Source organism: uncultured Formosa sp., from assembly GCF_947500765.1.
In the GTDB taxonomy this organism is placed as follows: Bacteria; Bacteroidota; Bacteroidia; order Flavobacteriales; family Flavobacteriaceae; genus Formosa.
Genome location: NZ_CANMTH010000011.1, coordinates 1 through 57,671, shown reverse-complemented (window position 1 = coordinate 57,671; position 57,671 = coordinate 1). Strand labels below are relative to the sequence as shown.

At 33.7% G+C, this 57,671-nt stretch carries 47 protein-coding genes and 3 tRNA genes (1 of these 50 running past the window's edge); 37 read left to right on the top strand and 13 right to left on the bottom strand.

The annotated features are described in order from the left end of the window. The 3 genes from Q1B05_RS16005 to Q1B05_RS15995 all read left to right on the top strand — a co-directional run. A protein-coding gene (locus tag Q1B05_RS16005) for an MG2 domain-containing protein (protein ID WP_299781976.1) crosses the window boundary here: on the top strand, positions 1-2,030 show its final stretch. Its footprint begins 3,472 nt before the window's first position; only the last 2,030 of its 5,502 coding nucleotides appear in the window; its start codon lies beyond the left edge, outside the window; it ends in the stop codon at positions 2,028-2,030. A gap of 83 nt (positions 2,031-2,113) precedes the next feature. Then, on the top strand, positions 2,114-4,384 hold the full coding sequence (gene pbpC / locus Q1B05_RS16000) for a penicillin-binding protein 1C (RefSeq protein WP_299781974.1): 2,271 nt from the start codon (positions 2,114-2,116) through the stop codon (positions 4,382-4,384). Between the two features lie 179 nt (positions 4,385-4,563). Next, positions 4,564-6,843 (top strand): aconitate hydratase, encoded by a 2,280-nt coding sequence (locus Q1B05_RS15995; RefSeq protein ID WP_299781972.1) that lies wholly within the window; start codon positions 4,564-4,566, stop codon positions 6,841-6,843. A gap of 461 nt (positions 6,844-7,304) precedes the next feature. Here the strand turns inward: Q1B05_RS15995 and Q1B05_RS15990 are convergent, their stop codons facing one another. Next, positions 7,305-8,357, bottom strand: coding sequence for a LamG-like jellyroll fold domain-containing protein (locus tag Q1B05_RS15990; protein ID WP_299781971.1), 1,053 nt, complete (start codon positions 8,355-8,357; stop codon positions 7,305-7,307). 551 nt (positions 8,358-8,908) lie between these two features. On the opposite strand from Q1B05_RS15990, the gene Q1B05_RS15985 reads away from it, so the two are divergent. The 3 genes from Q1B05_RS15985 (at position 8,909) to Q1B05_RS15975 (ending at position 11,715) form a co-directional block, all read left to right on the top strand. Then, positions 8,909-9,580: a Crp/Fnr family transcriptional regulator gene (locus Q1B05_RS15985; RefSeq protein ID WP_299781969.1), complete on the top strand. Its 672-nt coding sequence runs from the start codon at positions 8,909-8,911 to the stop codon at positions 9,578-9,580. A gap of 96 nt (positions 9,581-9,676) precedes the next feature. Continuing rightward, the gene (locus Q1B05_RS15980; protein ID WP_299781967.1) at positions 9,677-11,038 is read left to right on the top strand and encodes a spondin domain-containing protein; all 1,362 of its coding nucleotides are present in this window, start codon (positions 9,677-9,679) and stop codon (positions 11,036-11,038) included. Positions 11,039-11,148: 110 nt separating this feature from the next. Further along, positions 11,149-11,715 carry a redoxin family protein gene (locus Q1B05_RS15975; protein ID WP_299781966.1) on the top strand — a complete coding sequence of 189 codons (567 nt, stop codon included), beginning with the start codon at positions 11,149-11,151 and terminating at the stop codon, positions 11,713-11,715. A gap of 220 nt (positions 11,716-11,935) precedes the next feature. Here Q1B05_RS15975 and Q1B05_RS15970 read toward each other — a convergent pair. From Q1B05_RS15970 to Q1B05_RS15960, 3 genes are all read right to left on the bottom strand, one after another. After that, positions 11,936-12,008, bottom strand: a tRNA-Lys gene (locus Q1B05_RS15970). 188 nt (positions 12,009-12,196) lie between these two features. After that, a tRNA-Leu gene (locus Q1B05_RS15965) sits at positions 12,197-12,281 on the bottom strand. Between the two features lie 62 nt (positions 12,282-12,343). Then, positions 12,344-12,416: transfer RNA gene (locus tag Q1B05_RS15960), tRNA-Lys, on the bottom strand. A 134-nt stretch (positions 12,417-12,550) separates the two neighbouring features. Here Q1B05_RS15960 and Q1B05_RS15955 point away from each other — a divergent pair. Then, positions 12,551-13,072: a shikimate kinase gene (locus tag Q1B05_RS15955; RefSeq protein WP_299781964.1), complete on the top strand. Its 522-nt coding sequence runs from the start codon at positions 12,551-12,553 to the stop codon at positions 13,070-13,072. On the opposite strand, the gene Q1B05_RS15950 is transcribed toward Q1B05_RS15955, so the two are convergent. The 6 genes from Q1B05_RS15950 to Q1B05_RS15925 form a co-directional block, all read right to left on the bottom strand. Then, positions 13,064-13,567: a phosphoribosyltransferase family protein gene (locus Q1B05_RS15950; RefSeq protein WP_299781962.1), complete on the bottom strand. Its 504-nt coding sequence runs from the start codon at positions 13,565-13,567 to the stop codon at positions 13,064-13,066. The two genes, Q1B05_RS15955 and Q1B05_RS15950, sit on opposite strands and share 9 nt — an antisense overlap. Positions 13,568-13,654: 87 nt before the next feature. Continuing rightward, positions 13,655-14,050 carry an RNA-binding S4 domain-containing protein gene (locus Q1B05_RS15945; RefSeq protein ID WP_299781961.1) on the bottom strand — a complete coding sequence of 132 codons (396 nt, stop codon included), beginning with the start codon at positions 14,048-14,050 and terminating at the stop codon, positions 13,655-13,657. 225 nt (positions 14,051-14,275) lie between these two features. Continuing rightward, positions 14,276-14,860 carry an outer membrane beta-barrel protein gene (locus Q1B05_RS15940; protein WP_299781959.1) on the bottom strand — a complete coding sequence of 195 codons (585 nt, stop codon included), beginning with the start codon at positions 14,858-14,860 and terminating at the stop codon, positions 14,276-14,278. A 169-nt stretch (positions 14,861-15,029) separates the two neighbouring features. Next, complete coding sequence (locus Q1B05_RS15935; RefSeq protein WP_299781957.1) at positions 15,030-15,614, bottom strand: porin family protein; 585 nt, start codon at positions 15,612-15,614, stop codon at positions 15,030-15,032. 48 nt (positions 15,615-15,662) lie between these two features. Beyond that, positions 15,663-16,616 carry a transketolase family protein gene (locus Q1B05_RS15930; protein WP_299781955.1) on the bottom strand — a complete coding sequence of 318 codons (954 nt, stop codon included), beginning with the start codon at positions 16,614-16,616 and terminating at the stop codon, positions 15,663-15,665. 21 nt (positions 16,617-16,637) lie between these two features. Further along, positions 16,638-17,483 carry a transketolase gene (locus Q1B05_RS15925; RefSeq protein WP_299781953.1) on the bottom strand — a complete coding sequence of 282 codons (846 nt, stop codon included), beginning with the start codon at positions 17,481-17,483 and terminating at the stop codon, positions 16,638-16,640. A 262-nt stretch (positions 17,484-17,745) separates the two neighbouring features. Between Q1B05_RS15925 and tgt the strand changes: the two genes are divergently transcribed. The 7 genes from tgt to Q1B05_RS15890 all read left to right on the top strand — a co-directional run bounded on the left by tgt (position 17,746) and on the right by Q1B05_RS15890 (position 27,790). Further along, positions 17,746-18,876 (top strand): tRNA guanosine(34) transglycosylase Tgt, encoded by a 1,131-nt coding sequence (gene tgt / locus Q1B05_RS15920; protein ID WP_299781951.1) that lies wholly within the window; start codon positions 17,746-17,748, stop codon positions 18,874-18,876. 56 nt (positions 18,877-18,932) lie between these two features. Then, positions 18,933-19,955: an LptF/LptG family permease gene (locus Q1B05_RS15915; RefSeq protein ID WP_299782053.1), complete on the top strand. Its 1,023-nt coding sequence runs from the start codon at positions 18,933-18,935 to the stop codon at positions 19,953-19,955. Then, entirely contained in the window at positions 19,942-20,838 is an 897-nt protein-coding gene (locus tag Q1B05_RS15910) for a DMT family transporter (protein ID WP_299781949.1), read from the top strand. Before Q1B05_RS15915 ends, Q1B05_RS15910 begins: the two co-directional genes overlap by 14 nt. 64 nt (positions 20,839-20,902) lie before the next feature. Then, positions 20,903-21,856 (top strand): acetyl-CoA carboxylase carboxyltransferase subunit alpha, encoded by a 954-nt coding sequence (locus Q1B05_RS15905; RefSeq protein ID WP_299781947.1) that lies wholly within the window; start codon positions 20,903-20,905, stop codon positions 21,854-21,856. 167 nt (positions 21,857-22,023) lie between these two features. Then, positions 22,024-23,568, top strand: a complete 1,545-nt coding sequence (gene dnaB / locus Q1B05_RS15900; RefSeq protein WP_299781945.1) for a replicative DNA helicase — start codon at positions 22,024-22,026, stop codon at positions 23,566-23,568. A 274-nt stretch (positions 23,569-23,842) separates the two neighbouring features. After that, positions 23,843-25,027 (top strand): asparagine synthetase B, encoded by a 1,185-nt coding sequence (locus Q1B05_RS15895; RefSeq protein ID WP_366944403.1) that lies wholly within the window; start codon positions 23,843-23,845, stop codon positions 25,025-25,027. 2,343 nt (positions 25,028-27,370) lie between these two features. After that, positions 27,371-27,790 (top strand): secondary thiamine-phosphate synthase enzyme YjbQ, encoded by a 420-nt coding sequence (locus Q1B05_RS15890; RefSeq protein ID WP_299781943.1) that lies wholly within the window; start codon positions 27,371-27,373, stop codon positions 27,788-27,790. Between the two features lie 59 nt (positions 27,791-27,849). On the opposite strand, the gene Q1B05_RS15885 is transcribed toward Q1B05_RS15890, so the two are convergent. Then, positions 27,850-28,662 (bottom strand): HAD family hydrolase, encoded by an 813-nt coding sequence (locus Q1B05_RS15885; protein ID WP_299781942.1) that lies wholly within the window; start codon positions 28,660-28,662, stop codon positions 27,850-27,852. 686 nt (positions 28,663-29,348) lie between these two features. Between Q1B05_RS15885 and Q1B05_RS15880 the strand changes: the two genes are divergently transcribed. Next, positions 29,349-30,230, top strand: a complete 882-nt coding sequence (locus tag Q1B05_RS15880; protein ID WP_299781941.1) for an ABC transporter permease — start codon at positions 29,349-29,351, stop codon at positions 30,228-30,230. Between the two features lie 521 nt (positions 30,231-30,751). Here the strand turns inward: Q1B05_RS15880 and Q1B05_RS15875 are convergent. Both Q1B05_RS15875 and Q1B05_RS15870 read right to left on the bottom strand, forming a co-directional pair. Beyond that, complete coding sequence (locus Q1B05_RS15875) at positions 30,752-31,057, bottom strand: GIY-YIG nuclease family protein (protein ID WP_299781940.1); 306 nt, start codon at positions 31,055-31,057, stop codon at positions 30,752-30,754. 1,172 nt (positions 31,058-32,229) lie between these two features. After that, positions 32,230-32,979 carry a hypothetical protein gene (locus Q1B05_RS15870; RefSeq protein ID WP_299781939.1) on the bottom strand — a complete coding sequence of 250 codons (750 nt, stop codon included), beginning with the start codon at positions 32,977-32,979 and terminating at the stop codon, positions 32,230-32,232. 744 nt (positions 32,980-33,723) lie between these two features. Here Q1B05_RS15870 and Q1B05_RS15865 point away from each other — a divergent pair. From Q1B05_RS15865 to Q1B05_RS15760, 22 genes are all read left to right on the top strand, one after another. Beyond that, a complete protein-coding gene (locus tag Q1B05_RS15865) occupies positions 33,724-34,041 on the top strand; it encodes a hypothetical protein (protein ID WP_159023044.1) in 318 nt (105 codons plus the stop codon). Between the two features lie 595 nt (positions 34,042-34,636). Further along, positions 34,637-35,896, top strand: a complete 1,260-nt coding sequence (locus tag Q1B05_RS15860; protein WP_299781938.1) for a polysaccharide ABC transporter ATP-binding protein — start codon at positions 34,637-34,639, stop codon at positions 35,894-35,896. 12 nt (positions 35,897-35,908) lie between these two features. Next, a complete protein-coding gene (locus Q1B05_RS15855; RefSeq protein WP_299781937.1) occupies positions 35,909-36,970 on the top strand; it encodes a DegT/DnrJ/EryC1/StrS aminotransferase family protein in 1,062 nt (353 codons plus the stop codon). Further along, a complete protein-coding gene (locus Q1B05_RS15850; protein WP_299781936.1) occupies positions 36,967-37,512 on the top strand; it encodes an acyltransferase in 546 nt (181 codons plus the stop codon). The genes Q1B05_RS15855 and Q1B05_RS15850 overlap by 4 nt, the downstream gene beginning before the upstream one ends. Continuing rightward, entirely contained in the window at positions 37,502-38,365 is an 864-nt protein-coding gene (locus Q1B05_RS15845) for a glycosyltransferase (protein ID WP_299781935.1), read from the top strand. Before Q1B05_RS15850 ends, Q1B05_RS15845 begins: the two co-directional genes overlap by 11 nt. 21 nt (positions 38,366-38,386) lie before the next feature. Further along, entirely contained in the window at positions 38,387-39,484 is a 1,098-nt protein-coding gene (locus Q1B05_RS15840) for a glycosyltransferase family 4 protein (protein WP_299781934.1), read from the top strand. Between the two features lie 55 nt (positions 39,485-39,539). After that, positions 39,540-40,514 carry a glycosyltransferase family 2 protein gene (locus Q1B05_RS15835; protein WP_299781933.1) on the top strand — a complete coding sequence of 325 codons (975 nt, stop codon included), beginning with the start codon at positions 39,540-39,542 and terminating at the stop codon, positions 40,512-40,514. A gap of 38 nt (positions 40,515-40,552) precedes the next feature. Then, on the top strand, positions 40,553-41,674 hold the full coding sequence (locus Q1B05_RS15830) for a glycosyltransferase family 4 protein (protein WP_299781932.1): 1,122 nt from the start codon (positions 40,553-40,555) through the stop codon (positions 41,672-41,674). Positions 41,675-41,683: 9 nt separating this feature from the next. Then, complete coding sequence (locus Q1B05_RS15825) at positions 41,684-42,622, top strand: sulfotransferase (RefSeq protein ID WP_299781931.1); 939 nt, start codon at positions 41,684-41,686, stop codon at positions 42,620-42,622. 1 nt (position 42,623) lies between these two features. Beyond that, positions 42,624-43,541, top strand: a complete 918-nt coding sequence (locus Q1B05_RS15820; RefSeq protein WP_299781930.1) for a PIG-L family deacetylase — start codon at positions 42,624-42,626, stop codon at positions 43,539-43,541. A gap of 71 nt (positions 43,542-43,612) precedes the next feature. Continuing rightward, positions 43,613-44,290, top strand: a complete 678-nt coding sequence (locus tag Q1B05_RS15815; RefSeq protein ID WP_299781929.1) for an acylneuraminate cytidylyltransferase family protein — start codon at positions 43,613-43,615, stop codon at positions 44,288-44,290. 133 nt (positions 44,291-44,423) lie between these two features. Continuing rightward, on the top strand, positions 44,424-45,464 hold the full coding sequence (locus Q1B05_RS15810; RefSeq protein WP_299781928.1) for an N-acetylneuraminate synthase family protein: 1,041 nt from the start codon (positions 44,424-44,426) through the stop codon (positions 45,462-45,464). Positions 45,465-45,843: 379 nt separating this feature from the next. Then, a complete protein-coding gene (locus tag Q1B05_RS15805) occupies positions 45,844-46,224 on the top strand; it encodes an endonuclease domain-containing protein (RefSeq protein ID WP_299781927.1) in 381 nt (126 codons plus the stop codon). A 667-nt stretch (positions 46,225-46,891) separates the two neighbouring features. Continuing rightward, complete coding sequence (gene neuC, locus Q1B05_RS15800) at positions 46,892-48,076, top strand: UDP-N-acetylglucosamine 2-epimerase (RefSeq protein WP_299781926.1); 1,185 nt, start codon at positions 46,892-46,894, stop codon at positions 48,074-48,076. Continuing rightward, complete coding sequence (locus Q1B05_RS15795; protein ID WP_299781925.1) at positions 48,037-49,464, top strand: hypothetical protein; 1,428 nt, start codon at positions 48,037-48,039, stop codon at positions 49,462-49,464. Before neuC ends, Q1B05_RS15795 begins: the two co-directional genes overlap by 40 nt. Further along, positions 49,464-50,609, top strand: coding sequence for a glycosyltransferase family 4 protein (locus tag Q1B05_RS15790; RefSeq protein WP_299781924.1), 1,146 nt, complete (start codon positions 49,464-49,466; stop codon positions 50,607-50,609). The genes Q1B05_RS15795 and Q1B05_RS15790 overlap by 1 nt, the downstream gene beginning before the upstream one ends. Positions 50,610-50,616: 7 nt before the next feature. Continuing rightward, the gene (locus Q1B05_RS15785) at positions 50,617-51,168 is read left to right on the top strand and encodes a serine acetyltransferase (protein ID WP_299781923.1); all 552 of its coding nucleotides are present in this window, start codon (positions 50,617-50,619) and stop codon (positions 51,166-51,168) included. Further along, entirely contained in the window at positions 51,165-52,310 is a 1,146-nt protein-coding gene (locus Q1B05_RS15780; RefSeq protein ID WP_299781922.1) for a glycosyltransferase, read from the top strand. Before Q1B05_RS15785 ends, Q1B05_RS15780 begins: the two co-directional genes overlap by 4 nt. 195 nt (positions 52,311-52,505) lie before the next feature. Then, positions 52,506-53,426, top strand: coding sequence for an NAD-dependent epimerase/dehydratase family protein (locus Q1B05_RS15775; RefSeq protein WP_299781921.1), 921 nt, complete (start codon positions 52,506-52,508; stop codon positions 53,424-53,426). A gap of 136 nt (positions 53,427-53,562) precedes the next feature. Next, positions 53,563-54,642 carry a glycosyltransferase gene (locus Q1B05_RS15770; RefSeq protein WP_299781920.1) on the top strand — a complete coding sequence of 360 codons (1,080 nt, stop codon included), beginning with the start codon at positions 53,563-53,565 and terminating at the stop codon, positions 54,640-54,642. Continuing rightward, positions 54,642-56,036: an O-antigen ligase gene (locus Q1B05_RS15765; RefSeq protein WP_299781919.1), complete on the top strand. Its 1,395-nt coding sequence runs from the start codon at positions 54,642-54,644 to the stop codon at positions 56,034-56,036. The genes Q1B05_RS15770 and Q1B05_RS15765 overlap by 1 nt, the downstream gene beginning before the upstream one ends. Before the next feature lie 286 nt (positions 56,037-56,322). Beyond that, complete coding sequence (locus Q1B05_RS15760; protein WP_299781918.1) at positions 56,323-57,003, top strand: glycosyltransferase family 4 protein; 681 nt, start codon at positions 56,323-56,325, stop codon at positions 57,001-57,003. The last annotated feature ends 668 nt before the right edge of the window (positions 57,004-57,671 follow it).

Genomic DNA, 57,671 nt, shown 5'->3' with positions numbered 1-57,671 from the left:
GTGACGGTATGCTTGCTGGTAGTAAAAATCAGAAAGCAAATAGGTTTAAGCCTGTCGTTATTTATAAAGGCCCTTTTCAATTAGATAAAAATGGCAGTAAGACACATCGTATTAAAATACCTAAATATATTGGTTCTGTTAAAACAATGGTGGTTGCTCATAACCCAGAAACAGAAGCTTATGGAAGTGCAGGAAAAGCCACACCTGTTAGAAAACCATTAATGGTTTTAGCATCTATGGCAAGAAAAGTAGTTCCTGGAGAAAAGGTTAGAATTCCAATCACTGTTTTTGCTTTAGAAAACAAAATTAAAACAGTAAAAGTATCTATTACGTCAAATGATATTTTTAAAGTTATTGGCGCATCTTCTAAAACAATTACATATGCTAGTCCAGACGAAAAAATGGCTTATTTTGATGTAGAAGTGCTTAAAGAAGGGGTTGGAAAAATAGATGTTAAAGTTAGTGGCCATGGAGAACAGGCGTCTTATAATTTAGAATTAAATGCTTTTAATCCAAATCCAGAAAGTATTGAAGCTGTAGATATTGTATTACAACCTAACGCATCACAAACTTTAGATTTTAATACGTTTGGAGTTATTGATACGAATAAAGCACAGTTAGAATTGTCTAGTTTTCAATCTATAGATTTTACAGGTAGATTACAATATTTAATTGCATATCCTCATGGTTGTGTAGAGCAAACAACATCTGGTGCTTTTCCTCAATTATATTTAAATGATGTTTTTAAAATATCTGAGGATAAAAAAGAAGACACTCAAAAAAATATAGAATCTGCTATTGATAGATTATCAAAATTTCAGAAATCAAGTGGTGGTTTTTCGTATTGGCAAAATCAGAATACTGTAAACGATTGGTCTACAAGTTATGTCGGACATTTTTTCCTGGAAGCAGAGAAAAAAGGGTTTGTACTTCCTATTGACTTTAAAACGAAGTGGATAAATTATCAAAAGAAAGCTTCAGAAGGCTGGAGTTCTAACGGTAATCAATTAGCTCAAGCCTATCGTTTATATACACTGGCATTGGCTAGAAATCCAGACAAATCATCAATGAATAGGCTAAGAGAGCTTGCGCTTCAAGGGCAATTAAATGCTTTAGCGAAGTTAAGGCTTGCCGCAACTTATGCCATAACAGGTAAAAAAGAGGTAGCTAAAGCATTAATAGCTGATTATAGTTCTTATGGCGATTTAGAAATTGCGGCTAAAAATGAAAATAATTATGGTTCTGAATTAAGAAACCTAGCGATGTTTTTAGAAACTTATATTGTGTTAGATGACGAATTAAAAGCAAAAGAAATTGCTGATATTATTGCTTCATCATTAACAAGTGAAACCTATATGAGTACGCAAACTACGTCGTATTGCCTTTTAGCCATGTCTAAATATGCTAAGTTTATTGGTGACGATGGTATACGTATGAGTTATAAATTTAATGGTAAAAAACAAGAAACTGTAAATTCTGATAAAGCTATAGTTCTAGATCATTTTAATGTAAATTCGGGTAAGAATACTATTGAAATTAAGAATAATAAAGATAATATTGTTTACGTTCGATTATTAAATAGTGGGATTTTACCAATAGGAAATGAAAAGGTTATTGAGAAAAATATTTCGGTGACTATGAGTTTTACAGATAGATCTGGCAAAACTATTGATGTCAATAAAATTCAGCAAGGCACTAATTTCGTTGCAAATATTACCCTGAAAAATAATAAGCAATTAGCTGTAAATGATGTTGCTTTAAGTGCTTTGTTTCCTTCTGGATGGGAAATTATAAATACAAGGTTTAATCTTAATAATTCTAGAAACAGTAACATTACCTATGAAGATGTACGAGACGATAGAGTTAATTATTACTTTGATTTAAAGTCTAATGAAACGAAAAGCTTTAAAGTCTTGCTTAATGCGTCCTACTTAGGAAGCTATTATTTGCCTGGTATGCAAGTTGAAGCAATGTATGATAATGATTTCTTTGCACGTACAAAAGGACAATGGGTACAAGTAATAGAATAAATGAAGGCTTAGTTAAGCTTAAAATATATTTAAAAAAACATAGGTTTAAGACATTTTTAATAGTTGTTTTAAGCCTATGTTATATGTTTTGTCTTCCTGAAAAACTGTTTATTACGCCCAACTCAACCCTAATAGAAAGTAAAGATGGTGAATTATTGGGGGCATTAATAGCTAGTGACGGACAATGGCGGTTTCCTGATTTAGATGCTGTTCCTGATAAATTTAAATACTGCATCGTTCAATTTGAAGACGAACATTTTTATAAGCATCCAGGTTTTAACCCTGTATCCATGTTCAATGCTTTTAAAGCCAATATAAAAGCAAAAAAAACTGTAAGAGGAGGAAGTACAATAACCCAACAAGTAATAAGACTTTCTAGACAGGGACATAAAAGATCATACTTTGAAAAATTTAAAGAGTTAATTTTAGCAACAAGATTAGAATTTAAATTTTCAAAGGATAAAATTTTAAAAATGTATGTTTCACATGCGCCTTATGGTGGTAATGTGGTTGGTTTAGAAGCTGCTTCGTGGCGGTATTTTAATGTTGCTCCTACAAAATTATCATGGGGACAAAGTGCTATGCTTGCAGTATTACCAAATGCTCCAAGTTTATTATATCCAGGAAAAAATGCCGACTTACTTTTACAAAAACGAAATCGATTATTAAAGAAGTTACTAGAATCTCATATTATCGATCAAACTACTTATAATTTATCTATAGAAGAAGAAATCCCAACCAAACCTAAAAATTTACCTCAACTAGCGCCTCATTTATTACAAAAGGTAGCAAAAAAAAATAGTGGAGAACGCGTAAAAACATCAATAGATCTTGCTGTACAAAAATTAGCACTACAAATAGTAAATAAACATTACACACTACAATCTCAAAATGGAGTATATAATATGGCTGTTCTTATTTTAGATGTAAAAACTAAAAAAGTAATAAGCTATATAGGAAATACATATACAACTAAAGAACACCATAAAGATGTCGATATAATTACGGCTCCAAGAAGTACAGGAAGTATTTTAAAGCCTTTTTTATATATGTCTATGTTAGATGCCGGAGAGCTGTTACCCGAAACCATATTGCCAGATGTTCCAACAACAATTGGTAATTATAAACCTGAAAATTTTACTCTAAAATATTTAGGTGCCGTTTCAGCAAAATTGGCTTTAGCAAAATCACTTAATATTCCCGCTGTAAGAATGTTATATTCATATGGCATAACGCGGTTTTATGATGATTTACAATCACTCTCAATATCAAATATTAATAAAGGAGCAGATCATTACGGGCTGTCATTAATACTTGGAGGAGCAGAAGGTAATTTATGGGATATTTGTGGTGCATATAGTAATCTAGCCTCAACTCTTGTGCATTTTAATTCAAATTCTAGTCAGTATTATTTAAAAGAATTTCAACACCCCAATTATAACAAAGAATTTAATGCTGATTTAGGAGCCTTAACTTTTAATAAATCTCATCTTAACGCAGGTAGTATTTATTTTGGTTTTGAAGCGATGAAAGAACTCAATAGACCGAGTATAGATAATTCTTGGCGTTATTATAATTCTGCACAAGAAATTGCATGGAAAACAGGAACGAGTTATGGAAATAGAGATGCTTGGAGTGTTGGTGTCACTAAAGATTATGTGGTAGGTGTTTGGGTAGGAAATGCTGATGGAGAAGGAAGACCTGGCGTAACAGGTACTAGTGCTGCTGCACCGGTAATGTTTGATGTGTTTGACATACTACCAAAATCGGAATGGTTTTCTACGCCTTATGATGATTTAATTGATGCTAAAATATGTACTAAAAGCGGACAATTAGCTAGTGATATTTGTCCGAGTACACTGCAAAAAATACCTGCTAAAGGTTTAGAAACGTCATTATGTAAGTATCATAAATTAATTCATTTAGATAAAACAAAAACGTATCAAGTCAATACGTCTTGTGAAAAACTTAGTGATATAAATACTGTTTCTCAATTTATTTTACCGCCTTTAATGGCATGGTATTACAAGAAAAATAATGTAGATTATAAAACGGTACCTCCTCTAAGAGAAGGTTGTAAAGGAGAAGTAACAACTGTTATGGCTTTTTCAGAACCAGTAAATACCAATACCATTATAGTGCCTAAAGGAGTTTCTGGCGAACGTAATAAAGTGATTTTTAAAATAGCTCATAATGATGCCAATGCGACTTTGTATTGGTATTTGGATGATACGTTTTTAAAAACGACGACTAATTTTAATGAAGTCGCTATCGATTTAAATATAGGACAACATATTATTACTGTTTTAGACCATTTAGGGAATAGTATTCATAAAAAAATTCTTGTAAAATAAAACACATTTATAATAATGCATTTTCAATATTTAAGGGCCATAATTAGGATGTGTTGTAATGCTCAATAGTAAGTTTACGTATTCTATGTTATAATGATTCTATATAATATTATATTTTTATTACTCATTCACATTTTGTAACTTAGACTAAAATCAAATAACAAAAAAAACAAAATTTTATGGCATTTGACATTGATATGATTAAAGGTGTGTACACCAAAATGGCGGAACGTGTAGATAAAGCACGCGGCATTGTAGGCAAACCGTTAACGCTTTCTGAAAAGATTTTATATTCTCATTTATGGGACGGGACTCCGGATAAAGCATTTACAAGAGGGAAGGACTATGTGGATTTTGCTCCAGATAGGATTGCATGTCAAGATGCGACTGCGCAAATGGCATTATTACAATTCATGCAAGCAGGAAAAGATAATGTGGCTGTACCAACAACAGTACATTGCGATCACTTAATTCAAGCTAAAGATGGAGCGTCTACAGATTTAAAACACGCAAACGATGTAAGTAGCGAAGTTTTTAAGTTCTTAGAGTCTGTGTCTAACAAATACGGTATCGGATTCTGGAAACCAGGAGCAGGTATTATTCACCAAGTCGTTCTAGAAAATTATGCATTCCCTGGTGGGATGATGATTGGTACCGATTCCCATACTGTAAATGCAGGAGGTTTAGGTATGGTAGCTATTGGAGTTGGTGGTGCCGACGCTGTAGATGTTATGGCAGGTATGGCTTGGGAATTAAAATTTCCTAAATTAATAGGTGTGAAGTTAACCGGAAAATTATCGGGTTGGACAGCTCCTAAAGATGTGATTTTAAAAGTAGCCGAAATTCTTACTGTAAAAGGAGGAACAGGTGCTATAGTGGAATATTTTGGTGAAGGCGCAACATCTATGTCTTGTACCGGTAAAGGTACAATCTGTAATATGGGTGCTGAAATTGGGGCAACAACATCAACTTTTGGTTACGACGAATCTATGGAACGTTATTTACGCGCAACAGAGCGTGAAGATGTTGCAGATGCTGCAAATGAAATTAAAGACTACTTAACGGCAGATCCTGAGGTTTATGCAGACCCAAATACATATTTTGATGAGGTTATAGAAATTGATTTATCTGTATTAACACCATTATTAAACGGACCATTTACTCCAGATTTGTCTACGCCTGTTGGAGCTTCAATGACTGAAAAAGCGAAAGCAAACGATTGGCCTTTAAAAGTTGAATGGGGATTAATCGGATCGTGTACCAATTCGTCTTACGAAGATTTATCTCGTGCGTCATCTATAGCCCAACAAGCTTTAGATAAAAACTTAAAAACAAAAGCGGAATTTGGGATTAATCCAGGTTCAGAAAAAGTAAGATATACTACAGAACGTGACGGGATTCTTGAAATTTTCGAGAAATTAGATGCTAAAATCTTTACGAATGCTTGCGGACCATGTATTGGTCAATGGGCAAGATATAGCGATCCTAAAAACGCACCTAAAAACAGTATCATTCACTCGTTTAACAGAAACTTTGCGAAACGTGCCGATGGAAATCCAAATACGCATGCATTCGTAGCGTCTCCAGAAATGGTTGCTGCAATTGCTATTGCCGGGCGTTTAGATTTCAACCCAATGAAAGATAAATTAATTAATGAAGATGGGGAAGAAGTGATGTTCGATGAGCCAACAGGATGGGAATTGCCTCCTAAAGGTTTCGAAGTAAAAGATAATGGCTATTTAGCTCCAGATGAAGATGGTAGTGGTGTCGTTGTTTCTGTATCTCCAACGTCTGAGCGTTTACAATTACTTGAACCATTTACGCCGTTAGGAGATGATATAACAGGTGCTAAATTGTTAATTAAAGCCTTTGGTAAATGTACCACCGACCATATTTCTATGGCTGGACCGTGGTTACGTTTCCGTGGACATTTAGATAATATTTCTAATAACTGTTTAATTGGTGCTGTAAATGCATTCAACCAAAAAACAAATTTTGTTAAAAATCAATTAACGGGAGAATTTGAAGGTGTTCCTGATGCTGCAAGAGCCTATAAAGCTGCAGGTGTAAAAACAATTGTAGTTGGAGATCATAACTATGGTGAAGGGTCTTCTCGAGAACATGCAGCTATGGAACCACGTCACTTAGGTGTCGCTGCTGTGTTAGTAAAATCTTTTGCACGTATACACGAAACAAACCTCAAAAAACAAGGGATGTTAGGTATTACATTTGCTAACGAATCAGATTACGATTTAATTCAAGAAGACGATACGATTAACTTCTTAGATTTAAATGAGTTTGCTCCAGATAAACCGTTAACATTAGAATTTGTTCATGAAAATGGGACTAAAGATATTATTGTAACGAACCATACCTATAACGCGGCTCAAATTGCATGGTATAAAGAAGGTTCTGCATTAAACTTAATTAAAAAAGAGAATGCTGAAAGTTTAAAATAGCGACGAGCTTTCTTATAACTTAGTGTTTTTATAACAAAAAATCTAGTCTGTACAGACTAGATTTTTTTGTTTATAGATTTTTTTTCTATACTAATTTTTAGAACTAATATTTCAACATACTAAGTATTGTTTACCATAGGAATAGGGTGTGATTTATATGGTATTTTAAACTTCAAGTTACCACTTCATAATTTATTAGCACTAGAGTATAAGTATTCAGGTGTCCCTTATTAAAAATTAAAATAAAAAGACATTTAGTAACCACATGTTCCACAATACTAATAAACATTCTAAACTCTACTTTTAATAGAGTTTCATAATCTTTTAAAATAATAGTGTGACTCAACCTATATGGTATGGAATAATTTGAACCTAATTACCATTTCTTAAAAGCTAAAAAAATCCTGTTATATGATTTAGATACAACAGGATTTTTTAGAAAATTATAAACTTGTAGAACACTATTTTTTAAGAATCTTTAAGTTTGCTACTTTGTTGTCTTCTCTAACTTTTACAATATATAATCCAGAAGTTAACCCACTCATATCAACAGAGTTTCCATATGTTCTTATAATTGCTTTCCCGGTGATATCAAATACACTAATATTTAAGGCGCTATTACTTGTGGTTTTTATATTTAAAAAGTCTTCTACAGCATTTGGGTAAGCTTTAAGTTCATGCTCTTCAAAAGCCACATCTCCTATATTAAGATAAGTACCACCATAAATTAATAAGATTTCTTCTGCAGTAAGCACTTCGTCATACACTCTAAGATCATCTATGCCACCGCCGTCAAACCATTTTTGACTATTGTTTCCTCTTGTGGCTATATACACTAAATCTTCGTCTGTATTAAAGCCAACAGAGTCTGAATTGCTACCACCATTGTTGGTAACAGCTTCTCCATCTATATAAAAAATAATGGCATCTAACGTTGCTCCAGCAGCATAAGTAAATGCCACGTGATGCCAATTACCATCTTCTAAATTTGAATTTGAGCTAGTGTCGTAATTACTGTTAACATTACCTCCTCCTACAGCTATTTGAATTCGATCATTAGCAGCAGCAAAAGACCAAGTCACTCTTCCTTGAGAGCTAGAACTTGGGTCGCCCATATTCATTATACAATAGGACCCGTCTGTATCTGAATTTATATCATCAAATCTAATCCAAGCAGCGAAAGTACGAGCATTACTACCTGTAATAGCGAACTTTGTTGTGCTTTCAATTTGTACAGAAGACGTATTATCAATTAAACTATTATCATCACTTTCAGTGTAACTTGAGAAATCTATAGCATAACTACCTTCTTTAGTGTTACTACTGTTATAATTTATTGCGATATCAGGATCGGAAACTTCAAAGCTAATACCAGCAGCTTCTGTAGTACTGGCATTTAAATTATTTTCAAATTGTACATGTAAAAAAGCATCTGGATCTTGTGCATATACGCTTGCAAGTGTTAAAGATAACACTGCTGTTAAAGATAATTTTTTAAGTAATTTTTTCATCATAAATCTATTTATAGGATTATTATTACTTAATTTCAAAAAAACAAATAGAGATTAATTATTTTTTAGACGAATAACATAGTAACAAACTTAAATAACAATTTTATTAACGTTATTCTAGTTTAATACTTGTATTTTATGTGTAAATGCTTAAAAAACAGTATGTTGTTTTTATGTGTTTTATTCTAATAAAATTGAGAAAATATACAGACTTTCAAAATCCTTTTGTTATATAAACATATAGAGCTTAGGTATTAATAATTTAAAACAGATGTTAGATTATAATATTAATAACTCTACTTAGAACATCATTCTTAAGTGTTAAAAAACGAGGTCAAGTGCTAAATACATAATATATATATGATAGAGATTAGTGTAAAGGATGTTTCGAAAGCTTTTTAATTAAAAGAGAATGGTTTGGACTATTTATTGATTTTAAGTGTTTTATAAATAAAAAAGCGCTTAGGCTTTAGCGTTTTTTTGTTAAAGGCGTAAGTAAGGAAGCTCATACCTTACCGACCATTTAATTATACTAACTAATTATACAAACATATATGAGTACAGTCTGGTTTTTTGAAGATGTTAATTTATTTAATATGTTGTGTCCACATAAGTTTAAAGCTTATAAAAAGGGACATTCTTTTTCAGAATATAGAAAGAAAGATTATATCTATTTTGAAGAAGATGCGTCTAACAAAATCTTTTTGATTGAAAAAGGAAAAGTAAAAATCGGATATTATAATGAAGATGGAGAGGAAGTTGTTAAAGCCATTCTAGCTAAAGGCGAACTCTTTGGAGAAAAAGCCATTTTAGGAGAATCTAAGCGTGACGAATTTGCCCAGTCTTTAGATAATACAACATCTATTTGTCCAATAGGCGTAGATACTATGTATGATTTAATGCGAGATAATCAGCCTTTTAGTTTTAAAGTCTATAAGTTTATTGGGCTAAAATTTAAAAAACTAGAGCGTAGGTTACAGCTGTTGCTTTTTAAAGATTCTAAAACCAGATTAATTGAGTTTCTTGCAGAGCTATGTGCAGACTCTGGCTATAACTGCCCAGAAACAGGAGATACTGTAATCTGTCATCATTATACACAAAGTGATATTGCTTCATTAATAGGAACTTCAAGACCAACATTAAATATTCTTTTAAACGAACTTAAAGAGGAGAATTATCTAGAATTTCATCGTAAAGAAATCAGAATATTAAAAAAAGTCGCATAATTTTTTCATTTGTGTTAGGTAGCTAACAAAACAACTTATTGTTATCCCATAGATTTGCTTCATAAATAATTAATAACAAATATTAAAATATAAATTATGAGGAAATTAGTTTTAGGAGCAGCCTTTTTAGGTTTAGTAGGAATGTCATGTTCAAGTGATGATGATAATTCAAATGTAAATACAACACCAGACGGATCATTTACTGTAACTATTGAAAATATAGCACCAGTTAATGCCTATTTAAAATCGGGTATATTTAACACACCAACAGGAGATTCTAGCCCAGGACCTGCAACACCAGGAAAAAAATATGAATTTGTAGTAGATGCTGGTAGAAGCCAGAGTTTATCATTTGTAACCATGTTAGCCGCAACTAATGATGCATTTTTTGGACCAGGTAATGACGGAATTGCGTTATATGATGAAAATGGAAATCCTATTTCAGGAGACGTTACAGATCAAGTATATCTTTGGGATGCAGGAACAGAAGTTAATGAAGAGCCTTCAGTAGGACCTAATACAGTTACGAATCAATCAGGACCAAATACAGGTGTTGTTGAAAATGGAAATGTATTATTAATGAGTAATGTTACAAATGGAGACGCTTTCGATTTTCCAGAAGTGAACGAGATCATTAATGTAAGTGTAACTTATATGCAAGGGACTCAGTTTTTAATTAGTATTGAAGATTTAGCCGATGCCACATTATCTACAAGTTTAGGCGATAGAGTAGCGCCACTTTCTCCAGGTGTATATGTTGTACATGGCGGAACTAATCCTTTATTTACTGAAGGTGAACCAGATTTAGGACAAGGTATAGAGAATATTGCAGAAGATGGTGATGTAACAAACTTAGGAACGTATACAGCAGAAAATACAGGAGTAACTTATCCAGCATCTCCAGGGGTTTGGGTAATTCATGAAGATAATACAAATCCATTATTTACAGAAGGAACAGTAGATTATGGAAATGGTGTTGAAGCTATTGCAGAAGATGGAAATGTAGCAATCTTAGGCGCTAACATTTTAAGTTTATCAGGAGTTACCGAAGGTGCTATTATGAATACACCAGTAGGAAGTAGTAGTGCAGGACCAATTTTACCAGGTAGTTCTTACGAGTTTACTTTTGATGCTCAAATAGGAGATCATTTATCTTTTGTAAACATGTTAGCAGCAACTAATGATGTGTTTCTTGGAACAGATGATGATGGAATTGCGCTTTTTAATACAAGTGGAGTGGCAATTAACGGAGATGTAACAAGTAGTATCTATTTATGGGATGCAGGAACAGAGGTTAATGAAGAACCTGCAATAGGTCCTAATACAGTAACAAACCAATTAGATAGTGATACTGGGGAAGAAGAAAATGGAAATGTTTTACTTTTAAGCGATGTTAATGATGGGTTTACATATCCAGCAGTAAATACACTTCTTAAAGTAACAATTACAGCAAACTAGTAATTATAATTGAAATCGAAATTCTTAATGTAATTAGAATTTTGTTGCTAAATTTGAAACGCATTCATCTTAAAGATGATGCGTTTCTTTTTTTTTATACAGTGTATATTATGTTAAAATCAAAAAAAAATAAAATTTCCAATATCATTTTTGGCGCTTTTTTAGTGTTATTAATTATTCCACAAACACGACAACCTATTCAGGTCTTTATCCAAAAAGGATTAGCATTATTTGGTCCTTCTGTAGAAGCTATAGAAAATCAGAAGCAGATTGATTCTTATCAATGGAAATTAATAGATTTAGATGGAAATTCCTACGATTTTAAATCTGCTCAAGGAAAAGTTGTTCTTGTTAATTTTTGGGCAACTTGGTGCCCACCTTGTATTGCAGAAATGCCAAGTTTGGTAAATTTACATCAAGACTATAAAGATAAAGTGCAGTTTCTGTTTGTGTCTAATGAAGAGCAAAAGGTTATCGAATCGTTCTTAAAAAAGAAAGGGTTTCATATTCCTGTACATCAACCTATTTCAGTTATTCCAGAGCGTTTAAATACATCTACAATACCTAGAACATTGCTAATAAGTAAAGCAGGGAATATTGTAATCGATAAAACGGGAGCTTCCAATTGGAATAGCGATACGGTAAGAGAAACTATAGATAAATTGTTAAATGAGTAAGTTTTAGTTTTAAAAGACTTCTATTTTACTTTTAAATCGTTTCAACAAGGCGTATCAATAGTAATAACTAATTTAAAAAAGTAAAAAAACAAGAGTAAGAATAGTTGGTGAGTGATAACTTTTCATTTTGTTTGAGTACAAAATGAAAGAAAATATACACTATAATATGTAAGGTTATACAAATAAAAAAAGGTTAAACATTGCTGTTTAACCTTTTCTGTGACCGGGCTGGGGCTCGAACCCAGGACCCTCTCCTTAAAAGGGAGATGCTCTACCAACTGAGCTACCAGGTCATTGTTTTTCTTTCTCTATAACGAGGGTGCAAATATACGACCTTTATTTAGAAAAACAACCTATTTTTAAAATATTTTTTATTTATTTTATTCTTGAATGAAATAATCTGTTTTAAAGCCTTGTAAACAAGTTGTTTGTGTTGTTTTTAAGCGTTTTAAAACAAGGAAAAATATAAAATAAGTAAAAGTGCGCACGAGAAGATTCGAACTTCCACGTCCTAAACGGACACTGGCCCCTCAAGCCAACGCGTCTACCAATTCCGCCACGTGCGCATTATAATAAATAGGATGTAAAAATAAAAAAGGTTAAACAAATATGTTTAACCTTTTTCTTGTGACCGGGCTGGGGCTCGAACCCAGGACCCTCTCCTTAAAAGGGAGATGCTCTACCAACTGAGCTACCAGGTCTTTGTTTTTGTTTGCGTATTGCGGGTGCAAATATATCATCTTTATTTAGAATTCCAAGCGTGTTTCTGATTTTTTTTTCGTTTTTTTGTTGCTTAAATACGTATGTTTTTAAGGATCAATAAAAAACACTTTAAATGAATTTAATTTTAATAGGGTATATGGGCTCGGGGAAGTCTACTTTGGGTAAAAAATTAGCAAAAGCACTTAATTATCCTTTTATAGATTTAGACGATTATATAGAAGAACAAGAACAGTTATCTATTCCGGAATTGTTTAAATCACGTGGAGAAATCTATTTTAGAAAAAAAGAGAATGAGTATTTAAAAGGGCTTTTGGAAGAACAAAATAATATTGTTTTAGCGCTTGGAGGTGGTACACCGTGCTATGCTAATAATATGGAGTTAATCACACAACATAAAAATGCAAAATCTTTTTACTTCAAAGCCGGCATAAAGGAGTTAACAAGTCGTTTAAAGCATGAAAAAGAAAATCGACCATTATTAAGTCGATTTAGTACAGATAATGAATTAATGGAGTTTATAGGGAAGCACATGTTCGAGCGTGCAGTATACTACAATCAAGCTCAGGTTGTAATTCCTGTAGATAATACTACAGAAATGGCCGTGTTGGATGAGGTGATGTCTCACTTAGTCTAAATAGGCTTCGTAATTTTTTCCATCAAAATCTACTGTGACGTGTTCCTTTAAGGACGTAGATAAAGAGATACCTTTAAAATCGGCTTTAACAGGGTATTTTTTGTGATTTCTATTGACTAATACAGCGGTTTTAAATTGCTTTAAAGGCACGTCTAAAAAAAAGCGTACACCATATATTAAAGCGGTTCCTGAATTTAAAACATCGTCAATTAAAACAATCGATTTATTAGTGTATTCATCGACTCTTAAAGATGTTTTAATGTCATTTCTTGGATTTTTTTTATCAATAATAACTTTACAAAGTACAGGCTTTATAGGTGAAATTTTACTTAAAATTGATTTTAGCTTTTTGGCTAAAATATAGCCATTACTGTCTATTCCTGCTAAAATCACTTCTTCCTCATAGACATTACTCTCATAAATTTGATACGCAATACGTTTTATTTTATGATTGATTTCATCGTGAGTTAAAATAATATTTTTAATAGCTTCCATTTGTGTATTAGTATTTAATCAAAGATAAAAAGAGTTTTTTTATCCCGTTATTATTTTAAGAATTAAAATATAAGTTAATATGAGGAATTAAGAATGCTCCTTAACGGCATCTCCATCCTGATCGTCTTGATAGTCGTCTATATCTCTACGGTCTTTTTTGGTTGGGCGTCCTGTTCCTTTTTTACGATAATAATCTTTAGCATATTTTAATAACTCTTGAGCCTCGAAAGCTTCTTTAGGTGTGGTATCTACACGGTAAATATCTACCAATTTAGCACCAACACGGTTTGCAGGCAAGTCGTTAATCTTTAAACTATAGTTTACTTGATCTTTTCGGACTTCAATTTTATCTTGTGGATATACGTCCCGACTTGGCTTTACTACAGCACCATTTACTTTAATATGTCCCTTTTTGCATGCTGTGGTCGCGATACTTCTTGTCTTGTAATACCTTACACACCATAAATATTTATCTATTCGCATTCTATAATTGTAAAAATCGTAGTTTAACTAAACACAACACGTAACATATTATTTGTTACGCGACTTATACTTCAAAAATAAGCAATAAAGAAATTACGAGCAGTCTCTTTAACTATTTTATTACAGTTTTAATACAGAGATGTAAGTCATATATCATATAGTAAGACTCCTAAAAATGGTCTATAATTATTAAAGCTAATTTTATATTAAAGTGGTTTCTTGAATTTAAATTTTTAAAGATAAACTTAAGATTAGTTGATCGGGTCTAGAATCTATAGTAACGATATGTAAACCATTGTTTGTAATAAATTCTAATTCATAATCTTCCAATCCGCGCTCGTATCTTAGATCAATTCCAATACGTTTAAAGTTGAAAGCTATTCCGAAATTAAGTCCTACAGTAATATCTTCACTACGATCTTCTGCTTTTATGTCATTTAAATTCGTGTCAATAACATATTGAAGTGTTGGTCCTGCAAATATACTTAAAGGTCCAATTAATTGTACACCGATTAAAGCTGGTGCATCTACTTTCTGAACATTAAAGTTGTCTTGGTTGTAAGTGCTACTGGTTTGAGTATACATGACTTCCGTTTTAAGGTAAATGTTGCTTCCAAACTTACCAAAAACACCCAGATGAAAACCAAAGTCTCTATCTGGGTGTTTTATATGCTCGCCTACAGAAGAAATATAACTACCGTTAGCACTATAATTTACTCCCCCTTTAATACCAAAACCAGTGCCCTTTTGTGCTGAAGAAATCTGAATAGTTCCAACAATAACACAAAGCATCATTATTAATTTTATCATAGTTGTCGTGTATAATGATGTTTTAAGTCTACGAAACTACTAAAATTATTTTCTTTTTATCGAGGATTTAGGAAGGTTAACGGGGAATTCATGCTGAATTGTAAATTTGATAGTATTAAAAATAAATTCAGGTATTGTTTGTATTAATTCTGTGAAATTTAAGCCGTATTTACATTTTAATAGATAAACTAAGAATAAGCTGGTCTGGTCTAGAATCTATCTTTACGTCATTAGAAGTGTTGTTATTAATAAAATCAGTTTCGTTGTTGTTAAATCCGCGTTCATATCTTAAGTCAATACCAATAGTACGTATGTTTAAAGCAAAACCAAAATTTAATCCCATGCTAAGTTCTTCTTCAATGTTATCATAATCAATGTCATCAAATTTAGAATCGATTATATATTGAAATGAAGGTCCAGCAAACACACTTAAAGGCCCAATTATTCGAAAACCTACTAATGCAGGTAAATCTATTTTTTGAATTTCTAAATCAGTATGATTGTATGCGCTACTGGTTTTTGTATACATTAACTCCGGTTTAAAGTATAGTTTGCTACCAAACTTAGCAAAAACACCCAGATGGAAACCAATGTTTCTGTCTGAGTGTTTTATATGATCGCCTACAGAGGAAATGTAATTTCCGTTAGAGCTATAGTTTAAACCGCCTTTAATACCGTAACCTGAACCAGATTGTGCTGATGTAAGTTGTAAGGCTCCTACAACAACACAAAGCATTATGATTATTTTTTTCATAGATTTCGTTTTTAATGAATGTTTACATTAAACGCGAAATTAACAAAATTATTTTCTTTTAATAACCGTTTCGCAAGCGTTTATAATCGCTTCTGCATTTAATTGGTATTTATCCATAAGCTGTGCAGGTGTTCCAGATTCTCCAAAAGTATCTTTTGTACCTACAAATTCTTGAGGTGTTGGATTATTAGTTGCTAATACACGTGCAACACTTTCTCCTAATCCACCAAGAATATTATGCTCTTCGGCGGTTACAATACATCTTGTTTTTGCAACAGAATCTAAAATGGCTTTAGCATCTAAAGGCTTAATGGTATGAATATCTATAACTTCTGCAGAAATTCCTTTTTCGTATAATGCTTTTGAAGCTTCTAAGGCTTCCCAAACTAAGTGACCTGTTGCTACAATAGTAACATCTGCTCCTTCTGTTAATTGAAGGGCTTTACCTATTTCAAATTTTTGATCTGCTGGTGTGAAAATTGGCACTGACGGACGACCAAAACGTAAGTAAACAGGACCATCGTATTCTGCAATAGCTATAGTTGCTGCTTTTGTTTGGTTGTAATCACAAGGATTAATAACCGTCATTCCTGGTAACATTTTCATTAATCCAATATCTTCAAGAATTTGGTGGGTTGCTCCATCTTCTCCTAAAGTTAAACCCGCGTGAGATGCACAAATTTTCACATTCTTATTAGAATACGCAATAGATTGACGAATTTGATCGTAAACACGACCTGTAGAAAAGTTTGCAAAAGTTCCTGTAAACGGAATTTTTCCACCAATGGTTAAACCTGCTGCAATTCCCATCATGTTTGCCTCTGCAATACCAATTTGGAAAAAACGTTCTGGATTTTCTTTAATAAATTCGTCCATTTTTAATGAACCAATTAAATCAGCACATAAAGCCACAACATTAGGGTTTGTTCTTCCAAGTTCAGCTAAACCTGCTCCAAATCCGCTTCTTGTATCTTTTTTTTCTGTATATGTGTATGTTTTCATTGTCTTTTTAGATTGTGAAGATTAGTAGTCTCCTAATGTTTCAGGATTTTGAGATAAGGCATTTTCTAATTGTTCGTCGCTAGGTGCTTTACCGTGCCAAGCGTGAGTGTACATCATAAAATCTACACCATTACCCATAACGGTTTTTAATAATACACAAACGGGTTTTCCTTTTCCTGTTAATGCTTTTGCTTCTGCCATACCTTTTAATATAGCATCTATATCGTTTCCTTCTTCAACAGTTAAAACATCCCAACCAAAAGCTAAAAACTTAGCTTCAATGCTACCCATTGGTAAAACGGTATCTGTAGAACCGTCTATTTGTTGTCCGTTTAAATCTATGGTACAAATTAAATTGTCTACCTTTTTTGCTGAAGCATACATAATCGCTTCCCAGTTTTGGCCTTCTTGTAACTCACCATCACCATGTAAAGTGTAAACTAATTTATTGTCCCCATTTAATTTCTTAGCTTGTGCAGCACCAATTGCTACAGACATACCTTGGCCTAAAGAACCAGATGCAATACGTACTCCAGGTAAACCTTCGTGAGTAGTTGGGTGTCCTTGTAATCTAGAATTAATTAATCTAAAAGTGCTTAATTCTTCAACTGGGAAATATCCAGCATGTGCAAGTACACTGTAAAATACAGGAGAGATGTGTCCGTTAGACAAGAAAAATAAATCCTCGTTTAAACCGTCCATATCAAAACCGTCTTTACGGTCCATAACCTCATTGTATAGGGCAACTAAAAATTCTGCGCATCCTAAAGAACCTCCTGGGTGACCAGAGTTTACTTTGTGTACCATGCGTAGAATATCTCTACGAACCTGAGTCGTTAAATCTTGTAATTCTGTTGTGTTAGCCATGTTTTATAACTTGATTTTTAAAGGCTCAAAAATAACCCTTTATGTCTGTTTAGCAAATTAATATTTTGGTAATTTGCGTAAAGGTTTACTTAAAGGCCTCTATTCTTAATTACATGCGAATTGTTTTTAGTAATTTTGACTGTAAACCCTCTCAAATTGAACATATAAAAAGATTATTATAGTAATGATTCTTAATTTTTTTTAAATACCAATACATATCACAGCGAGTTAATTATATTTGCCGACTGATGATTTTTTGAACATGATATTCGACTTAAAAGCCAAAGACCCACAAAGTAAAGCCAGAGCTGGAGTAATAACGACAGACCATGGTAAAATAGAAACACCAATTTTTATGCCCGTAGGAACCGTAGGTTCTGTAAAAGGGGTGCACCAACGCGAACTTAAAGATGATATTAATCCCGACATTATTCTTGGGAATACTTATCATTTATACTTACGCCCAAAAACCAAAATCCTTGAAAAAGCAGGTGGTTTGCATAAATTTATGAATTGGGATCGTAATATCTTAACCGATTCTGGAGGATATCAAGTATATTCTCTGTCTTCAAATAGAAAGATAAAAGAAGAAGGGGTGAAGTTTAAATCGCATATTGATGGAAGTTACCACGTGTTTACTCCAGAAAATGTAATGGAAATTCAACGAAGTATTGGAGCAGATATTATTATGGCATTTGATGAATGTACGCCTTACCCTTGCGAATATAATTATGCCAAACGTTCTATGCATATGACACATCGTTGGTTAGAACGTTGTTTAACGCATTTAGATAAAACACCCTTAAAGTACGACTATGGTCAAACATTTTTTCCAATAGTTCAAGGTAGTACCTATAAAGACTTACGTAAACAATCTGCAGAATATATTGCAGGAGTTGGAGCCGAAGGTAACGCCATAGGAGGTTTGTCTGTAGGAGAACCTGCCGAGGAAATGTACGAAATGACAGAGATTGTAACAGACATTCTTCCGGAAGATAAACCCCGTTATTTAATGGGAGTGGGAACGCCAATAAATATTTTAGAAAATATAGCTTTAGGTGTAGATATGTTCGACTGTGTTATGCCAACGCGTAATGCCAGAAACGGGATGCTATTTACGGCTTACGGTTCAATAAACATAAAAAATAAAAAGTGGGAAGACGATTTTTCTCCTATTGATGAAATGGGTATCACTTTTGTAGATACAGAATATTCTAAAGCCTATTTAAAACATTTATTTTCTGTAAATGAATTATTAGGAAAGCAAATTGCAACCATTCATAATTTAGGATTCTATTTGTGGTTGGTTCGTGAAGCGAGAAAACATATCTTAGCTGGAGATTTTAAAGTTTGGAAGGATATGATGGTTAAACAAATGGATAATAGACTATAGTCTTGAAGATATTAGATTGGTACATATTAAAACGGTATTTGCTCACATTTTTAATGATGTTGTTGCTGTTTATTCCTATTGGAATTACCGTGAATTTAGCTGAAAAAATTGGTAAAATTTTAGAAAAAGAAGTGCCTTTTGTCGAGGTGGCTTTATTTTATTTAGATTTCACCATTTATTTCGCTCACCTTTTATTTCCGTTATTTTTATTCCTTTCCGTGATTTTTTTCACATCTAAATTAGCAAATAATACAGAGGTTATAGCCATCTTAAGTTCAGGAGTATCTTTTTCTAGATTCTTACGTCCTTATATGATTGGGGCAACCGTGGTTGCTATTTTAGCATTATTTTTAGGAATGTATTTAGCTCCCGAAGCGAGTAAGGGGTTTAATGATTTTGATTATAAATACTTTAAAAATAATAAGAAAGCAGTAGAAACGGGGAGTGTGTACCGACAAATTAACGATCACGATTTTATTTACGTAAGTAGTTTTGATGCCAAGAACAGAATGGGACAAAACTTTTCTCTAGAACATGTTGTAGATAATAAGTTAGTTTATAAAATGAGTGCTAGAAATATTCGTTATATAGAAAAAGACTCCGTGTATCGTATGGTAGATTATGTGAAACGCACAGTGGGAGAGAATGACGATGTTTTTGAAACAAAACGCCGTAAAGACACTATTTTTAGTTTCGATTTAGAAGATTTAACACCTCTAGAATATATTGCCGAGACGTTAAACTATCGCGATTTAAATCAGTTTATAGAAAAAGAAAAACGAAGAGGATCTTCCAGTATTGGCCGTTACGAGTTAGTGAAATTTAGAAAGTGGAGTTTACCTGTTTCAGTATATATATTAACTATTATCGCCGTTGCGGTATCGTCTAAAAAACGCCGTGGAGGTATGGGAGTTAACCTTGCCTTTGGTGTTAGTATAGCCATGGTTTTTGTCTTCTTCGACAAAATATTTGGTGTTATGGCAGAGCAGTCCGATTTTTCACCATTGGTAGCTGTATGGTTTCCTAATATTATTTTTGGGGTGCTAGCCGCCTACCTATTATATAATGCGAGACGTTAAATTACTTAATTATCTGCATATGCACCTGTTGGTGTTTATAGCAGGGTTTACGGCTATATTAGGCGAGTTAATTACCATAGATGCTATTCCTTTAGTGTGGTACCGTATGCTTATGGCTACAGTATTAATGTATATATACATTCGTGTTAAACGTATTCCTATTAAAGTGCCTCCAAAAACAATTCTTAGATTTGCGTTTGCAGGTATTATTATTGCTTTACATTGGATCACTTTTTTTGGAGCTATAAAAGTATCAAACATTTCCATTACATTATCCATGGTATCTTCGGGGGCTTTTTTTGCCTCTATTTTAGAACCTATTATTCATAAACGGAAAATCATTAAATACGAAATGGTGTTTGGAATAGTGGTTGTTTTGGGTGTTTTTTTAATCACTCAAAGCGAACTTCAGTATATTGAAGGTATAATATTAGGAATTACTTCAGCATTTTTATCGGCTTTATTTGCTGTTTTAAATGGTAAATTTGTGAAGCAATATCGCCCTTCGGTAATCTCCATTTACGAGTTTATTAGTGGGGTACTATTCATCACTTTATTTATAGCATTATTTGGTTCAGGCTTTAATCAAGATTTTTTTAATGTTGCAGAATCCGATTTGTGGTATTTGTTTATTCTAGCCTCAGTATGTACTGCTTATGCCTTTATTGCTTCAGTAAAAATCATGGAACATGTTAGTCCATATACCGTAATGCTTACCTTTAATTTAGAACCTATTTACGGTATTATTTTAGCGATAATATTATTCCCAGAGAAAGAAAAAATGTCGACCAATTTTTACTTCGGTGCTGCTTTTATTTTAGGTGCTGTAGTGCTTAACGGTTTATTTAAAAATTGGAAAGCTTTAAAAAGAAAAGAGTCTTAACAAAATATCAACGCTAAAGTTTTTATATTTGTAGGCTAACTAAAAAACAAAACCTTCATTTGGTATGGAATATTTAGAATTTGAACTTCCTATAAAAGAGCTAGAAGAGCAATTAGATAAATGCGAGATTATAGGTAAGGAAAGTGATGTAGACGTATCAGAGACTTGTAAGCAGATTGAGAAAAAGCTTATCGAGACTAAGAAAGAAATATATAAAAACTTAACACCTTGGCAACGTGTAATGATGTCTAGACATCCAGACAGACCTTACACTTTAGATTATATTAAAGCCCTTTGCGGAGAATCTTTCCTTGAAATTCATGGAGATAGAAATGTAAAGGACGATAAAGCAATGATTGGTGGGCTAGGTAAAATTGGCGACCAAAGTTATATGTTTATCGGACAACAAAAAGGATTTAATACCAAAACAAGACAGTTTAGAAATTTTGGGATGCCAAACCCTGAAGGTTATCGTAAAGCTTTACGTTTAATGAAATCTGCCGAAAAGTTTGGAATTCCTGTAGTAACTTTAATTGATACTCCAGGTGCATATCCAGGTTTAGAAGCTGAAGAACGCGGACAAGGAGAAGCTATCGCTAGAAATATTTTAGAGATGACCCGTTTAAAAGTACCAATTATTACGATAATTATTGGTGAAGGTGCTTCCGGTGGTGCATTAGGTATTGGTGTAGGAGACCGTGTATTGATGTTAGAAAATACATGGTATTCTGTAATTTCACCAGAATCTTGTTCTTCTATTTTATGGCGTAGTTGGGAATATAAAGAACAAGCAGCAGAAGCGTTAAAATTAACGGCTTCAGATATGAAAAAACAAAAGTTAGTAGACGAAATTGTGAAAGAACCAATTGGTGGTGCACACACAGATCGTAAACAAACATTCGAGATCGTTAGAACTGCTATTATAAAATCTTTCGATGAACTTAAAAACTTATCACCAAAAGATTTAGTAAAAAAGAGAATGGCTAAATACGAAAATATGGGTGTCTATAAAGATTAAACCTTTCTATACCCCAATGTTATAAATCTGAAGCCATCTCGCTTCAGATTTTTTTATGGTTATTAACAAAATATATAAGTTATTAACAGTTAAGATGTTGACTAATCGTTAACATCAACCATTAAAAATCATGTATTAATAACATCATTTTAGTTACTTTCGCACTTATGAAACAACCCAATCAATTACAAGGATATAAAGTGGATAAAAGCACTTTAATCAATTTAGAACGTGGTAAAATACCACCTCAGGCTCTTGATTTAGAGGAAGTTGTACTTGGAGCGATGATGATTGATAAAAAAGGTGTCGATGAGGTTATCGATATTCTTAGTGCAGATGCATTTTATAAAGAGTCGCATCAATACATTTTTGAAGCTATATTTCAACTGTTCGAGAACAGTGAACCTATTGACTTATTAACCGTTTCTAGTCAATTAAAGAAGAATGCTAAGCTAGATGTTGCAGGAGGCGATTTTTACCTGATTTCGTTAACTCAAAAGGTGTCTTCTTCAGCGCATATCGAATTCCATGCACGTATTATTTTACAGAAATTTATTCAGCGTAGTTTGATTAAAATTTCTTCTGAAATTATTGAAGAAGCTTACGATGAAACCAAAGATGTTTTCGACTTACTAGATGCTGCCGAAACCAAACTATACGAAGTTACCCAAGGGAACATTAAAAAGTCGAGTGAAACGGCACAAGACTTGGTAATTCAAGCCAAGAAAAAGATTGAAGAAATATCAAATAAAGAAGGGTTAAGTGGTATTCCTACCGGATTCGATAAGCTAGATAAATTAACCTCGGGATGGCAACCTTCCGATTTAATTATCGTAGCGGCTCGTCCAGGGATGGGAAAAACAGCATTAACCTTATCTATGGCGCGTAATATTGCTGTCGATCAAAATATACCTGTTGCCTTTTTCTCCCTAGAGATGGCTTCTGTGCAGTTAATTATGCGTTTAATATCTTCTGAAACGGGATTATCTTCAGAAAAATTAAGAACAGGAAAATTAGAAAAACACGAGTGGGAGCAATTAAATGTAAAAGTAAAAGGACTTGAAAAAGCACCACTTTTTATTGATGATACCCCATCGCTTTCTATATTCGATTTACGTGCAAAAGCCAGACGTTTATCGTCGCAACACGGCATTAAACTAATCATGATTGACTACTTGCAGTTAATGACTGGTGGACCAAGCCATGGAGGAAACCGTGAACAAGAGATCTCGATGATTTCTCGAAACTTAAAGGCTTTAGCGAAAGAATTAATGGTGCCTGTAATAGCACTGTCTCAGCTGTCGCGTGCGGTTGAAACCCGTGGTGGTTCTAAACGTCCACTGCTTTCCGACCTTCGTGAATCTGGTGCGATCGAGCAAGATGCCGATATTGTATCGTTTATTTATCGTCCAGAATACTATAAAATTGAAGAATGGGATGATGATGAGCGTTCTCCTACAGAAGGACAAGCCGAGTTTATTATCGCTAAACACAGAAATGGTGGATTAGAAAACATTAGATTGAAGTTTATCGGTAACTTAGGTAAGTTCGATAATTTAGACGATTTCGATTCGCCATACGAGTTTCATAGTAAAATGAATACGAATCCTAATGAAGACTCTGGTTTTGCATCAGGAAATAGTTTCCCTACACCAACAGATGCGTTTGGTAGTGCTATGAACGAAGACGATGATAACGACGTACCGTTTTAAAATATAAATAACACACCGTTTTTAAAACCATGAGTATTACTTAAACGTAATGTTCATGGTTTTTTTGTATATGAATTTAAGGTTGAGAGTAAAGCGCAACCCAACACGAAATTAATAGATCCTTTAATCTTTTGATAAAGTATTTTAAAGCACATTAAAAATTAAGTATCTTTCAACTTCAATTATATCTACACCTATTTTGAAACGCATTCTATTCGTCTTATTCTGTTTATTGCTTTCGGCAAACACATTTGCATCATATATTCTGATTCCTATGGATGCCGATGGGCAAAAAAATCATTTAAAAGCATATGGTATGACGTATTGGGCACTCGATAAACAACTTAAAGTAAAGTGGTTGTTAAATTATCGAGGTGGTTCTTTTTTATTACCAGATACAGATGCTATTCAACGAGAATGCCAGATTCGAGGCGTGTCTTTCGAAGTCTTATCGACGTCTAAATCAGAGCAAATTCTAGAATTAATAGAGAGTCCAAGTCAGAATATGGAAGCTGTAGTACTAGAAAAAGCACCAAAAATAGCAGTATATACACCTAAAGGAAAATTACCTTGGGATGATGCCGTAACAATGGTGTTAACCTATGCCGAGATTCCGTATACAACGATTTACGATGAAGATGTTTTAAACGATAATTTACTGCTTTACGATTGGTTGCATTTGCATCATGAAGATTTTACTGGCCAATTTGGTAAGTTTTATAATAGTTTTAAAACGACTGCTTGGTATATAGAAGATAAAAAAGAAGCCGAAGCTTTGGCCAAACGTTTAGGTTATAACAAGGTTTCTGATGAGAAATTGGCTGTGGCTTTAAAAATAAGAGACTATGTGGTTGGTGGCGGATTTATGTTTGCCATGTGTAGTGCGACCGATTCTTTCGATATTGCGTTGTCTGCCGAAGGGGTCGATATTTGTGAAGCCATGTTTGATGGCGATGGGAGCGATCCTAATTATCAGAAACAGATAGACTATGCTAAAACCTTTGCTTTTACAAATTATACTTTAGAGCGCAATCCGAAGGTGTATGAGTTTTCGTCTATAGATATGACGTCTAAACGTCGGATTTTAAAAGATGCAGATTATTTTTCATTAATGGACTTTTCTGCAAAATGGGATCCTGTACCTACAATGTTGTGTCAGAATCATACCGCTTTGGTTAAAGGGTTTATGGGACAAACAACGTCGTTTACACGCGATGAAATTAAATCGAATGTTTTAATTCTAGGAGAGAATAAAAGTAATGGTGAAGCAAAATATATACACGGTATAAAAGGAAAAGGATTCTTTACATTCTATGGTGGTCACGATCCTGAAGATTATACCCATAAAGTTGGAGACCCAAAAACAGAATTAGAACTACATCCTACTTCTCCAGGATATCGTTTAATCCTAAATAATGTCTTGTTTCCTGCTGCAAAAAAGAAGAAGCAAAAGACTTAGTGGTGAGTTGTGAAATCGTGAAGACTTAGGCCTATCGAGAGTGTAACGTAAAATATACAGTGAACAACTCATAAAATTCTAAGCTGTTTAAGCAAATAAGTAATTATTAAAACCAAAATCACGATTATAAACCATGAATTTTCAGTCATAATGAACGAAGAAGCGGAACTGCACTACGCAGTAGTAAGCATGAAGCTTCGATAGTGAATGCTACGCAGTAATGACCTAGAAATTCATTTGATCTTTTGGCTTGGTTTATCCAGAGCGATAGCGAAGGATCTGTACAAAAAATTATTATATGATAATAAATCCAATGTCATTCCAAGATACGAGGAATCTATTTTTAATATGTTCATTTTTTTCATCGCTAAAAAAACGAACCAAAAAAAGCTAGGCTGACTAAAACGTATCTAAATGTTAGGCTTCAGTACTAAATTTTAAGAACTCGCTTGTAATTATGTAATCCTAATCAAAACATGGGTATATTAATATCAATAGCATTAATCAACTTTGATCATGCTCAAACAGCTTAAAATTTTACGTACTGTGCACTGCACATTTTACGATACCCTTTAGATAGGCCATTACTACAATTAGTGATTTATGGTTGAAAAAACTTTGAGAATCAATAAATATCTAAATATCAGAAAGTAATCCAATGTCATTCCAAGGTACGAGGAATCTATTAGAGCATATTATCAAAGAAAGCAAAAACATAATCCTATACATAAATCACCAATAGAACCTCCATGAATTTTCAGTCATAATGAACGAAGAAGCGGAACTGCACTACGCAGTAGTAAGCATGAAGCTTCGATAGTGAATGCTACGCAGTAATGACCTAGAAATTCATTTGATTTTTTGGTTCGTTTTGTATCAAGACAAAATGAACAGAGAAGATAAAAAGAGTATTCATTTGATCTTTTGGCTTGGTTTATCCAGAGCGATAGCGAAGGATCTGTACAACAAATTATTATATGATAATAAATCCAATGTCATTCCAAGATACGAGGAATCTATTTTTAATATGTTCATTTTTTTTATCGCTAAAAAAACGAACCAAAAAAAGCTAGGCTGACTAAAACGTATCTAAATGTTAGGCTTCAGTACTAAATTTTAAGAACTCGCTTGTAATTATGTAATCCTAATCAAAACATGGGTATATTAATATCAATAGCATTAATCAACTTTGATCATGCTCAAACAGCTTAAAATTTTACGTACTGTGCACTGCACATTTTACGATACCCTTTAGATAGGCCATTACTACAATTAGTGATTTATGGTTGAAAAAACTTTGAGAATCAATAAACATCTAAATATCAGAAAGTAATCCAATGTCATTCCAAGGTACGAGGAATCTATTAGAGCATATTATCAAAGAAAGCAAAAACATAATCTTATACATAAATCACCAATAGAACCTCCATGAATTTTCAGTCATAATGAACGAAGAAGCGGAACTGCACTACACAGTAGTAAGCATAAAGCTTCGGTAGTGAATGGTACGCAGTAATGACCTAGAAATTCATTTGATTTTTTGGCTTGGTTTATCCAGAGCGATAGCGAAGGATCTGTACAACAAATTATTATATGATAATAAATCCAATGTCATTCCAAGATACGAGGAATCTATTTTTAATATGTTCATTTTTTTCATCGCTAAAAAAACGAACCAAAAAAAGCTAGGCTGACTAAAACGTATCTAAATGTTAGGCTTCAGTACTAAATTTTAAGAACTCGCTTGTAATTATGTAATCCTAATCAAAACATGGGTATATTAATATCAATAGCATTAATCAACTTTGATCATGCTCAAACAGCTTAAAATTTTACGTACTGTGCACTGCACATTTTACGATACCCTTTAGATAGGCCATTACTACAATTAGTGATTTATGGTTGAAAAAACTTTGAGAATCAATAAACATCTAAATATCTGAAAGTAATCCAATGTCATTCCGAGGCACGAGGAATCTATTAGAGCATATTATCAAAGAAAGCAAAAACATAATCCTATACATAAATCATCAATAGAACCTCCATGAATTTTCAGTCATAATGAACGAAGAAGCGGAACTGTACTACGCAGTAGTAAGCATGAATCTTCGGTAGTGAATGCTACGCAGTAATGACCTATAAATTCATTTGATCTTTTGGCTTGGTCTATCCTGAGCGAAGTCGAAGGATCTGCATCAAGGCAAAATGAACATCAAGACAACATAAACAATAGTTTATAGATTCCTCCTGCGTCGGAATGACATTTAATTATTAATGATTAAGCGATTACTTACATTTGAGATATAAATGTTTCCTTTGTATCTTTAATTCAAAAGCTTATTTATGGTCTATCAAAAAGAGATTACTTTAAAACCATATAAACGTGGGTTTCATATTATCACGGACGATATAATCAAAGTACTACCTGAGTTGAGCAATATAAAAGCAGGAATGTTACAGGTATTTATTAAACATACGTCAGCGAGTTTAACCGTAAATGAAAATGCAGATCCTTCCGTACGTGTCGATTTTGAAAGTCATATGAATACTATGGTGCCTGAAAATCAACCGTATTATATACATGCCTACGAGGGATCAGACGATATGCCTGCACATATAAAATCGTCTTTAATGGGGGCGAGTGTTCAAATTCCTATTACCAATGGTCGGCTTAATTTAGGAACCTGGCAAGGTATCTACCTTTGTGAGCACCGAGATTATGGCGGCTCCAGACAGTTGGTATTAACAGCTATCGGTGCTTAAAATATATTTAAGGAGTGGCTTCAACAAATTAGAATACCTTCAAAAGTCTGCTTTTGTGATTATTTAGCAGACTTAGTGGCAATCAGTTCTTGTAAAACGGTCTCAACACCCAATTCATCATTGCTTTTAGTTTCAAAACGCGCCACTTTCTTAACATTCGGGTGTGCATTGGCCATAGCATAACTAAAATAAGCACGCTCAAGCATTTCTAAATCGTTGTTATAGTCGCCAAACACCATGGTTTCATCTTCAGAGATCCCAAGTTCTTCTTGTACGAGTTTTAAAGCAAATCCTTTATTTGCATCGTGATGAGAAATGTCTAACCAATGTTCTCCAGAAACTTTTATCTGAAGGTCGTGTTCTAAATGTTTGACATGCGGATAAATAAACTGTTCAGAATTATCTGTGTGATAAATGGCAATCTTTAAAAACTCATCATCCTTCACTTCTGTCAAGTCTTTAACCGTATTAAATTCTGAGTAATATTCACTTAAAAGCTTAGGGAAATGGATGTCTTGTGTTTCTATATAGGCTTTGTTTTTTCCGCATAACACAATAAAAACATTATCGAGTGTTCTTAGTAAAGGTAAAATGGAGTTGATTCTGTCTTTAGATAATAGCATTTTAGCTAATTCTTGGTCACCACGTCTTGTAATTCCTCCATTCTCTGCTATAATGGTAATCTGATCTTTAATGGTTTTTAGCTTTTCAACAATACTAAAATATTGTCGGCCACTAGCTGCTATAAAATGAATATTATGAGCTTGAAGTTTCTGAAATAGATTGAAAAAAAGTGGACTTACTTGACTTTTAGAGTTTAGTAAGGTGCCATCCATATCGGTAACGACTAGTTTCACTTGAGATAATTTCATAGTATAATTTTAAGGTATAAAAATACAGATTAATGCGGTACTAGCATGTTAAGTCGGTGTTATTTTCTGAGGTTGTTTTTACAGTGTGTGTTGTAAATGTGTAATGGTGATTAAACGATTCTTTGTACCTCGGAAATTGTAGATTCGACACAGTCAATAACATTGAATCTTTAATCATGAAACTGACTGTCACGCAGAGCAAGGCACACAGCGAAGCATCTCACCAATAGAAACTAAATCAAAACACATCTGGAATAGATTCTTCCTATCGTCGGAAATCGTAGATTCGACGCAGTCAATGACATTGAAACCAAAAATCATGAAACTGACTGTCATGCAGAGCAAGGCACGCAGCGAAGCATCTCTCCAATTGAAACTAAATTAAACACATCTGGAAATAGATTCCTCCTATCGTCGGAATGACACTGTGTTTTTTTTAACAAACAAGTTTTCAAAAGCCCATTTGAATTATAACCTGAATACCATTTAGGTTAACGGGAATGTGAAAAAAGCAAACTCTTGATGTAAGGTGCTATTTAAATGCAATAAAATAAACGAGATAGTATGCGAGTATTAAGCATGAAAACTCAGTAATCAGAATACCTCATAACTAAAAACAACTAATCTTAAATCATAATTTATAATTCCGATGCATTTGTTATATTAGCGCATCTAAAATCAGTACATTGAATCCATCAGACCAACAAGAACTTCCTTGGTTATATACCATTTCTCCGAAGCGTAAATTAGTAGATCTTAATTTTAAGGAAATATGGAGGTACAAGGATTTATTATTCTTATTTGTAAAACGTGATATTGTCACGGTATATAAACAGACCATACTTGGACCACTATGGTATTTTATTCAACCATTATTTACGTCTATTATATTCACAGTCATTTTTAATAACTTGGCAGCCATTCCTGTAAAGCCAGGCGTACCTGCTTTTTTGTTTAACTTGGCAGGGATTACTGCATGGAATTATTTTAAAGAATGTCTGACAGGAACTAGCGATACATTTACAAAAAACCAAGCCATATTCGGGAAAGTTTATTTCCCTCGTGTGATTATTCCGATGTCTATTGTGGTGTCTAATTTGGTGAAATTCGCCATTCAGTTATTGGTATTTATAGGTTTCTACGTGTATTATGTGAGTTTTACCGATGCTGCATATGCTGCAAGTCCGCAAATTAGTTTACTACTATTACCCGTTTTGGTTCTTATTATGGGGCTTTTGGGGTTAGGTTTTGGAATGCTTATTTCGTCTATGACCACAAAATATCGTGATTTAACTTTCTTGGTAACGTTTGGTGTACAGTTATTAATGTATGGCTCGGCAGTGATGTATCCGTTATCCTTTTTTGAAGAGAAGTTACCAAGTGTATCTTGGCTTGTGGCTTATAATCCTATGACTATTGTTATTGAAGCGTTCCGTTATATTACTTTGGGGGTTGGAGAGATTTCTGTGTCTCAATTGCTGTATATTGGTATAGTGAGTGTCTTAGTGTTTTTATTCGGACTTATAGTCTTTAATAGTACAGAGAAGAAATTTATTGATACGGTTTAGTTAGCATGTCGTCTTTTAAAGCTATTTCACTGCGTTCTGCATGACAGTTGGTTTCATGGTTTAGGTTCTATAGGAGAGATGCTTCACTGCGTTCTGCATGACAGTTAGTTTCATGATTTAGGTTCTATAGGAGAGATGCTTCACTGCGTTCTGCATGACAGTTGGTTTCATGATTTAGGTTCTATAGGAGAGATGCTTCACTGCGTTCTGCATGACAGTTAGTTTCATGATTTTGGTTTCTATTGGTGAGATGCTTCGCTTCGTTGCTCTTCGTTCTGCATGACAGTCGGTTTCATGATTTTGGGGCAATGTCATTGACTGCGTCGAATCTACGATTTCCGACGGTAGGAGGAATCTTATTTATTGTATGTTATGATTTAGGTTCTATTGGAGAGATGCTTCATTGCGTTCTGCATGACAGTTAGTTTCATGATTGAGGTTTTATTGGTGAGATGCTTCGCTACGTTGCTCTCCGCTCTGCATGACAGTTGTGATTGTGATTTTGTAGGTTTATCTTACCTCTAAATCTTATCATTTAAAAAGTTCCAATTAGGATTAAACTCTGAAATTAGTTTGTTTTTCTTTATACGGCTGTACCCTTTAATTTGCTTTTCTCTTCTGATCGCTGTTTCAATGCAGAAAAAATGTTCGTAATAGACTAAGAAAATACAATTATATTTTGCTGTAAATGCTTTAGAAAAGGACTGCGGATTGTTATGAATGTATAAGCGTTCTTTTAAATTTCCTGTTACACCTGTATATAAAACAGTTTTGTTTTTATTGGTTAAGATGTAGACATAATAATTATGAGCGCCTTTTGTTTTCATGTTATTAATTTATGAAAAAATGGTGACTAATTCAATTTGGATTATTTGTTATTGGGGGTGAATTGAAAGATACTTCGTTGCGTTCCTTGCTCTGTATGACAAATGGTTTTGTGATTTTTGGGGCAATGTCATTGACTGCGTCGAATCTACGATTTCCGACGGTAGGAGGAATCTATTTCTAGATGTTTTGATTTAGGTTTTGTTCGTGAGATGCTTCACTGCGCTCTGCATGACAGTTAGTTTCATGATTGAGGTTTTATTGGTGAGATGCTTCGCTGCGTTCCTTGCTCTGTATGACAAATGGTTTCATGATTTGGGTTTCAATGTCATTCCGACGGTAGGAGGAATCTTATTTACTAGATGTTTAAATTTAGTTTCTATTGGAGAGATACTTCGCTGCGCTCTGCATGACAGTTAGTTTTGTAATTTTAGGTTTTATTGGAGAGATGCTTCATTGCGTTCTGCATGACAGTTAGTTTTATGATTTTGGGGGCAATGTCATTGACTGCGTCGAATCTACGATTTCCGACGGTAGGAGGAATCTTATTTATTGTATGTTATGATTTAGGTTCTATAGGAGAGATGCTTCACTGCGTTCTGCATGACAGATGGTTTCATGATTTAGGTTCAATTGGTGAGATGCTTCGCTTCGTTGCTCTTCACTCTGCATGACAGATGGTTTTGTGATTTAGGTTCTATAGGAGAGATGCTTTGCTGCGTTCTGTATGACAAATGGTTTCATGATTTGGGTTCAATTGGTGAGATGCTTCGCTTCGTTGCTCTTCACTCTGCATGACAGATGGTTTTATGATTTAATTTCTATAGGAGAGATACTTCGCTGCGTTCCTTGCTCTGTATGACAGTTGGTTTTGTGATTTTAGGTTTTATTGGTGAGATGCTTCACTGCGCTCTGCATGACAGTTGGTTTTATGATTTAGGTTCTATAGGAGAGATACTTCACTGCGTTCCTTGCTCTGTATGACAGTTAGTTTTGTGATTTTAGGTTTTATTGGTGAGATGCTTCGCTTCGTTGCTCTCCGCTCTGCATGACAGTTGGTTTTGTGATTTAGGTTCTATAGGAGAGATGCTTTACTTTGTTTTGCATGATTACTGGTTTGATTTAAAAAAAAATCCTCGGGGGGACGAGGATTTTAAAATGGGATACACCTTGTTTACAATACTTCAATAAGTTGTAAGACATTAAAGGCTCCATTTTTTAAGGGGTATTGGGTGTTGTTTACATCTTGATAGAATGTAATCTTAAAAAAATAAAACGGGGTTCCAGTACCTGTGGGCGTGGTTGCGGGCGTTAACGTTAAGGGCGCTGCTGTGTTGTTAATGACTAAATTTACAGTAGGGCTGACTTGTAAATCTGAAATGTTATCGTTGAAATTCAGATTTAAGAAGCCTGCGTTAAAACTCACATGTGTTGCACCGCTTGGGCTATTTAACTGCTGCGAGGGTATAAAATTAGGTATACTAATTTCGCCAGTCGTAGTATCTAATGTAAACGCTTCAAGTAAAACACTGTTTAAAAGCGCATTGTTGTTAAAGTCGAATCCCTTAATGGCATCTTTACCATCGTTAGTTGTGATTCCGATACTTACTTTTCGTTGCCCCCTTGCTGAAGTTAAGTCGGCATTCTTCACACGACTCATCACTTGTGTTAATCTGGATGTCATCCGATTATCTTTAGCATCTGTTAACAAGGCTGTAATGGCGTGCCGCAGTTGCTTGCCAGATGTTGCCGATTGTGCGAATTCAGTATTGTTTTCTCGTGTTCGCACAAACGCAGGATCGTTTAATATGCGGTCTTTGCTTACACCGCCTTTAGACCGGATGTAGTATCCGTCTTCTCCTTTATAGAAGGTTACCTCTCCGATAGAGCCTTCTACATTAAATAATGATTTGTATTTTGCCATGATCTTATAAAATTTATGCAGGTTATAACTGTTGAATTTTAGCCACAAACTCATGCGTGATTTTAGCTGTTTTGTGCATTTCGATGTGCTACAACCTGCGGTTAAAACTTATGATCTATAAACCTATGTAGGTCCCCGGGATGCGTTTGGCTAATGCTTACATGTTATTCAACAATACATGGGTTTATGCGATCTCTTAGTTCTAAATTACAATAAGAGCTTTATCGTTTTTTAAAAGGTTCCTTAATGTTCTTACAATTTCTTATTTCGTATTAGAATTTCCTATATCGTCCTATATCCTCCTGTTTATTCCTGTTTATTCCTGTTTTTTCTAGATTTTATCATGCTGTGGGCTATAGGTTTTCATATACTCCCCATAAGGTATCTATGGCTTTGGTATGGCTTTGATATGACGTATCTGTAGTAAAGCCTTGATTTATTATTTTATCCTTTTTTTTTAAACGGCGTCTCTCAGATGCTTTATTATAGCGTTTAGGTCAGTGATATAGCTGATTTAGTGGCGATGGAGCTACCGATTTTTTTAAGTGTATTGTAGGATTAAAATGCATTTTATTGCAAGTATTTACTTCGTTTTTTTATTTATGGCACTTTTATTGTGTTGAAAAAAATAATAATCGTCTTATTATGAGTGTGTTGTGGGTTTTAGTCTTCAAGGTCTTCGCATGTTTTCCTCACTTGAATTTGGGTTTGCATTAGTTCATTTTCTCTTTTTATTGGGTTGTGATGTTTTACTTTCAGTGGAGTTGGTGGTTCATATTAGAGGTTATTTCGTTAAAATATAATAATACATGGCAATGGTATAAAGTGTTATACAGAATGGGATATCGTATGTTTTTAAATAGTAATGATGTTGCAATCCTTATGGGGGTTTGTAACAAAACGGCTAAGCGATACATACAAGATATTCGTCAGGAATATAATATTGTTAATCGAAAACAGGTTACTATTCGGGAGTATAGTGAGTATTTTAAAGTGCCTTATGATGATGTGTTACGGGCTTTGCTTAGTCGGGTGGTTAATGGTAAGTTGGTGAAATGGTGAGTTGTTAAAAGTAATTTAGGTGCTATTGGAGAGATGCTTCGCTTCGTTGCTCTTCGCTTTGCATGACAGTTGGTTTTGTGATTTAGGTTCTATTGGAGAGATGCTTCGCTTTGCTCTGCATGACAGATGGTTTCATGATTTGGGTTTCAATGTCATTCCGACGGTAGGAGGAATCTTATTTACTAGATGTTTTAATTTAGGTTCTATTGGAGAGATGCTTCGCTGCGCTCTGCATGACAGTTGGTTTTGTGATTTGTGGTTTTGTTCGTGAGATGCTTCGCTTCGTTGCTCTTCGCTCTGCATGACAGTTGGTTTCATGATTTAGGTTTTATTGATGAGATGCTTCGCTGCGTGCCTTGCTATGCTTGACAGTTCTATGGGGTTTTTTTTTGTGCTGTATTTCAGTTGATTTTATGATACCGTTTTGTGGGGGATTTTTTTTAAGCGGTGAATTTTTAAGTCCTAGAATTAATAATAATTCAAAACTTTTAAGTCGTATGCTTTTATTATATTAGCCCATTATTTTGGTAGACGGGCTACTATAGTCTGTAAACGTTAGTAAATGACCAAAAACCAATACAACCCATTATAAGTAATGATCATCCTTAAAGCAGAAAATATAAGTAAACAATACCGCCTAGGATTGATAGGTACAGGTACTATTAGTCACGATTTAAACCGTTGGTGGCATCGTATTCGAGGAAAGGAAGATCCGTATTTAAAGATTGGAGAAGTTAACGATCGTAGTAGTAAAGGTAAGAGTGCATATGCTTGGGCACTTAAAGATATTAATTTTGAAGTGCAACAAGGCGAAGTCTTAGGAATCATTGGTAAAAACGGTGCAGGAAAATCGACTTTATTAAAAATCTTGTCGCGGGTAACCAGCCCAACCACAGGAGAAATCAAAACCCGTGGCCGTATTGCTAGTTTATTAGAAGTGGGTACAGGGTTTCATCCGGAATTAACGGGGCGTGAAAATATTTACTTAAACGGAGCCATTCTAGGAATGACTAAGGTTGAAATAAAAGCCAAAGAAGACGAGATTATAGACTTTAGTGGGTGCGAACGCTATGTAGATACGCCTGTAAAACGCTATTCTTCTGGGATGCGTGTACGTTTAGCTTTTGCTGTAGCGGCTTTTTTAGAGCCCGATATTTTAGTGATAGATGAGGTACTGGCCGTGGGTGATGCTGAATTTCAAAAGAAGGCCATTGGGAAGATGCAAGACATAAGTAAGGGAGATGGGAGAACTGTGTTGTTTGTGAGTCATAATATGGCTGCGGTTAAGAATTTATGTACCCGAGCCATTGTCCTTGAAAATGGCAAAACTGTTTTTGAAGGCGGAACAGAAGAAGCTGTGAATTTTTATTTAAAATCAGGAAATGTTATAATTAACAACGTTAGGAAGTTTAGTGATTTAAAACAAGATGGAGTTTTTGAACTTTTAGAAATAGGATTACGCAATCTTAATAGAGATAATGAAGCTGTTATTGTAGAGTCTGAAGAAATAGTTTTAGAAACAATATTAAATATTGATAGTGAACCTGAAAAATATCATGTCACTTTCCATTTAATAAACGATGAAGGTGATACTCTATTCAGTTTTCATCATTTAAAAACTGAAATAAAATTAAATAAAGGTAAAAATCACTTAAAAACTATTGTTCCTGCCTATTTTTTTAACCCTGGAACATTCTTTCTTAAATTCTTTTTCGTTAAGGATGGAAAACGAGCAGTATGGGTTGAAGATAATATATTGAGTTTTACAGTAATTAACGGTGATTTAGAAATTGGAAGTTATATGGGTAAAGAACCTGGTTATATAAAACCTATGTTTAAATGGGAAAATTTATAATTTATTGATTAGATGATAAATGTTACTAAAACCTTTTTACCTCCACAAGTGGAGTATCAAGAGATATTAAAGCGCGCATGGAGTACAGGATGGATGACCAATCGAGGTGTTTTAGTTAAGCAATTAGAAAGTGATTTAAAAGATGTACTGTCTGTAACTAACATTATAGCTATGACAAATGGTACTTTGCCTTTGCAGATAGCTATTAAAGCTTTGAAATTAAAAGGTGAAATTATAACAACTCCATTTAGTTATGTAGCTACAACAAGTAGTATTGTTTGGGAAGGTTGTACGCCAGTCTATGTAGATATTCATCCAGAATATTTAACGATTGATGAAACCAAGATCGAGGCCGCAATAACACCTAATACATCCGCAATACTAGCAACCCATGTTTTCGGAAATCCATGTAATATTGATGTTATTCAAACTATTGCAGATAAATATGGTCTTAAAGTAATATATGATGCAGCCCATTGCTTTGGTGTTACTTATAAAGGGAAATCTATTTTTGAATATGGAGATGTGAGTACATGTAGTTTTCATGCAACAAAATTATTTCATACTGGAGAAGGCGGAGCTTTGTTTTGCAAACCAGAATATTATAACGATATGTTTTATCATCATAATTTTGGACATGATGGACCTGAAGCCTTTCAAGGATTGGGTATTAATGCTAAAATGAGCGAACCACAGGCTGCTATGGGACTTGCTGTTTTACCTTATATTGAGGAGATAATGCAAACGCGAAATTCTGCTGTTGAATTATATGATGAATTATTGAAATATTCAGCTGTTAAGAAATTAAAAATAAGAGAAAATACGATATGGAATAATAGTTATTATCCAATAATATTTAATTCTGAGGAAGAGTTGCTACAAGTACAAAAAAGCATGAATTTACAGAACATTTATCCTAGACGTTATTTTTATCCTAGTTTGAATTGTTTACCTTATATTAATGGAGATGATTGTAAAATAAGTGAAAGTATAAGTGCTCGTATTTTATGTTTGCCATTATGGGCTTGTATGGAAAGAAATACAATTCTTCAAATTTCTAAATTTTTAATATGAATTCTTTTTATTCAATAAATGAGCTTAAGGATTTGGGGTTAAAATCTTTTGGTACTAATGTTTATATCAGTAAGTATGCTAGAATATATAACCCTGAGAATCTAATTGTTGGCAATCATGTAAGGATTGACGATTTTTGTATTTTATCAGGAAAAATAACATTAGGTTCTCATATACACATTTCTGCTTATTGTGCTTTGTATGGAAAATATGGTATTGTAATGAAAGATTTTTCTGGACTTTCTCCACGATGTACTTTATTTTCAGCTTCAGATGATTTTAATGGAGATTTTTTAATGAGCCCAATGACTAAGCCAATTCATAATCATATAATAAATGGTGAAATTTTTTTAGATAAATATTCGCAAATAGGTGCTAATTCAACTATTCTACCTAATGCAATTGTTAATGAAGGTGCTGTAGCAGGAGCAATGAGTTTAATTACTAAAAACCTAGATGCTTGGTCTGTTTATGCTGGTATACCCGTAAAAAAAATCAAATCAAGAAAACAAGGTCTTTTAAAATTTATAGATGAATACTAAGCAGAATTTTAAAGTATCCGTATGCATGATTACGTATGGGCATGAGGATTATATAAAAGAGGCGATAGAAGGTGTTTTGATGCAGGACTGTGATTTTGAAATAGAATTACTAATTGCAGATGACTGTTCGCCAGATGCTACTCAAACAATTGTAGAAGGAATTAAGAGTACGCATAAAAATGGAGACTGGATAAAGTATATAAAACATCAAACCAATAAAGGGATGATGCCTAATTTTATATGGGCATTGAACGAGTGTAAAGGTAAGTATGTTGCTTTATGTGAAGGAGATGATTATTGGACAGATTCTTTAAAACTTCAAAAACAGATAGATTTTTTAGAGGTTAACAATGAATTTTCAGGTTGTTTTCATAATACTAAATTTATTAATGAGTTAGAGCCACATTCTATCCCTAAACTTTGGAGAGAATATGACAAGAACATCTTTTTTTTAAAAGATACTTTATCTAATCGTGCGTTATTTCATACTGCTTCTTTTGTGTTTAAATCTAGTGCTTTAGTCTTGCCAGATTGGTTGGTTAATATAGAAAGTGGAGATATGGCTGTATTTACTATAGTTTCTTCTAAAGGTAAGTTATTCAGATTTGATGAGTCTTGGAGTGTGTACCGAAAGAATATTACTGGAGTAACAAATAATGTTAAACAATTAGATTATCATAGAAGCCGTATAAATCTATTTCAATATTTCAATAATTTTCTAAAAGGGAGAGAAAAAGAACAAATAATTAAAACAATTAACTTTCATAAAGACTGTCTAAAACGAATTAAAACTAAAAAATCAGTTTTATATATGTTTAAAATGCTTTTAAAAAAAATAAAGAATAACTTATAGTATTCAATTATCTTAAAATCCATGAATATAGCCATTTTTTCACCGTCTCAAAATCCATATTCAGAGACCTTTATACAAGCTCATAAAAACTATTTAAAAGGGAATGTATTCTATTTCTATGGAGGTGGATTTAATATACAATTAGAGGGGATAGGAGAATTAGCAAATCAATCTTATTATAATTTTTTGAAGTTAAAAAGTAAAGTTCTTGGTAAACATTATGGATATGCTTGGGAACAAGTTCTATTAAGAGCTTTAAAAGATTATAAAATAGATATAATTTTGGTTGAGTATGGTAATCATGCTTTTTATTTAAAGAACGTTTTAAAGCAGTTAAGAATACCAATTATTGTGCATTTCCATGGTGTAGATGCTAGTAGTCAGTTGGTCATAGATCATTGTAATAAGTATGAAGAAATATTTCAATTATCTAATAAAATTATTGCAGTATCAAAAGTAATGTTAGAAAAATTATCTCAACTAGGATGTCCTTTAGAAAAATTAGAATTGAACACTTACGGACCTAATTCAGATTTTTTTAACGTAAACACTAATTTTGATAAACAACAGTTTATAGGAATTGGGCGTTTTGTAGATAAAAAGGCTCCTTATTATTTAATACTAGCCTTTAGAGAAGTTGTTAAAATGTATCCGGATGCAAAACTTTTGTTAGCCGGAAAGGGAATTTTATTAGAGACATGTTTTAATTTGGTTAATCACTTAAAGCTTAAGAATAACGTAACGTTTTTAGGTGTTATTACACCTAAAGAATTTCAGAATTATTTAGGAGAGAGTTTAGCTTTTGTGCAACATTCTATAACTGCTAATTCTGGAGATATGGAAGGAACACCTTTAGCTGTTTTAGAAGCAAGTGCAGCAGGGGTACCTGTGATTTCAACAAAGCATGCGGGTATTCCAGACGTAATTATTGATGGAAAGACAGGATTATTGAGTGATGAGCATGATGTTATGCAAATGGTTGAAAATATGTTGTTTATGTTGGGTGATCCAGAAAAAGCAAGACAAATGGGAGAATTAGGGAGATTGAATATTTTGAATTATTTTTCTTTAGATAGACATATAGGTGCTTTGCAAAAAAATATTAATGATTTAGTTTAAAACAAGTATTATTTTTTATTTGCTTAATAATATTAGTTTCCAAAGAGTAAAATATATGGGTGACCTTCCTTTAGTTTCAATAATCATTCCAACTTACAATAGAGCCCATCTTATAGAGGAAACTTTAGATGCGGTATTGGCTCAAGTTTATACAAATTGGGAATGTATCATTGTGGATGATGGTAGTACGGATAACACAGTTCAAGTTGTAGATACCTATTGCAAAAAAGATTCGAGAATTCAATATCATCAGAGACCAAGAAATCGCCTCGCAGGGGGTAATGCCGCCCGTAATTATGGGTTCGAGTTAAGTAAAGGTGAATATGTAAATTGGTTTGATAGTGATGATTTAATGCTTCCAAATTTCTTATCGAGTAAATTAGAAATCTTTAAGACTAATTCAAACTTGGATGCAGTATTGGGTTATGGGGCTTATTTTGAGTTGGATAAGACTGTATTTGAAATACGTAAACCTAAATTAAATGGAGATAATTATTTGATAGATTATGTTTCTTCTAAAATGTTTTTTATTACTCATGGACCTTTATGGAAAAAATCATTTTTAAGTACTAAATTGTTGTATGATGAAAGTAGGATAAAATTACAAGATACAGAATTCCATTTCAGAATGTTGATAGAAGATCTTAATTTTAAGTTCTATGAACCAGATTTTTTATTTTTAATTCGTAGAGGTGATGATAGAATTTCAGCAAAGAAAACCCTAACCTTAAAGAAGCTTGAAGCTGTTTTTGATTATCATTATTTTACAGCTCAAAACACTAAAGGCTTATCTCCAAGGTTTGTTAAGCCTTATGAGAAGATAACCCATAAAAAGACGTTACAAGCTTTTTATGAAATGTTAATACTCCAAAGAAAATTAAAAGTTAGATTAAGACTTGCTAAAAAATATAAAACACAAGTGAATACTATTATTGATAGATTTTCTAATAGTTCTGTACACAAAATAAAATTACACATAGTTATAATTGTAATTGTATTATTTAGAAAAGGATTTTCATTTTTAAAATAGTATACATAATTTAAATATATCAACACCTATAATACATAATGATTAAAAACGTTTTAATATCACATAATTCTATACCTACAAAGACTATTGGAAGTTGGAAACGTATGATAACAGATTTAAATGAAAATGATAATAGCATTTTTGATTATATAATCTGTCCCATTGAGAATGAGAATTTTTTATCTCATAAACATATTAATATAAAGGGATATAGACATTCTAAGCTATTAAATAAGTTTATAAAATTCTATAGATACAGAGATTATATTCTTGCTATTGAAAAAATATTTAAAACTGAAGAACAGATTGTAATTACAATAGTAGATAATTACGGGGTATTACTTGCAGTGGATTATCACCTAAAAAAAAGAGGTAAAAGGAAAGCTGTAAAAATTGTTTTTTTACAACATGGCCATAATTATTATTTAAGTCCAGAAAAAAAACAAGATTTTTTTAGTGCCATAGATTTATTAGTTGTTCTTACTAAGGCTTCTTATAAAATGCAGTTGTTAAACGTACATGCAATACCTTGCAGAATAAAGCAATTATATAATGGCGTAGACTCTAATTTATTTAAAAAGATTAGTGTAAGTGAAAGAAAAGAACTACAGAAAAGTATGGGGTTTGATTCTGATAAAAAATATTTTCTATGGTTATCACAAGATAGAAAAAAGAAGGGGCTTCACCTTATCCTAAAAGCATGGGAAAAAATCATTAAGAAACATAAAGATGTAGAGTTACTAATTATTGGTACTAAGCAGAATTTTAATACACAAAATGTAACTACATTAGGTGTTATTCCAAATAAAGAATTGCCTAAATACTATAACCTTTCCAATTTTTATTTGTTTCCTACATTATGTTATGAAGGACATTCTTTATCATTAACAGAAGCTTTAAAGAGTGGGTGCTATTGTATTGCCTCCGATTTAGGTCCAAATTCTGAAATTTTAGGAGATGGTAATTATGGTCAACTTGTAGATAATCCTAACTTTGAAAATTCTTGGATTGATGCAATTGATATTTCGCTTAAAACCTATATTAATAATGATTTAGAAAACCCCTATTTATCTAATATTCCTAAAAAGATATACGATTTGGTTGAGTGGCGTAATAAAATTACAGAAATTCTTAATATTGAAAAACAAAGTGTGCATTAATGCTTAAATATGAAAATAAATAAACCACATTTTATTATAGTTGGAGAAAGACGATCAGGAACTACTACACTCTATGATTTATTATGTAAACATTCTGAAATAGCAATGTTAAATATTTCTGATTTTGATTTTTTTATTGAACCAGAATTGTTCTCTAAGGAACCTCCAAGTGATTCAAAATTACAAGATTGGGATGACTATCATAATATTTTAGATTATTGGAAACTTTTTCCAGATCAAGCTAAACTCTTAGGTCAAAAAGATGCAGATTTATTATGGTGGAAACCTTCTCATAAAAGACTTGCTAAATTTTTACCTAACACTAAATTTTTAATTGTTTTAAGAAATCCAGTAGTACGAGCAGAGAGCCATTATTTTAATGAGCTGTCAAAAGGGCGTGAAACACTAAGTTTTCGTGGATCTATAGATAGAGAAGATAATACAGAGTTATCAAATTGGGAACGTTTACACTTACAATATAAGGCACGAGGGTGCTATGCAAAATCAATAAAAGAATTTTATAAGTATATTCCTAAAGAAAAAGTAAAAGTTGTTATTTTAGAAGAATTAATAAATGATTATGAAGTAGAAATTAGCTCAATTTGTAATTTTTTGGAAATTAAACAAGAAGAATTAATAAAACTTAACCCTATTCATTCTAATAAAGAAAAATTACTTGAAAGAAGGGCTTTTGCAAAAACACTTATATTAAGTAAAATATTTGATCTTTGGGAGCGTATAGTTGAAGGTGTTATTGTAAGAATGACTAAAAATAAAAGTAAACGAGAAATTTATAGAAGATATTTTATGGGCTTTTATAAATATTCAAAACGTAACAATAATAAAAATTTAGACAATGAAAGTGTAAAATTATTTTTACAAGATTATTATAAGAAATATAATGAAGAACTAGAGACTTTAATAGGGAGACCTTTAAGATATTGGTAAGATGTTTAGAAGAATTATAAATAAATTAGAATCAATATATCAATATAGGTATTTGTCTAGAAATGAAAAGTCGAGTTATAATTTCTTGTTAAAAAATGTTTTTAAAGGAACTGATATTGATTTTTTAGAAAAGGTTTGGCAATTAGATTACTTTAGAGAGGTTTTAGATATTCAAGAAATTGATAAGAAAAAATTAAAAAAAGTATTGATTCTAGCACCTCATCAAGATGATGAGGTTATTGGTTGTGGTGGTTTACTTAAAAAATTAGTAGATGAAGGGAGTAAAATTAGTGTCGGATTCTTAACTGATGGAGCTGAATTATCTAATCCTATACATTCAATAGTCACTAGAAAAAAAGAAGCTGAGACCTTGTGTGATTATTTAAAAATTGGGATGAGAAGTTTAGGTGTAAGTAATATTAGTTTAAAAATAAATAAACACCATATTGAAACATTATCTGATTGGTTAAGAGAAGACTGGGATGCTATATTTACTGTATGGCCAGTGGATCAACCTCCCAAGCATCGTTTGTGTGCTTATATGGTTGGCAAAGCTCTTGAAAATGTAGCTAATAAGAATTTACCTCTTTATTTGTATGGTGTACATACAGATGTATTGGCGAATTTCTATGAAGATATTACTGATGTGATTGATGATAAAGCAACCTTAATTAATTTTTATCCTTCTCAAATGCAAGCACAACGTTATGATCACCTATCAAGAGGATTAGATGCTTGGAGGTCTCGTTTTTTACCTGTTTCAAATAAACCAAGATTTATTGAGACTTATCTTAAAATACCTGTAGAAGCTTATGATGATTTTCAAAGTAGTTTTGAAAAATCTAATATTAATAAGTTGTTTAAAGGTCATGAAGCTTGCATAAATAGTTTTCGTATAATAAAAAGAATTAATAATTAACCTCTAATTTTATAAGATATTATTAATATTCACTTACTTATAACCGAAGTCAGAAATTATAAAGTTGTTAAATGAAAACGATAGCTATTATACCAGCTCGAGGAGGCTCTAAACGATTACCGAATAAAAACATTTTGGATTTAGGAGGATTACCATTAGTAGTTCATAGTATACAATATGCGCTGAATCAACCCGAAATAGATACAGTATGTGTGAGCACAGATGATGAAACCATTAAAAAAATCGCTTTAGAATATGGTGCTTTAGTGATTGATAGACCTAAACCTTTATCTGGTGATTTAGAGCCCACTATTACTGCCGTTCAGCATGTGTTAGGTGAGTTAAATGATGATACTATTGAAACTGTGGTGTTATTACAACCCACAAATCCGTTACGCCCTAGCACACTATTTGAAGATCTGTTTGTGCAATACAAAACCAAAAAATACGCTAGTGTCTTTACGGTGACTCGCAATCATGATAAATTAGGTAAGATAGTCAATAACACCTTCGTACCTTTTAATTATACACCAGGGCAACGCAGTCAAGATCTTGAACCTCTATATTACGAGAATGGCTTGTTATACATTACCTCAGCGAGTGCCATACGTGATGGTTATGTGATGACAGAAGATGCCTTGCCTTTTATTGTTAGTCATCCATATGCTAAAGTAGATATAGATACTCAAGAGGATTTTGATTATGCGGAATTTTTATTGAGAAAGAATATAAATCATGACAACAATTGAACGTAGCAACTAGTAGTGCGTTTATTTTATTATCAGATTGTTTCACTGCGTTCGCAATGACAAGTTCTAAAAAAACTTTTCTATCTCAATAACAATTTCTTATGTTTACCTCTTAGATCAAACATTATAAATAATGAATCCATATATAGAAATTTCAGGCCGCAAAATAGGTCCAGATTATCCCCCATTAGTCATTGCTGAAATCGGTATTAACCACGAAGGGTCTTTAGAAGTCGCCAAAGATATGGTGGATGCCGCAGCACGAGCGGGGGTTGAAGTCGTAAAGCACCAAACCCATATTGTAGAAGACGAAATGAGTGGTGCCGCTAAACAGGTGATTCCAGGAAATGCCGATATCTCTATATACGATATTATGGCACGTTGTGCGTTAAATGAAGCCGATGAATTGGCTTTAAAAAATTATGTTGAAAGTAAGGGGATGATTTTTATTTCTACCCCGTTTTCAAGAGCAGCAGCAGAGCGTTTAAACGGCTTTGATATTCCTGCTTATAAAATTGGATCTGGTGAATGTAACAATTACCCGTTATTAGAACATATTGCCCAATTTGGGAAGCCTGTTATTTTAAGCACAGGGATGAATACCATTGAAAGTGTGAAAAAAGCTGTTGCTATTTTTGATAAATATAAGGTGTCTGTTGCTTTGTTGCATACCACTAATTTGTATCCAACACCTATTCACTTGGTACGTTTTGGAGCGATGCAAGAATTACATGCGGCGTTTCCTGATAAAGTCTTTGGTTTAAGCGATCATACCCTTAATAATAATGCGTGTTTAGGTGCTGTTGCTTTAGGAGCAAGTATTTTAGAACGTCATTTTACAGATCATATGCAGCGTACAGGTCCGGATATTGTGTGTAGTATGGACGAGCAGGCTTGTCAAGATCTTATTATTGATAGTGCTGAAATGGCACTTATGCGAGGTGGAACGAAAGGACCAGCCAAAGAAGAACAAGTAACTATAGATTTTGCTTTTGCGACCGTTTGTACTATTGCACCCATTAAAAAAGGGGAGAAGTTTACTAAAGCTAATATTTGGGTAAAACGTCCGGGTACTGGTGAGATTCTGGCCGAACATTTTGAGTCGTTGTTGGGGAAAACAGCAACTAAAGCTATTTCTAGTGATGAACAGATGACTTGGGAGGACGTGGAATAATTGTGTTTCTTAATATACACCTTTAGGTTTTTTCAATACACACCCCTGGCCCCTCTCAAGAGGGGAGTTTGTTTTGTGGTTTAAAACAGAATCGGAGTAAGTAAAGCGTATGAGTATTCCCCTCTAGAGAGGGGTTAGGGGTGTGTTTTTTTGAGTTTGCGTATCTTTAGATATTATGGATATAGCTTTGGTTTTTTCAATACACACCCCCAGCCCCTCTCAAGAGGGGAGTTTGTTTTGTGGTTTAAAACAGAATCGGAGTAAGTAAAGCGTATGAGTATTCCCTCTAGAGAGGGGTTAGGGGTGTGTTTTTTTGAGTTTAAGTTTCTGAAAAAAAATCGTAACTTTAAGATAGTCAATGTTGTAGGTGTTCATGCTTATGAAAAAACGAAAACATATTCCTTATGATCCTAAGTTAAAAGCTTATGCTCGTGAATTACGAAATCATTCTACTAAGGCAGAAATTTATTTATGGTTAAAACTTAAAGGGAAACAAATGCAAGGCTATGACTTCCATCGCCAGAAACCTATTGATCGCTTTATATTAGACTTTTTTTGTTATGAACTCATGTTAGGTATTGAGGTTGATGGTGCTACTCATGAATGTCCAGATGTTCAGAAGAAGGATGGTATAAAGGATAGGCGTATGCAGCAATTGGGGATTTATGTTTTAAGGTTTACAGATTATGAGGTTAAAACTCAAATGGAAAGTGTTCTTCGTGCTATAGTGGATTATATTGAAGGTTATGAGTTGAAATAGATGTTATGGATATAGCCTTAGTTTATTAATGTATACCTCTGGGCTTTTTAATACAGACTTTTAGGGTTTTTCAATACACACCCCCGGCCCCTCTCAAGAGGGGAGTTTTAAAAAAAAGGTATGTGTATTCCCATTTCAAGATGCGATTGTAAGGTTGTTTAAAACAGGATTAGAGTAAGTAAAACATATGAGTATTCCCCTCTAGAGAGGGGTTAGGGGTGTGTTTTTTTGAGTTTGAGTTTTTAGGTATTTATATTTACAGCATTGGTTCTATTAATGCTTGTTTTTGGTTTCTTAATACATTTCTTCAGTTTCTCTTAATACAGACTTTCAGGTTTTTTCAATACACACCCCCAGCCCCTCTCAAGAGGGGAGTTTGTTTTGTGGTTTAAAACAGGATTAGAGTAAGTAAAACATATGAATATTCCCCTCTAAAGAGGGGTTAGGGGTGTGTTTTTTTTGAGTTTGAGTTTTTTAGGTGTTTATATTTACAGCATTGGTTCTATTAATGCTTGTTTTTGGTTTCTTAATACATTTCTTCAGTTTCTCTTAATACAGACTTTCAGGTTTTTTCAATACACACCCCGGCCCCTCTCTAGAGGGGAGTTTGTTTAGTGGTTTAAAAATTAAATCAAAACAGGGATAACCTTTAGGAAAAAACACGAAAATGTTTATCTTGTTCCCTCAAAATAAAACTCATACTGAGACTACATTGGAAGACCAACATACCAACAAAAACATTCTATTTCTTACAGGTACACGAGCCGATTTTGGTAAAATAAAATCACTTATTGAAGCTGTTGAAACTGCACCAAACTTAACACCTTATGTGTTTGTAACGGGGATGCATTTACAACATACCTATGGGTATACACTTGTTGAAATTGAGCGGTGTCAGTTTTCAAATTTGCATACGTTCGAGAATCATACGCATGAAACCACGATGGATCTTACTTTAGCTAAAACCATTACGGGCTTATCTGATTATGTAAAAACCTGTAAGCCAGATATGATTGTGATTCATGGAGATCGGGTAGAAGCCTTAGCGGGTGCTATTGTGGGGAGTTTAAATAATATTTTAGTCGCTCATATTGAAGGAGGGGAAGTGTCTGGAACGATAGATGAACTGTTACGCCATGCCACTAGTAAAATGAGTCATGTGCATTTTGTTTCTAATGCAGAAGCAAAACGCCGCTTGATACAAATGGGCGAATTAGAACAAGCCATTTTTGAGATTGGTTCTCCAGATGTCGACATCATGTTTTCGTCTCACTTACCTCATTTAGATACTGTAAAAACGTATTACGATATTCCTTTTGATGATTATGCAGTACTCATGTTTCATCCTGTAACTACCGAATTTAAAGACATGGAAACTTATGCCCAACATCTGGTCGATGCCTTGTTGACTGATACGCATAATTATGTGGTTATTTTTCCAAATAACGATTTAGGTAGTGCTGATATTTTAAAAGTTTACAAGGTCTTACAGGGGCATTCTAGGTTTAAAGTTTTTCCGTCTTTACGATTCGAATACTTTTTAACTTTATTAAAACACGCCCAATTTGTTATTGGGAATAGTAGTGCGGGGGTACGAGAAGCGCCTTATTATGGGGTGCCTGTTATAAATATTGGAACCCGACAACAAAATCGTGTTTCGTATAGCGATATTATAAATGTAGACTATACCCAAATGGCTATTACTACAGCGTTACGTGATATAGATAGCGCGCCAAGACAGGATGTCGCTGCTCAATTTGGTTCTGGTAATAGTGCTCAATTGTTTATGGAGTGTCTTAACCGGGCTGCACTATGGGAATTAAATCACCAAAAACAGTTCCGCGATTTATGAGTATAAAGCAACATGTATTATTTGTCGTACCTGATGGTGTGGGCATTAAGAATTATTTATATTCAGATGTCTTAAAACATCTTATCCAAGCAGGTGCAATGGTGAGCATATGGTCTCCTTTACCTGAGTCTGTATTTGATGAGGTCAAACAACTTCATAATATAGAAATTGGTTATAAACAATTAGTCTTAAAGAAAGAACCGGTATTAACGCGGTTCTATAGAGAAGCGACTACTTATGCGCGTTTATTGCGTAATACAGCTTTGCAAAATAACGCCACGATTTTAAGCAATTGGAATATTCCAAAACAAAACTTAAAATTAAAGCTCTTATATCAAAGTGCCATGCAGTTTGGGCGCTACTTAGCTAAAGATTACAAGCGTATTGTAAATTATGAAACGAAAAGCAGGCAAGGTTGGTCTAAAACAATCGTTGATGCCTATGTGGGTGATTTAAAGACTGTTGAGGCTACATCCCTATTTATTACTCATCAAAGAGTAGCTAGTTTAATGCCTATATGTATTGCCGCTAAAACCTTGGGAATAAACGTAAATACGGTTATTTTTTCTTGGGATAATTTACCTAAAGCACGCTTATGCGTGTGGGCAGATCAGTATTTAGTATGGTCTGAATGGATGCAACAAGAAATGAAACAGTATTATCCTGAGATTGAAGACTCAAAAATTAAGTTAGTAGGCACACCACAGTTTGATTTTTATTTAGATGAAAATAAAGTTATAGATCGAGAACAATTTGCAAAAACGTATGGCTTAGATCCTCAGAAAAAATGGATTTGTTTTAGTGGTGATGATGTAAGAACTTCGCCTTATGATGTTAATTTTTTAGAAGATGTTGGAGCCGCTTTATCTGACTATAAAGATACTATACAGGTGATTTTTAGACGTTGTCCTGCCGATTTTTCTACACGGTACGATTCTGTTTTAAATAGATTTAAGTCCTTTATGATTCCTATAGATCCGATATGGCATGTCGCAGAAGACGGTAATTGGACAGGAAATGTGTCTAAGTATGAAGATATCTCTATGCAAGTGAGTTTGGCATATCATTGTGAAACTGTAATAAACTTAGGATCGACCATGGCCTTTGATTTTAGCATGTTTAACACCCCGTGTTTGTATTTAAATTATAACCCTATTGAAAATGGGGAATGGCTTGTAGAGACCATATATAAGTATCAGCATTTTAGAAGCATGAAGGGACTTGATGCTGTAGGATGGATTCATACCAAAGATGCTATTGCGAGTGTCGTTCTAAAAACGATACATGATCCCAACACTATAGCGGTAGATCGTCAAGATTGGATGAAAGTTGTAGTGCGTCATCCTATACAAGAAAACTCAACATTAATTGCAAAAACTATTTTATAATGCACATCTGTTATATAACCAACGAATTTCCTAAACCAGGTTTTCCTCATGGAGGAGTAGGTACTTTTATAGCAACTTTGGGAAAAGCGCTAGTTTTAAAAGGGATTCAAGTGAGTGTAGTGGGGTTGAATTATGAAGATAAAGATGAAAAAGAACTAATTGATGGTATTCATGTTAGTCGTTTGTCACGGAAAAGAATACAAGGATTGGATTGGTATTTTAATTCGAAAGTTATTAATAGAGCTATACAAGAACGTCATAAAGAGCAATCTATTGATGTTGTTGAAACCGCTGAGTTAGGTTTAGGACTGATTAATAAAATAAAAGGCATTAAGTATGTTATTAGGATGCATGGTGGACATCATTTTTTTACTAAAGCAGAAAATCGTCCTACAGAATGGAGACAGGTTTATTTGGAGAAAAGATCCTTTGCTAAGGCTGATGAGATTTTAGCTGTGTCAGAATATGTAAAAGAAACAACACGAAATCTTGTAGGTCTTGGTAATGTACCAATAAAAGTAATTTATAATCCAGTAGATGTCGATAAATTTAATTACAAAGGAGAGCTAGAATATAAACCCTATTCCATATTTTTTGCAGGAAGTATAGTTGAGAAAAAAGGGATTAGACAATTAGTTCAAGCTTTAGAGTATCTTATAAAAGACTTTCCTGAAACTCATTTGTATATTGCAGGACGAGATGCATTGGTTCCAGGAACAAAATCCCCATATAGACCTATATTAGAAGAAGCTATTACTAAGGGTATAAAAAAGCATATTACTTTTTTAGGAGTGATACCTAATGAGGGAATTCCTAAATATATTTCAGAAGCAGCAGTGTGTTGTTATCCTAGCCATATGGAAGCTATGCCTTTAGCTTGGTTAGAAGTGTTAGCTGCTGGGCAAATATTTGTAGGAGCAACAACGGGACCAGGTCCTGAGGCTGTATCTCACTTAAAAACAGGACTCCTAGCAGATCCACATAATCCTAAAGATATTGCAGAAAAAATAAAATGGGTGTTTAATCATAAAGAGCAGGCTCAAGAATTGGGATTAGCCGCGAGAGAAGAGGTGATGAATCGTTTTAGTATAGATGTTATTGTAGAAGAGAATTTAAATTTCTACAGGGCGTTGTGTCATAATTAGGAGTAGTATGTTCAAAACATTTAAAACAGATTTACAAAAATATAAAGAATACAGTGGCAAATCCATAGGGATTTTGTTATTGACGCAACAAGGGTTATGGGCTTTGTTTGTTTATCGTATTTTAAATGGTATTTTTAAATCAAAACTTCCAGTAATTTTTAAGACTATATTGTTGGGCTTTGGAGTTATAACTCAAAAAGGAGTAGAGATTATTACAGGAATATCTATTCCGTACACGGTAACTTTAGGAAAGCGGTTTTATATAGGGCATTTTGGAGGTATAATAATTAATGCACATGCTGTAATTGGTGATAATTGTAATATCTCCCAAGGGGTTACCATTGGAGTGAGTGGCATTGACCAAAAGCGTGGTGTACCGGTTATTGGTAATAATGTTTATATTGGAGCACATGCTGTAGTCGCAGGTAAAATTACAGTTGGTGATGGTGCGGTTATAGGTGCAAATTCTTTGGTTACAAAAGATGTTTTAGGTCATACTACAGTTTTAGGGGTGCCTGCAATAAAAATAAATGATCATGATTCAAAAGGGTATATATGAATAATAAAACAAAAAAATTGTTGATAGTCTCTTTGGCTCCAACAATTTTAAAAGAAGGTAAATATTGGTCTTATTCACCATATGTTAATGAAATGGATTTGTGGTTTAAATATGCAGATGAGCAGCGTATTATTTCTCCATTTACTTACCCAGAAGAGGTGCTAATGAAACCTTTTAGTACCGATACTATAGAGCGGTATTATATTCCGTTTTTTGCTTTTAATACCATTATAAACATATTAAAAGCAATAGTGTTTATGCCTGTTGTTATCGTTCAGATGATTAGAGCTATGGCATGGGCAGATCATATTCACTTGCGTTGTCCTGCAAATGTGAGTTTGATTGCTAGTTTTGTACAAATTTTATTTCCTTGGAAAGATAAATCGACTAAATATGCAGGAAATTGGGATCCTAATAGTAATCAGCCTATAGCTTATCGCATGCAACAAGCTATACTTCGAAATACCTTTTTAACCCGAAATATGAAGGTGTTGGTGTATGGGGATTGGCCAGGTGAAACCTCTAACATATATCCGTTTATTTCAGCCACCTATCGGGATGCCGAGCGTGTGCCTTTTCAACCTAAAGATTATACACAAGAATTGGTATTTGTGTTTGCAGGGATGTTAGTACCTGGAAAGCGGCCTGTATTAACGGTTCAGTTTATAGAACAACTGAATACTCGGGGCATTCCTGCGCGATTAGAATTGTTTGGAGATGGACCATTACGTCCAGAATTAGAAGATTATATTGCGACACACGATTTAGGTTCGTGTATCACTATGCACGGGAATCAAGATAAAACGGTGGTGAAGGCTGCTTTGTTAAGCTCGCATTTTAATATTCTACTCTCTAAGAGTGAAGGCTGGCCTAAGGCCGTTGCGGAAGGTATGTTTTATGGATGTATACCTGTAACCACAGCGGTGTCCTGTGTGGCATGGATGGTGGGGGAAGGCCAACGTGGTATTATTGTATCTCCAGATTTAGAACAGGCTGTGAATCATTTTACCCAAGTGTTTAAGACCGCAAACCTGAATACCATGGCGGAAGATGCCTTAAACTGGTCGCAGCAGTATACTTACGACCGTATGGAAGCAGATATTAAGCGTGTGCTGGCTGGGACATTTGTTAGTAAGGTGTAGCATGGCAGGGTGTGAAATGGTATTTTACTATTATTATAAAACGGCCTTTTGCCATTATTATACTACCTCTAAATTACTATTATACACGAGTATATGTTACCCTTTTTACTTGTAAAGTTGCATGTTTTGATATAATGTGTACCTTTAAAGCGCTATTTAATAAAGAAACACAATATTAAAATTCAAGACCCTCCTATGGCTATAATCTTAATTACTGGCGGTGCTGGTAATATTGGCAGTCGTTTAGCTATGCTTTTGGCTAAAAACCCGAATAATCACATTGTTATTTTAGATAACCTATTAACAGGTGTACGCGCGCATGTTCCTAATCAGAAAAACGTCACGTTTATTGAGGCAGATGTTAATCAATGTCAGGATGTAGAGCCTGTTTTTAAACGGTTTCATTTTGATTATGTGTTTCACTTTGCTGCAGTCGTTGGCGTAAAACGCACCTTAGATCAACCAATTCAAGTGTTAGACGATATAGAGGGGATTAAAAACATCTTGTCTTTATCTAAACACTCAGGTGTAAAACGGGTGTTTTATTCCAGTTCGTCTGAAGTGTATGGCGAACCGTTTGAGGTGCCACAACACGAAAGTACGACGCCTTTAAATTCGAGATTACCTTATGCTATCGTTAAAAATGTAGGGGAAGCATTTTGTAAGTCTTATTTTGATGCCTTTGGATTGCCTTATACTATTTTTAGATTTTTTAATACCTATGGCCCACACCAAAGTGATGATTTTGTAGTGCCACGCTTTTTGCATGCTGCTTTAAAAGGTGACCCCATTACCATTCATGGGGATGGGTTACAAACCCGTTCGTTTTGTTATATAGACGATACGGTAGAAACCTGTATTAAAACCATGGAACAAGAACTACATATTAATGATGTGTTAAACGTGGGGAATGATAAAGAAATGACTATTTTAGAATTGGTAGAAACCATTATTGCTTTAACTCAGTCTAAATCGGAAATTATACACTTACCGGCTTTAAAAGAGGGTGATATGCGCAGACGCTGTCCGGATAGCACCAAAATGAAACAGGTATTACAGCGTGATTTAACGCCTTTAGAAACCGGATTAAAGCATTTGATAGACCATCGCTTTTAAACGGGTACACCATTGCAGCATGCAGCTTTGCTTACAGACTTGAACAGGCCGCTTTGATGTGCTAAAGAATAACTATAAAATGGCTGTAAGTTCTTGACAAATTTAGTATTTTCGACCCCAAAATAAGACGCACGATTTGAGGGTATTACAACTTATAGATAGTTTAGAGGCAGGAGGCGCTGAGCGTATGGCAGTGAATCTAGCAAATGGTTTAGCAGAAAAAGAAATAGATTCATTTATATGTGTAACACGAGCTGAGGGGCCATTAAAATCAGCTATATCTAATAGCGTAGAATATCTATTCTTAAAACGAAAGTATTTAATTGACATTCGTGCCTTAAAACGTCTAGAGCGTTTTGTAAAAGAAAATAATATTACAATAATTCATGCGCACGGATCTTCTTTTTTTATAGCATGGTTATTAAAATTAAAACTAATTAATTTAAAATTAGTTTGGCATGATCATAATGGTAATAGACCAGATGTAACAGGGGTATATCCTAAATTGTTAAAATTGTGTTCTAAAAAATTTAGTGCTGTTTTTTGTGTTAATGAAGTATTAGAAAAATGGATTCAAACTGAATTATATTGTTTAGAAATACAAGTGGTTCGTAATTTTCCAATGATTATATTGAGTAAGGATAACACTATTATTAAGGGAGAGCAAAATAAGCGAATATTATGTTTAGCAAATTTAAGATATCCTAAAAACCACTTGTTATTATTGGATAGTTTTAAACAAGTACATAGTCTTTATCCAGATTGGTCATTACATTTGGTAGGTAAAGTGTACAATGATGATTACAGTAATGCTGTAAATATGAGTATAGAAAATAAAGGACTAAAAAATTGTGTTTTTTTATATGATGCTTGTTATGATACTTCAAATATTATTTCTAAAATGGATATTGGTGTATTATCGTCAGATTATGAAGGGCTACCTATGACTTTATTAGAATATGGGTTAGGAGGAATATCTGTAGTCGCTACAAATGTTGGGGATAATAAAAAAATTTTGAAAGATGTAACTTATGGACAACTTGTTCCCGCTAAGGATTCTAAATGTTTGGCAGAATCATTATTGTATTTTATTCAAAATCCTACAGAAAGATTAAAATCAGCGGAAACTTTGAAGTTACATATTAATAATAACTATTCTAAAGATGCTGTTTTAAATGACGTTATACGTATATATACTGCTGTAAATAATTCATAATGGTTTTAAATCGATATCATAAAAAAAAATACCATTTTACCAACGACCTGTATGTGTTGTTGGTGGTGCTGCACCTGTTTGTGGGGATAGGGATTTTTTATATCCCGTTATTTTCTAAATTGTATTTTACGATTGTCTGTTTATATTTTATAGGTAAAGTACTGCTGTCTCCTACTCGAGAAAAAGTGATGTGGGTGTTGTTTGGCTGTGCTTATATCGCCGCAGCAGAATCTTTATTCCGGATGACGGGGGGCGGACTGTTTTATGAATTTTCTAAGTATTATGTTATTTTACTAGTGTTGATTGGGATGTTTTTTACTGGGGTATCTAACCACAGTTATCCTTACTTTATTTATTTTATTTTACTCGTACCTTCGGTATTAGTGGCTTCGACCACTTTAGGGTACGATTTAAATTTTAGAAAATCTATTGCATTTGTACTCAGTGGCCCTGTGTGTTTGGGAGCTTCTGCCTTGTATTGCTATGATAAAAAATTGACCCAAGAGCAACTCTTGCAAATTTTGGCCTGTATGAGTTTTCCGGTACTGGCTATGATGGTGTATTTGTTTTTGTATAACCCGAGTATTAAAGACGTTCTTAAGGGAACAGGATCTAATTTTGCAGCCTCTGGAGGCTTTGGGCCTAATCAAGTGGCAAGTTTACTAGGATTAGGTATGGTAGCCTTAACGGTGCGTTTTTTTTTAAAGTCCCCTACGGTGTTTTTAAAAGTATTTAATTTGGTATTATTGGCCTTGGTCTCTTTTAGAGCTTTAGTGACCTTTAGTCGTGGAGGGGTTATTGCAGCGGTAATGATGATTATTGGTTTTTTTGTGGTGTTGTATGGTAGGTCTACCTTTAAAAAACGGCAGCAAATTTTGGGATCTTTATTTTTATTAGGTATAGGAGTGTCTATTACTTGGATGATTACCGCGAACCAAACCGATGGCATGATAGAAAACCGGTATGCCAATAAGAATGCGACTGGAGAAGAAAAATCAGATATATCAACAGGGCGAGTCGGCTTGTTTGAGCGCGAGTTTGAAGGGTTTTTAAGGCATCCGTTTTTAGGGGTAGGTGCGAATGGGATGAAACAGGTGCGTTTGGAAGAAGAAGGTAAAATTATTGCGTCCCATAACGAGGTGAGTCGTTTGTTTTCTGAGCATGGTATTTTTGGTATCCTAATTTTAATACTTTTAATAATTACGCCTTTAGCCTATAGGAGTAAACAAAAAGGGAATATGTTATTTTATTCTTTTTTAATTTTTTGGTTTGCAACCATTAACCACTCGGCCATGCGTATTGCTGCGCCAGGTTTTATTTATGGGCTCTCATTATTACATATTACACATGAAAAAAAACGTCCTCTATCTAGGAAACAACTTATCGAACACTAAAACCAACGTTTCCTACATGAAAGGCCTTAGTGCGGCTTTGGAACGTGAAGGGTATACCGTAATTTGTAAATCGGCTATACAATCTAAACTGGGGCGGGTGTTCTCTATGGTTAAAGCAGTGTTAAAGTATGGTTATAGTATGGATAATGCCTTAATAGACACCTACAGTACCCAGAATTTTTACTATGCCGTTATTGTGAGTCAGTGTTGTCGCCTGATGCGTTTACCTTATATTCCCATTTTACATGGGGGAAATTTACCGCATCGGTTAGCACACTATCCAAAAATGAGTCGTATGCTCTTTAAGCATGCTAAGGTGTTAGTGTCTCCTTCGTTATATTTAAAAGAAGCGTTTATAAAACATGGGTTTGATCATGTGGTGTATATACCAAATAGTTTACAGTTGCAAAACTATCCGTTTACAGTCCGAAAATTAGATCCTATTCGCTTGTTATGGGTGCGTTCATTTTCAGAAATTTATAATCCTTGCTTAGCGGTCGATCTTTTGAAAGGATTACAGGACTTAGGCTATGAAGCACGTTTGTGTATGGCAGGTCCAGATACCGATGGGTCGCTTGCTACTGTGCAGGCCCATGCAAAAGCTTTAGATGTCGCGGTTTTAACGCCAGGGAAGTTAACGAAAGCCGAATGGATTACTTTGGCTGCAGATTACAATGTGTTTATTAATACCACGAACTTTGATAATATGCCCGTGAGTGTGATAGAAGCTATGGCTTTGGGATTACCTATAGTATCTACCAACGTCGGAGGCATGCCCTTTTTAATTGACCATGGTGTTGATGGCATATTGGTACCGCCTAATGATGCTGATGCTTTTATAAAGGCTATTCTTAGTTTACAAGAACAACCTGAACTTGCCAACCGTTTAGCTAAACAAGCGCGTGAGAAAGTAGAGGCTTTTGATTGGGATGTTGTTAACGTGCAGTGGCGGGAGGTTTTGAGTTAATGATTGGTGAAATGTCTTTTAATTAATATGCTCTAATAGATTCCTCGTACCTCGGAATGACATTGGATTTATTATCATCATTTGGGTATAGGATTATGTTTTTGTTTTCTTTGAGAATATGCTCTAATGGATTCCTCGTACCTTGGAATGACATTGGATTTATTATCATCATTTGAGTATAGGATTATGTTTTATTTTCTTTGAGAACATGCTCTAATGGATTCCTCGTGGCTCGGAATGACATTGGATTTATCATCATCATTTGGGTATAGGGTTTTGTTTTCTTTAATAACATGCTCTAATAGATTCCTCGTGCCTCGGAATGACATTGGATTTATTATCATCATTTGGGTATAAGATTATGTTTTTATTTTCTTTGAGAATATGCTCTAATGGATTCCTCGTGCCTCGGAATGACATTGGATTTATTATCATCATTTGAGTATAGGATTATGTTTTATTTTCTTTGAGAACATGCTCTAATGGATTCCTCGTGGCTCGGAATGACATTGGATTTATTATCATCATTTGGGTATAAGATTATGTTTTTGTTTTCTTTGATAACATGCTCTAATAGATTCCTCGTGCCTTGGAATGACATTGGATTACTTTCAGATATTTAGATGTTTATTGATTCTCAAAGTTTTTTCAACCATAAATCACTAATT

Excerpts from the sequence above, each read along its gene's own strand:
- Q1B05_RS15885 (WP_299781942.1), bottom strand. The coding sequence starts at position 28,662 with ATGAAATTATCTCAAGTGAAACTAGTCGTTACCGATATGGATGGCACC.
- Q1B05_RS15810 (WP_299781928.1), top strand. The coding sequence starts at position 44,424 with ATGAATCCATATATAGAAATTTCAGGCCGCAAAATAGGTCCAGATTAT.
- Q1B05_RS15780 (WP_299781922.1), top strand. The coding sequence starts at position 51,165 with ATGAATAATAAAACAAAAAAATTGTTGATAGTCTCTTTGGCTCCAACA.
- Q1B05_RS15975 (WP_299781966.1), top strand. The coding sequence starts at position 11,149 with ATGTTAAAATCAAAAAAAAATAAAATTTCCAATATCATTTTTGGCGCT.
- Q1B05_RS15785 (WP_299781923.1), top strand. The coding sequence starts at position 50,617 with ATGTTCAAAACATTTAAAACAGATTTACAAAAATATAAAGAATACAGT.
- Q1B05_RS15985 (WP_299781969.1), top strand. The coding sequence starts at position 8,909 with ATGAGTACAGTCTGGTTTTTTGAAGATGTTAATTTATTTAATATGTTG.
- Q1B05_RS15945 (WP_299781961.1), bottom strand. The coding sequence starts at position 14,050 with ATGCGAATAGATAAATATTTATGGTGTGTAAGGTATTACAAGACAAGA.
- Q1B05_RS15795 (WP_299781925.1), top strand. The coding sequence starts at position 48,037 with ATGGGAATTAAATCACCAAAAACAGTTCCGCGATTTATGAGTATAAAG.
- Q1B05_RS15835 (WP_299781933.1), top strand. The coding sequence starts at position 39,540 with ATGGGTGACCTTCCTTTAGTTTCAATAATCATTCCAACTTACAATAGA.
- Q1B05_RS15955 (WP_299781964.1), top strand. The coding sequence starts at position 12,551 with ATGAATTTAATTTTAATAGGGTATATGGGCTCGGGGAAGTCTACTTTG.
- Q1B05_RS15815 (WP_299781929.1), top strand. The coding sequence starts at position 43,613 with ATGAAAACGATAGCTATTATACCAGCTCGAGGAGGCTCTAAACGATTA.
- neuC (WP_299781926.1), top strand. The coding sequence starts at position 46,892 with ATGTTTATCTTGTTCCCTCAAAATAAAACTCATACTGAGACTACATTG.
- Q1B05_RS15905 (WP_299781947.1), top strand. The coding sequence starts at position 20,903 with ATGGAATATTTAGAATTTGAACTTCCTATAAAAGAGCTAGAAGAGCAA.
- Q1B05_RS15870 (WP_299781939.1), bottom strand. The coding sequence starts at position 32,979 with ATGGCAAAATACAAATCATTATTTAATGTAGAAGGCTCTATCGGAGAG.
- Q1B05_RS15820 (WP_299781930.1), top strand. The coding sequence starts at position 42,624 with ATGTTTAGAAGAATTATAAATAAATTAGAATCAATATATCAATATAGG.
- Q1B05_RS15930 (WP_299781955.1), bottom strand. The coding sequence starts at position 16,616 with ATGAAAACATACACATATACAGAAAAAAAAGATACAAGAAGCGGATTT.
- Q1B05_RS15940 (WP_299781959.1), bottom strand. The coding sequence starts at position 14,860 with ATGATAAAATTAATAATGATGCTTTGTGTTATTGTTGGAACTATTCAG.
- Q1B05_RS15995 (WP_299781972.1), top strand. The coding sequence starts at position 4,564 with ATGGCATTTGACATTGATATGATTAAAGGTGTGTACACCAAAATGGCG.
- Q1B05_RS15980 (WP_299781967.1), top strand. The coding sequence starts at position 9,677 with ATGAGGAAATTAGTTTTAGGAGCAGCCTTTTTAGGTTTAGTAGGAATG.
- tgt (WP_299781951.1), top strand. The coding sequence starts at position 17,746 with ATGATATTCGACTTAAAAGCCAAAGACCCACAAAGTAAAGCCAGAGCT.
- Q1B05_RS15760 (WP_299781918.1), top strand. The coding sequence starts at position 56,323 with ATGAGTCGTATGCTCTTTAAGCATGCTAAGGTGTTAGTGTCTCCTTCG.
- Q1B05_RS15855 (WP_299781937.1), top strand. The coding sequence starts at position 35,909 with ATGATAAATGTTACTAAAACCTTTTTACCTCCACAAGTGGAGTATCAA.
- Q1B05_RS15895 (WP_366944403.1), top strand. The coding sequence starts at position 23,843 with ATGGATGCCGATGGGCAAAAAAATCATTTAAAAGCATATGGTATGACG.
- Q1B05_RS15790 (WP_299781924.1), top strand. The coding sequence starts at position 49,464 with ATGCACATCTGTTATATAACCAACGAATTTCCTAAACCAGGTTTTCCT.
- Q1B05_RS15775 (WP_299781921.1), top strand. The coding sequence starts at position 52,506 with ATGGCTATAATCTTAATTACTGGCGGTGCTGGTAATATTGGCAGTCGT.
- Q1B05_RS15830 (WP_299781932.1), top strand. The coding sequence starts at position 40,553 with ATGATTAAAAACGTTTTAATATCACATAATTCTATACCTACAAAGACT.
- Q1B05_RS15875 (WP_299781940.1), bottom strand. The coding sequence starts at position 31,057 with ATGAAAACAAAAGGCGCTCATAATTATTATGTCTACATCTTAACCAAT.
- Q1B05_RS15845 (WP_299781935.1), top strand. The coding sequence starts at position 37,502 with ATGAATACTAAGCAGAATTTTAAAGTATCCGTATGCATGATTACGTAT.
- Q1B05_RS15825 (WP_299781931.1), top strand. The coding sequence starts at position 41,684 with ATGAAAATAAATAAACCACATTTTATTATAGTTGGAGAAAGACGATCA.
- Q1B05_RS15865 (WP_159023044.1), top strand. The coding sequence starts at position 33,724 with ATGTTTTACTTTCAGTGGAGTTGGTGGTTCATATTAGAGGTTATTTCG.
- Q1B05_RS15840 (WP_299781934.1), top strand. The coding sequence starts at position 38,387 with ATGAATATAGCCATTTTTTCACCGTCTCAAAATCCATATTCAGAGACC.
- Q1B05_RS15805 (WP_299781927.1), top strand. The coding sequence starts at position 45,844 with ATGAAAAAACGAAAACATATTCCTTATGATCCTAAGTTAAAAGCTTAT.
- dnaB (WP_299781945.1), top strand. The coding sequence starts at position 22,024 with ATGAAACAACCCAATCAATTACAAGGATATAAAGTGGATAAAAGCACT.
- Q1B05_RS15765 (WP_299781919.1), top strand. The coding sequence starts at position 54,642 with ATGGTTTTAAATCGATATCATAAAAAAAAATACCATTTTACCAACGAC.
- Q1B05_RS15950 (WP_299781962.1), bottom strand. The coding sequence starts at position 13,567 with ATGGAAGCTATTAAAAATATTATTTTAACTCACGATGAAATCAATCAT.
- Q1B05_RS15850 (WP_299781936.1), top strand. The coding sequence starts at position 36,967 with ATGAATTCTTTTTATTCAATAAATGAGCTTAAGGATTTGGGGTTAAAA.
- Q1B05_RS15860 (WP_299781938.1), top strand. The coding sequence starts at position 34,637 with ATGATCATCCTTAAAGCAGAAAATATAAGTAAACAATACCGCCTAGGA.
- Q1B05_RS15915 (WP_299782053.1), top strand. The coding sequence starts at position 18,933 with ATGTTGTTGCTGTTTATTCCTATTGGAATTACCGTGAATTTAGCTGAA.
- pbpC (WP_299781974.1), top strand. The coding sequence starts at position 2,114 with ATGTTTTGTCTTCCTGAAAAACTGTTTATTACGCCCAACTCAACCCTA.
- Q1B05_RS15990 (WP_299781971.1), bottom strand. The coding sequence starts at position 8,357 with ATGATGAAAAAATTACTTAAAAAATTATCTTTAACAGCAGTGTTATCT.
- Q1B05_RS15925 (WP_299781953.1), bottom strand. The coding sequence starts at position 17,483 with ATGGCTAACACAACAGAATTACAAGATTTAACGACTCAGGTTCGTAGA.
- Q1B05_RS15910 (WP_299781949.1), top strand. The coding sequence starts at position 19,942 with ATGCGAGACGTTAAATTACTTAATTATCTGCATATGCACCTGTTGGTG.
- Q1B05_RS15890 (WP_299781943.1), top strand. The coding sequence starts at position 27,371 with ATGGTCTATCAAAAAGAGATTACTTTAAAACCATATAAACGTGGGTTT.
- Q1B05_RS15935 (WP_299781957.1), bottom strand. The coding sequence starts at position 15,614 with ATGAAAAAAATAATCATAATGCTTTGTGTTGTTGTAGGAGCCTTACAA.